At 65.3% G+C, this 56,122-nt stretch carries 55 protein-coding genes and 1 other RNA gene (1 of these 56 running past the window's edge); 32 read left to right on the top strand and 24 right to left on the bottom strand.

Translation table 11 applies throughout. The features are described 5' to 3' along the window. The 10 genes from lapB to gyrA form a co-directional block, all read right to left on the bottom strand. On the bottom strand, positions 1-422 hold the start of the coding sequence (gene lapB / locus EJI00_RS10995) for a lipopolysaccharide assembly protein LapB (RefSeq protein ID WP_126747500.1). It extends 757 nt beyond the left edge of the window; only the first 422 of its 1,179 coding nucleotides appear in the window; the start codon lies at positions 420-422; its stop codon lies beyond the left edge, outside the window. Then, a complete protein-coding gene (locus tag EJI00_RS10990; protein WP_126747528.1) occupies positions 412-753 on the bottom strand; it encodes a lipopolysaccharide assembly LapA domain-containing protein in 342 nt (113 codons plus the stop codon). Before EJI00_RS10990 ends, lapB begins: the two co-directional genes overlap by 11 nt. A gap of 49 nt (positions 754-802) precedes the next feature. Then, positions 803-1,129 carry an integration host factor subunit beta gene (locus EJI00_RS10985; protein WP_126747499.1) on the bottom strand — a complete coding sequence of 109 codons (327 nt, stop codon included), beginning with the start codon at positions 1,127-1,129 and terminating at the stop codon, positions 803-805. A 72-nt stretch (positions 1,130-1,201) separates the two neighbouring features. Further along, a complete protein-coding gene (gene rpsA / locus EJI00_RS10980) occupies positions 1,202-2,890 on the bottom strand; it encodes a 30S ribosomal protein S1 (protein ID WP_126747498.1) in 1,689 nt (562 codons plus the stop codon). A 204-nt stretch (positions 2,891-3,094) separates the two neighbouring features. Continuing rightward, positions 3,095-5,107: a bifunctional 3-phosphoshikimate 1-carboxyvinyltransferase/cytidylate kinase gene (locus EJI00_RS10975; RefSeq protein WP_126747497.1), complete on the bottom strand. Its 2,013-nt coding sequence runs from the start codon at positions 5,105-5,107 to the stop codon at positions 3,095-3,097. A 1-nt stretch (position 5,108) separates the two neighbouring features. Continuing rightward, positions 5,109-5,990, bottom strand: a complete 882-nt coding sequence (locus tag EJI00_RS10970; RefSeq protein ID WP_126747496.1) for a prephenate dehydrogenase — start codon at positions 5,988-5,990, stop codon at positions 5,109-5,111. A gap of 14 nt (positions 5,991-6,004) precedes the next feature. Further along, positions 6,005-7,126: a prephenate dehydratase gene (gene pheA, locus EJI00_RS10965; RefSeq protein ID WP_126747495.1), complete on the bottom strand. Its 1,122-nt coding sequence runs from the start codon at positions 7,124-7,126 to the stop codon at positions 6,005-6,007. Between the two features lie 24 nt (positions 7,127-7,150). Next, entirely contained in the window at positions 7,151-8,287 is a 1,137-nt protein-coding gene (gene serC / locus EJI00_RS10960) for a 3-phosphoserine/phosphohydroxythreonine transaminase (RefSeq protein WP_126747494.1), read from the bottom strand. Position 8,288: 1 nt separating this feature from the next. Further along, on the bottom strand, positions 8,289-8,876 hold the full coding sequence (locus tag EJI00_RS10955) for a DUF2059 domain-containing protein (RefSeq protein ID WP_126747493.1): 588 nt from the start codon (positions 8,874-8,876) through the stop codon (positions 8,289-8,291). Continuing rightward, on the bottom strand, positions 8,873-11,518 hold the full coding sequence (gyrA, locus tag EJI00_RS10950) for a DNA gyrase subunit A (protein WP_126747492.1): 2,646 nt from the start codon (positions 11,516-11,518) through the stop codon (positions 8,873-8,875). The genes EJI00_RS10955 and gyrA overlap by 4 nt, the downstream gene beginning before the upstream one ends. Positions 11,519-11,741: 223 nt before the next feature. Between gyrA and ompA the strand changes: the two genes are divergently transcribed. The 16 genes from ompA to ntrC all read left to right on the top strand — a co-directional run bounded on the left by ompA (position 11,742) and on the right by ntrC (position 28,117). Beyond that, positions 11,742-12,395 carry an outer membrane protein OmpA gene (gene ompA, locus EJI00_RS10945; RefSeq protein WP_126747491.1) on the top strand — a complete coding sequence of 218 codons (654 nt, stop codon included), beginning with the start codon at positions 11,742-11,744 and terminating at the stop codon, positions 12,393-12,395. A gap of 125 nt (positions 12,396-12,520) precedes the next feature. Continuing rightward, a complete protein-coding gene (gene ubiG, locus EJI00_RS10940) occupies positions 12,521-13,252 on the top strand; it encodes a bifunctional 2-polyprenyl-6-hydroxyphenol methylase/3-demethylubiquinol 3-O-methyltransferase UbiG (RefSeq protein ID WP_126747490.1) in 732 nt (243 codons plus the stop codon). Beyond that, the gene (locus EJI00_RS10935; protein ID WP_126747489.1) at positions 13,249-13,917 is read left to right on the top strand and encodes an HAD-IA family hydrolase; all 669 of its coding nucleotides are present in this window, start codon (positions 13,249-13,251) and stop codon (positions 13,915-13,917) included. The genes ubiG and EJI00_RS10935 overlap by 4 nt, the downstream gene beginning before the upstream one ends. Before the next feature lie 12 nt (positions 13,918-13,929). Continuing rightward, positions 13,930-14,314, top strand: a transfer-messenger RNA (tmRNA) gene (gene ssrA / locus EJI00_RS10930). 144 nt (positions 14,315-14,458) lie between these two features. Beyond that, a complete protein-coding gene (locus EJI00_RS10925; protein WP_126747488.1) occupies positions 14,459-16,054 on the top strand; it encodes a class I SAM-dependent methyltransferase in 1,596 nt (531 codons plus the stop codon). Positions 16,055-16,105: 51 nt separating this feature from the next. After that, positions 16,106-17,842, top strand: a complete 1,737-nt coding sequence (gene ggt / locus EJI00_RS10920; protein WP_126747487.1) for a gamma-glutamyltransferase — start codon at positions 16,106-16,108, stop codon at positions 17,840-17,842. Between the two features lie 54 nt (positions 17,843-17,896). Then, complete coding sequence (locus tag EJI00_RS10915) at positions 17,897-18,631, top strand: pseudouridine synthase (protein ID WP_126747486.1); 735 nt, start codon at positions 17,897-17,899, stop codon at positions 18,629-18,631. Positions 18,632-18,709: 78 nt separating this feature from the next. Beyond that, positions 18,710-19,717, top strand: coding sequence for a YncE family protein (locus EJI00_RS10910; RefSeq protein ID WP_126747485.1), 1,008 nt, complete (start codon positions 18,710-18,712; stop codon positions 19,715-19,717). Between the two features lie 76 nt (positions 19,718-19,793). After that, on the top strand, positions 19,794-20,540 hold the full coding sequence (locus tag EJI00_RS10905) for a polysaccharide deacetylase family protein (RefSeq protein ID WP_126747484.1): 747 nt from the start codon (positions 19,794-19,796) through the stop codon (positions 20,538-20,540). Positions 20,541-20,550: 10 nt separating this feature from the next. Then, entirely contained in the window at positions 20,551-21,525 is a 975-nt protein-coding gene (locus EJI00_RS10900; protein ID WP_126747483.1) for a sterol desaturase family protein, read from the top strand. 38 nt (positions 21,526-21,563) lie between these two features. Further along, a complete protein-coding gene (locus tag EJI00_RS10895; RefSeq protein WP_126747482.1) occupies positions 21,564-22,439 on the top strand; it encodes an EI24 domain-containing protein in 876 nt (291 codons plus the stop codon). Then, entirely contained in the window at positions 22,436-23,236 is an 801-nt protein-coding gene (locus EJI00_RS10890; RefSeq protein ID WP_185868114.1) for a molybdopterin-binding protein, read from the top strand. The genes EJI00_RS10895 and EJI00_RS10890 overlap by 4 nt, the downstream gene beginning before the upstream one ends. Before the next feature lie 146 nt (positions 23,237-23,382). Further along, positions 23,383-24,798, top strand: coding sequence for a type I glutamate--ammonia ligase (gene glnA / locus EJI00_RS10885; protein WP_126747480.1), 1,416 nt, complete (start codon positions 23,383-23,385; stop codon positions 24,796-24,798). Positions 24,799-24,941: 143 nt separating this feature from the next. After that, positions 24,942-25,460: a hypothetical protein gene (locus tag EJI00_RS10880; RefSeq protein WP_126747479.1), complete on the top strand. Its 519-nt coding sequence runs from the start codon at positions 24,942-24,944 to the stop codon at positions 25,458-25,460. A gap of 15 nt (positions 25,461-25,475) precedes the next feature. Then, the gene (glnL, locus tag EJI00_RS10875) at positions 25,476-26,555 is read left to right on the top strand and encodes a nitrogen regulation protein NR(II) (protein ID WP_126747478.1); all 1,080 of its coding nucleotides are present in this window, start codon (positions 25,476-25,478) and stop codon (positions 26,553-26,555) included. Positions 26,556-26,578: 23 nt separating this feature from the next. Next, positions 26,579-28,117, top strand: a complete 1,539-nt coding sequence (gene ntrC, locus EJI00_RS10870; protein ID WP_126747477.1) for a nitrogen regulation protein NR(I) — start codon at positions 26,579-26,581, stop codon at positions 28,115-28,117. Positions 28,118-28,138: 21 nt separating this feature from the next. Here ntrC and EJI00_RS10865 read toward each other — a convergent pair whose 3' ends face one another. After that, positions 28,139-28,645 (bottom strand): hypothetical protein, encoded by a 507-nt coding sequence (locus EJI00_RS10865; protein WP_409514014.1) that lies wholly within the window; start codon positions 28,643-28,645, stop codon positions 28,139-28,141. Between the two features lie 5 nt (positions 28,646-28,650). Further along, a complete protein-coding gene (gene xth / locus EJI00_RS10860; protein ID WP_126747475.1) occupies positions 28,651-29,436 on the bottom strand; it encodes an exodeoxyribonuclease III in 786 nt (261 codons plus the stop codon). Positions 29,437-29,629: 193 nt separating this feature from the next. On the opposite strand from xth, the gene EJI00_RS10855 reads away from it, so the two are divergent. The 7 genes from EJI00_RS10855 to ligD all read left to right on the top strand — a co-directional run bounded on the left by EJI00_RS10855 (position 29,630) and on the right by ligD (position 37,851). Next, complete coding sequence (locus EJI00_RS10855; RefSeq protein ID WP_126747474.1) at positions 29,630-29,809, top strand: DUF3606 domain-containing protein; 180 nt, start codon at positions 29,630-29,632, stop codon at positions 29,807-29,809. A gap of 46 nt (positions 29,810-29,855) precedes the next feature. Beyond that, positions 29,856-30,779: a cation diffusion facilitator family transporter gene (locus tag EJI00_RS10850; protein WP_126747473.1), complete on the top strand. Its 924-nt coding sequence runs from the start codon at positions 29,856-29,858 to the stop codon at positions 30,777-30,779. 108 nt (positions 30,780-30,887) lie between these two features. Beyond that, positions 30,888-31,076: a hypothetical protein gene (locus EJI00_RS10845; protein ID WP_126747472.1), complete on the top strand. Its 189-nt coding sequence runs from the start codon at positions 30,888-30,890 to the stop codon at positions 31,074-31,076. 182 nt (positions 31,077-31,258) lie between these two features. Continuing rightward, positions 31,259-32,755: an ATPase domain-containing protein gene (locus EJI00_RS10840; RefSeq protein ID WP_126747471.1), complete on the top strand. Its 1,497-nt coding sequence runs from the start codon at positions 31,259-31,261 to the stop codon at positions 32,753-32,755. After that, entirely contained in the window at positions 32,752-34,290 is a 1,539-nt protein-coding gene (locus EJI00_RS10835) for an ATP-binding protein (RefSeq protein WP_126747470.1), read from the top strand. Before EJI00_RS10840 ends, EJI00_RS10835 begins: the two co-directional genes overlap by 4 nt. Before the next feature lie 7 nt (positions 34,291-34,297). Then, positions 34,298-35,311, top strand: coding sequence for a lysylphosphatidylglycerol synthase domain-containing protein (locus EJI00_RS10830; protein WP_126747469.1), 1,014 nt, complete (start codon positions 34,298-34,300; stop codon positions 35,309-35,311). Further along, on the top strand, positions 35,290-37,851 hold the full coding sequence (ligD, locus tag EJI00_RS10825; RefSeq protein WP_126747468.1) for a DNA ligase D: 2,562 nt from the start codon (positions 35,290-35,292) through the stop codon (positions 37,849-37,851). Before EJI00_RS10830 ends, ligD begins: the two co-directional genes overlap by 22 nt. On the opposite strand, the gene EJI00_RS10820 is transcribed toward ligD, so the two are convergent. The 4 genes from EJI00_RS10820 to EJI00_RS10805 form a co-directional block, all read right to left on the bottom strand. After that, a complete protein-coding gene (locus tag EJI00_RS10820) occupies positions 37,838-38,077 on the bottom strand; it encodes a hypothetical protein (protein ID WP_126747467.1) in 240 nt (79 codons plus the stop codon). The two genes, ligD and EJI00_RS10820, sit on opposite strands and share 14 nt — an antisense overlap. A gap of 161 nt (positions 38,078-38,238) precedes the next feature. Continuing rightward, on the bottom strand, positions 38,239-39,363 hold the full coding sequence (locus EJI00_RS10815; RefSeq protein WP_126747466.1) for a phosphatidate phosphatase App1 family protein: 1,125 nt from the start codon (positions 39,361-39,363) through the stop codon (positions 38,239-38,241). Next, complete coding sequence (locus EJI00_RS10810; protein ID WP_126747465.1) at positions 39,360-39,881, bottom strand: dihydrofolate reductase; 522 nt, start codon at positions 39,879-39,881, stop codon at positions 39,360-39,362. Before EJI00_RS10810 ends, EJI00_RS10815 begins: the two co-directional genes overlap by 4 nt. Before the next feature lie 19 nt (positions 39,882-39,900). Beyond that, positions 39,901-40,740 (bottom strand): thymidylate synthase, encoded by an 840-nt coding sequence (locus EJI00_RS10805; RefSeq protein ID WP_126747464.1) that lies wholly within the window; start codon positions 40,738-40,740, stop codon positions 39,901-39,903. A gap of 36 nt (positions 40,741-40,776) precedes the next feature. Between EJI00_RS10805 and nthA the strand changes: the two genes are divergently transcribed. Genes nthA through EJI00_RS10790 form a run of 3 tightly spaced genes read left to right on the top strand, consistent with a single transcriptional unit; the run spans position 40,777 to position 42,451 of the window. Further along, on the top strand, positions 40,777-41,418 hold the full coding sequence (gene nthA / locus EJI00_RS10800; RefSeq protein ID WP_126747463.1) for a nitrile hydratase subunit alpha: 642 nt from the start codon (positions 40,777-40,779) through the stop codon (positions 41,416-41,418). After that, complete coding sequence (gene nthB / locus EJI00_RS10795; protein WP_126747462.1) at positions 41,415-42,080, top strand: nitrile hydratase subunit beta; 666 nt, start codon at positions 41,415-41,417, stop codon at positions 42,078-42,080. Before nthA ends, nthB begins: the two co-directional genes overlap by 4 nt. Beyond that, entirely contained in the window at positions 42,077-42,451 is a 375-nt protein-coding gene (locus tag EJI00_RS10790) for a nitrile hydratase accessory protein (RefSeq protein WP_126747461.1), read from the top strand. Before nthB ends, EJI00_RS10790 begins: the two co-directional genes overlap by 4 nt. On the opposite strand, the gene EJI00_RS10785 is transcribed toward EJI00_RS10790, so the two are convergent. Together EJI00_RS10785 and EJI00_RS10780 are read right to left on the bottom strand one after the other, a co-directional pair. Beyond that, the gene (locus EJI00_RS10785; RefSeq protein WP_185868113.1) at positions 42,448-43,875 is read right to left on the bottom strand and encodes an FAD-binding oxidoreductase; all 1,428 of its coding nucleotides are present in this window, start codon (positions 43,873-43,875) and stop codon (positions 42,448-42,450) included. The two genes, EJI00_RS10790 and EJI00_RS10785, sit on opposite strands and share 4 nt — an antisense overlap. A gap of 5 nt (positions 43,876-43,880) precedes the next feature. Further along, a complete protein-coding gene (locus EJI00_RS10780; protein WP_126747459.1) occupies positions 43,881-44,288 on the bottom strand; it encodes a DUF2069 domain-containing protein in 408 nt (135 codons plus the stop codon). 64 nt (positions 44,289-44,352) lie between these two features. On the opposite strand from EJI00_RS10780, the gene EJI00_RS10775 reads away from it, so the two are divergent. Further along, positions 44,353-45,564 (top strand): YihY family inner membrane protein, encoded by a 1,212-nt coding sequence (locus EJI00_RS10775; protein WP_126747458.1) that lies wholly within the window; start codon positions 44,353-44,355, stop codon positions 45,562-45,564. Positions 45,565-45,570: 6 nt separating this feature from the next. Here the strand turns inward: EJI00_RS10775 and EJI00_RS10770 are convergent, their stop codons facing one another. Continuing rightward, positions 45,571-45,909: an Mpo1-like protein gene (locus EJI00_RS10770; RefSeq protein WP_126747457.1), complete on the bottom strand. Its 339-nt coding sequence runs from the start codon at positions 45,907-45,909 to the stop codon at positions 45,571-45,573. Between the two features lie 101 nt (positions 45,910-46,010). Here EJI00_RS10770 and EJI00_RS10765 point away from each other — a divergent pair, with 101 nt between their 5' ends. Further along, positions 46,011-46,397 (top strand): thioredoxin family protein, encoded by a 387-nt coding sequence (locus EJI00_RS10765; RefSeq protein WP_126747456.1) that lies wholly within the window; start codon positions 46,011-46,013, stop codon positions 46,395-46,397. Between the two features lie 2 nt (positions 46,398-46,399). Here the strand turns inward: EJI00_RS10765 and EJI00_RS10760 are convergent, their stop codons facing one another. Further along, positions 46,400-47,344, bottom strand: coding sequence for a LysR family transcriptional regulator (locus EJI00_RS10760; RefSeq protein ID WP_126747455.1), 945 nt, complete (start codon positions 47,342-47,344; stop codon positions 46,400-46,402). Positions 47,345-47,456: 112 nt separating this feature from the next. Between EJI00_RS10760 and EJI00_RS10755 the strand changes: the two genes are divergently transcribed. Both EJI00_RS10755 and EJI00_RS10750 read left to right on the top strand, forming a co-directional pair. After that, positions 47,457-48,875 (top strand): M20 family metallopeptidase, encoded by a 1,419-nt coding sequence (locus tag EJI00_RS10755; protein WP_126747454.1) that lies wholly within the window; start codon positions 47,457-47,459, stop codon positions 48,873-48,875. 19 nt (positions 48,876-48,894) lie between these two features. Then, on the top strand, positions 48,895-49,884 hold the full coding sequence (locus EJI00_RS10750) for a Bug family tripartite tricarboxylate transporter substrate binding protein (RefSeq protein ID WP_126747453.1): 990 nt from the start codon (positions 48,895-48,897) through the stop codon (positions 49,882-49,884). A gap of 12 nt (positions 49,885-49,896) precedes the next feature. On the opposite strand, the gene EJI00_RS10745 is transcribed toward EJI00_RS10750, so the two are convergent. Beyond that, positions 49,897-50,709, bottom strand: a complete 813-nt coding sequence (locus EJI00_RS10745; RefSeq protein ID WP_126747452.1) for an alpha/beta fold hydrolase — start codon at positions 50,707-50,709, stop codon at positions 49,897-49,899. A 334-nt stretch (positions 50,710-51,043) separates the two neighbouring features. Then, positions 51,044-52,354 carry an O-acetylhomoserine aminocarboxypropyltransferase gene (locus tag EJI00_RS10740; RefSeq protein ID WP_126747451.1) on the bottom strand — a complete coding sequence of 437 codons (1,311 nt, stop codon included), beginning with the start codon at positions 52,352-52,354 and terminating at the stop codon, positions 51,044-51,046. A 143-nt stretch (positions 52,355-52,497) separates the two neighbouring features. Here EJI00_RS10740 and EJI00_RS10735 point away from each other — a divergent pair, with 143 nt between their 5' ends. After that, entirely contained in the window at positions 52,498-52,938 is a 441-nt protein-coding gene (locus EJI00_RS10735) for a CBS domain-containing protein (RefSeq protein WP_126747450.1), read from the top strand. 30 nt (positions 52,939-52,968) lie between these two features. On the opposite strand, the gene EJI00_RS10730 is transcribed toward EJI00_RS10735, so the two are convergent. Beyond that, positions 52,969-53,964, bottom strand: a complete 996-nt coding sequence (locus EJI00_RS10730; RefSeq protein WP_126747449.1) for a Bug family tripartite tricarboxylate transporter substrate binding protein — start codon at positions 53,962-53,964, stop codon at positions 52,969-52,971. 8 nt (positions 53,965-53,972) lie between these two features. Next, positions 53,973-55,064, bottom strand: a complete 1,092-nt coding sequence (locus tag EJI00_RS10725) for an adenosine deaminase (RefSeq protein ID WP_185868112.1) — start codon at positions 55,062-55,064, stop codon at positions 53,973-53,975. 87 nt (positions 55,065-55,151) lie between these two features. Here EJI00_RS10725 and EJI00_RS10720 point away from each other — a divergent pair, with 87 nt between their 5' ends. Then, entirely contained in the window at positions 55,152-56,108 is a 957-nt protein-coding gene (locus EJI00_RS10720) for a LysR family transcriptional regulator (RefSeq protein ID WP_126747447.1), read from the top strand. Positions 56,109-56,122: the final 14 nt, after the last annotated feature.

Genomic DNA, 56,122 nt, shown 5'->3' with positions numbered 1-56,122 from the left:
TCGTAGCGCGTGCCCTCGAGCTTTTGCAGCGCGGCTTCGGCGCGATCGAGCAGGCCGGCACGCAGGAAATCTTGCGCCAATGCGTGCTGCGCGCGCTCCCGGTCGCCGCGGCTCAGGTCGCCGCGGCCCAGCAGATGTTCGTGAACGCGCACTGCGCGCTGATATTCGCCACGTCGGCGGAACAGGTTGCCGAGCGCGAAGTGCAGTTCCTGCGTGTCGGGGTCGTTCTGCACGGCTTCGATGAAGGCATCGATGGCCTGGTCCTGCTGCTCGTTGAGCAGGAAGTTGAGGCCGCGGAAATAGGCCTTCGGGGCTTGCCTGTTTTCGAGCTTGAGCTGCCGGATGTCGAAGCGCGATGCGAGCCAGCCCAGCACAAAAGCGACGGGCAGGCTGATCAGCAGCCAGCTGGGATCAAAGTCCATGTTGACGTACGGCGGGAAGGTCGGTGGCGGAGATGGACGGGGCCGGCGCAGCAGCAGGCGCTGCCGCCGATCCGGTCGTGGCCGGGGTTTGCTGGGGCGCGGAAGGCTGTTGCGCCGCCGCGGCGGCACGGTGCTTCCACCATCCGGGCAGCATGCCGAGCGCACCCACCACGAGTCCGCCGGCGAAGGCTGCAAGCACGACAAGCACCAGCGGCGCGCGCCAGTGGGTGCCGAAGAAGAAATAGACGGTCGCGTCGTGCTGGTTGTTCAGCGCGAAGGCGAAAAGCGTAAAAAAAATGGCTGCCTTGAGCAGCCACAGGAGGTATTTCATAGCCATTCCCGTTGCCGGGAGCATTCTACGTTTGCATCATCCATGCGGATCAGGGCTTGCTGCTCCTGGCTTCCTTGCTGCCGCCGAGTTCGGCGGTCTTGGCGTCGACCGCTTCGCGCAGCGCCTTGCCCGGCTTGAAGTGCGGCACCCGCTTTTCGGGAATCTGAACGCTTTCGCCCGAACGCGGGTTGCGGCCGATGCGCGGCGGACGCCGGCTGACCGAAAAGCTGCCGAAACCGCGGATCTCGATGCGATGCCCGCGCACCAGCGCGTCGCTCATTGCGTCGAGGATGGTCTTGACGGCGTATTCGGCATCGCGGTGCGTCAGCTGCGCAAAGCGCGCTGCGAGTTCTTCGACGAGGTCAGAGCGGGTCATAGGCCAAACAAAAACGTGGACGAAAAAAAAAGACAGAGCGGCCCCAGGGCCTGCTCTGTCTTCTGGCTCAGCTTACTTGCTGTCGTTGTTGTCGAGCTTGGCGCGCAGCAGTGCGCCCAGGCTGGTCGTGCCCGCGTTTTCGCGTGCCGACTGCTGGCTCAGGTTGGCCATGGCGCCTTGTTCGTCGACCATGTCCTTCTGCTTGATCGACAGCTGGATGTTGCGGGTCTTGCGATCCACGTTCAGCACGATGGCAGTGACTTCGTCGCCTTCCTTCAGCACGTTGCGGGCATCTTCGACGCGGTCGCGCGAGATTTCCGAAGCACGCAGGTAGCCGAGGATGTCTTCGCCGAGGTCGATTTCAGCGCCGCGGGCGTCAACCGTCTTGACCTTGCCGGTCACGATCTGGCCCTTGTCGTTCACGGTGGTGAACGTGGTGAACGGATCGCTGTCGAGCTGCTTGATGCCCAGGCTGATGCGCTCGCGGTCGACGTCGACTGCCAGCACGATGGCTTCGACTTCCTGGCCCTTCTTGTAGTTGCGAACGGCGGTTTCGCCGGCTTCGTTCCACGAGAGGTCCGAGAGGTGAACCAGGCCGTCGATGCCGGCAGCCAGACCCACGAACACGCCGAAGTCGGTGATCGACTTGATCGGGCCCTTGACGCGGTCGCCGCGCTTGGTGTTTTGCGCGAACTCTTGCCACGGGTTGGCCTTGCACTGCTTCATGCCCAGGCTGATACGGCGCTTGTCTTCGTCGATTTCGAGGACCATGACTTCGACTTCGTCGCCCAGCGAGACGATCTTGTTCGGAGCGATGTTCTTGTTGGTCCAGTCCATTTCGGAAACGTGCACCAGGCCTTCGATGCCGGGTTCGAGTTCGACGAACGCGCCGTAGTCGGCAATGTTCGTGACCTTGCCGAACAGGCGGGTCGATTGCGGGTAGCGGCGCGAAACGCCCATCCACGGGTCGTCGCCCATTTGCTTGAGACCCAGCGAGACACGGTTCTTCTCGGTGTCGAACTTGAGGATCTTGGCGGTGATTTCCTGGCCGGCCTGAACGACTTCGCTCGGGTGGCGGACACGGCGCCAAGCCATGTCGGTGATGTGCAGCAAGCCGTCGATGCCGCCGAGGTCGACGAACGCACCGTATTCGGTGATGTTCTTGACGACACCGCGCACGACTGCGCCTTCCTTCAGGGTTTCCATCAGCTTGGCGCGTTCTTCGCCCATGCTGGCTTCGACCACGGCACGGCGCGACAGCACGACGTTGTTGCGCTTGCGGTCGAGCTTGATGACCTTGAATTCCATGGTCTTGTTTTCGTACGGCGTCAGATCCTTGATCGGACGCGTATCGATCAGCGAGCCCGGCAGGAATGCGCGGATGCCGTTGACGAGCACCGTGAGGCCGCCCTTGACCTTGCCGCTGGTGGTGCCGGTGACGAAGTCGCCGGATTCCAGGGCCTTCTCGAGCGCGAGCCACGAGGCCAGACGCTTGGCGGTGTCGCGCGAGAGGATGGTGTCGCCGTAGCCGTTTTCAACGCTGCCGATGGCAACGGAAACGAAATCGCCGGCCTGGACTTCGAGTTCGCCCTTGTCGTTCTTGAACTCCTCGATCGGCACGTACGCTTCGGACTTGAGGCCAGCGTTGACGACGACGTGGTTGTGTTCGACACGCACGACTTCGGCCGTGATGACCTCGCCGGTGCGCATTTCGGAACGCTTCAGGGATTCTTCGAATAGGTCGGCAAAAGATTCAGACATTTATGGTTCCTTCCGTCAGGCAGGGTTGGCAGGCGCTCATGCGAAATTGCGTGCGGCTGCTGTGGGTCTGGAGACGGCGGTTTTGTGGGCTTTTTGGATATAAACCCGGGTTGGTTGAACAACCAGCCGGCCGGTGCGCTGTCGCGCGAGAAGAGCCTGCTGGAGCGGTATGCGCCACCCGGAACACCCAGCTGGCGCGAGCCTTCAAGCGGACTTGAAAGGCTGTACTTGCTGCCACCAGGTCAACACCGTATCGATCGATTGCTCGATGGACAGCTGGGAGTTGTCGAGGTGGCGCGCATCCTGCGCCGGCTTGAGAGGTGCAACGCTGCGGGACGAGTCCCGGGCGTCGCGCGCTTCCAAGTCGGAGCGAAGACTGTCAAGTGTAGTCGAAATACCCTTTGAAATCAACTGCTTATGCCGGCGCTCGGCCCGCTGGGCGGCGCTGGCCGTCAGGAACACCTTGAGCTCTGCGTCGGGGAAGATCACGGTGCCCATGTCGCGCCCGTCGGCCACCAGGCCCGGAAGCTGCCGAAACCGTTGCTGCAGGGCCAAAAGGGCCTCTCGCACCCCGGGAAGCGTGGAAACGCGGGAGGCGTCCATGCCCGCGGCTTCGGTGCGGATTTCATCGCTCACGTCTTCGCCGGCCAGCAAGACCTTGCCTTCGGCAAAGTGCAGGGGCAGGGTGCGCGCCATCGCGGCAATCTGCGTCTCGTGCTGCGAATCGGCGCTGAGACCGGCGCGCCGCATGGCCAGGCCGGTCACGCGGTAGAGAGAGCCGGAATCCAGGTAGTGATAGCCCAGCAGGCGCGCCACCTCGGCGGCGAGCGTGCCCTTGCCGGAGGCGGTGGGGCCGTCGATGCAGATCACGGGTATTTCCGTGGCCTCGGCGACCGAGAACAGGGTTTCGAAGTAGTCCGGGAAGGTCTTCGCGACGCAATGCGGCTCGAGAATGCGCACCGGCACCCGGGCCGGGTTGAACGCCGCGAGCGAGAAGCACATTGCCACGCGATGGTCGTCGTAGGTGCGGATGGCGGCAGCCTGCCAATCGGCCGGCGCGAGCGGATGCACCCGGATGAAATCGGGGCCGGATTCAACGGTGGCGCCGAGCTTTCTCAGCTCGTTGGCCATGGCGTCGATGCGATCGGTTTCCTTGACCCGCCAGCTCGCAATGTTGCGCAAGGTGCTGGGCCCGTCGGCATAGAGCGCCATCACGGCCAGCGTCATCGCGGCATCGGGAATGTGGTTGGCGTCCAGGTCGATGGCCTTGAGCGGCCAGGCGCCGCGGCGCACTTCGAGCCAGTTGGGCCCGCTGTCGACCCGCGCGCCCATTTGCCGGGCTGCGTCGATGAAGCGGATGTCGCCCTGGATCGAATCGGCGCCGACGCCTTCGATCCGTATGCCGTCGCGGTCCGAACTGCCGGCGGCAATGGCCCCGAGCGCTATGAAATAGCTGGCGGAGGACGCGTCGGCCTCGACGTGGATATCGCCCGGCGAGCTGTAGCTGCTGCCGGCCGGAATGGTGAAGCGCTCCCAGCCGTCGCGCCGCACCGTGATGCCGAAGCGCGCGAGCAGGTTCAGCGTGATCTCGATGTACGGCTTGGAGATGAGTTCGCCCACCACCTCGATGACGATGTCCTTGCGGGCGGCGAGCGGCAGCGCCAGCAGCAGGGCGGTGAGAAACTGGCTCGACACATCGCCCCGCACGCGGATAGGCGCATCGAGCACCAGCGCGCCGTGATCGACCGGGCTGATGCGCAGCGGCGGGTAGCCAGGGTTGCCGAGGTAATCGATGCGGCAGCCGAGCTGGGTCAGCGCATCGACTAGATCGCCGATCGGCCGCTCATGCATGCGCGGCACGCCGCTCAGTTCGAAATCACCGCCGAGCAGCGACAGTGCCGCGGTCAGCGGGCGCATCGCGGTGCCGGCATTGCCGAGGAAAAGCGGAAGCAGCTGGCCTTTGGACTTCAGTTGCCCATCGATGCCGGTCACGCGCAGCGTGCTGCCCGCGGCGTCGATGCCGCAGCCCAGCGCGCGAAGCGCATCGAGCATCACGCGGGTGTCGTCGGAATCGAGCAGGTCGTGGATGGTGGTGGTGCCGCTCGCGAGCGCCGCCAACAGCAGCACGCGGTTCGAAATGCTCTTGGAGCCCGGCAGCTGAACGGTGCCCGCGGCCGACGCCAGCGGGGGGATGTCGAGGAATGCCGTCGAGAACATGTCAGGAGTCCTGGGACGCGTCGGTGTTGGGCTGCCAGGCGGCGCGCGCCTTGCTGGCGGCGGCAATCGACTGTTCCAGCGCCTGGGCGTCGGCGGCGCCCATCAGCGCCTCGAGGTCCAGCAGTGCCTTGCGGAAGGCCTGCGACTGCAGCAGCACCTGCTCGCGGTTGGCGAGCAGCACGTCGCGCCACATCACCGGGTCGCTGGCCGCAATGCGCGAGAAATCGCGAAAACCGGGTCCGGCCAGGCTCAGGAAGCGGTCGCCCTGCGGCTGCGCGATGAGAGCGTTGACGTAGGCAAAGGCCAGCAGGTGCGGCAAATGGCTCACGGCGGCAAAGGCACTGTCGTGCTCTTCGTGCGTCATGGTGACCACGTTGGCACCGATACCGCTCCAGACCTGGGAAGCCCGTTGCACGTTCGAGCGCAGCGTCGCCTTCACAGGCGTCAGCACGACCTTGCGGCCGGTGTAAAGCGAAGCCTCGGCATGTTCGATGCCCGACACCTCCTTGCCGGCGATCGGGTGGGCCGGAACGAAGTTGGCGAATTGGCTTTGCAGGCCGTTGCGTGCGGCTTCGATTACGTCGCCCTTGGTCGAACCCACGTCCATCACCAGCGTGTCGTTCGAAATGCCGTGACGGATGGCCCGGAAGGTCGCTTCCGAGGCTGCCACCGGCACTGCAAGCAGCACGATGTCGGAGCCCGAGACCGCGAGCAGCGCGGAGGGTGCCACCACGTCGATCACGCCGAGCTGGCGGGCCCGTTCGGTGGTGGAGGGCGACTTGCTGTAGCCGACCACCCGTTTCACAAGCTTTGCGCGCTTGAGCGCAAGCGCAAAGGAGCCGCCCATGAGGCCGCAGCCGATCAATCCCAGTTGCTCGAACATGGTGCGCGTCCGGCTCAGGCTTTGACGGGATAGGCGCCAAGCACCTTGTAGAAGGCGCAGAGGCCGCGCAGTTCGGCCAGTGCCGCGGCCACGTTGGGCTGCGAAGGATGGCCGTCCAGGTCGATGTAGAAGTAGTACTCCCACTGGCCGGTGCGCGCGGGGCGCGACTCGAAACGGGTCATGGACACGTTGTTGAGCTTCAGCGGCACGAGGAGGTCGTGCACGGCGCCGGGGCGGTTCGGCACGGAAACGATCAGGCTCGTGCAATCGCGCCCCGAGGCCGGCGGCATGGCGAGCGTCTGCGGCAGGCAGATCACGGAGAAGCGGGTGCGGTTGTAAGAGTCGTCCTGGATGGCATGCGCAACGATGTGCAGGCCGAAGCGGGTGGCGGCGCGTTCGCCCGCCAATGCGGCCCAGGCCGGGTTGGTGGCCGCGAGCCGCGCGCCTTCGGCATTGCTCGAAACGGCGCGCCGCTCTGCGTTGGGCAGGTGCTTCGAAAGCCAGGTCTGGCACTGCGCGAGCGCTTGCGGATGGGCGAGCACCGCTTCCACCCCGTCGAGCGTGTTGCTGCTGCGCAGGAGGTGGTGTCGCACCAGCAGGCTGACCTCACCGACCACGTGGGTGGGCGAATGCAGGAACAGGTCGAGCGATCGCGTGACGACGCCTTCGGTGGAGTTTTCGACACCCACCACGCCATATTGGGCGCTGCCGGCCGCCGTGGCGTGAAACACCTCGTCGAAGCTGGCGCAGTAGATGAGGTCGGCGGCGCCGCCGAAATATTCGATGGCGGCCTGCTCGCAGAAAGTGCCCTCGGGGCCAAGAACGGCAACGCGCTGCGGCGATTCGAGCGCCAGGCAGGCTGACATGATCTCGCGCCAGATGGCCGCCACGTGCAGGTCCTTGAGCGGACCTCCATTGCTCTTTTGCATCTTCTCGATGACCTGCGCCACGCGATCGGGCCGGAAAAACGGCGTGCCTTCGCGCTTCTTGACCTCGCCCACCAGTTCTGCCACGTGGGCCCGCTCATTGAGCAGGCTGAGCAGTTGCTGGTCGAGCGAATCGATCTGCACGCGCAGACCGGCAAGGCTTTCGGAGTTGTCGGGAGAAGAGGGCGGTGTAGGAGCGGAGGCGGTCATCGGTGCGAGCAGCTGGGCATGCGCCTAGGCATGCGATCGCTCGAATTCTCGCATGTAGCTCACAAGTGCCTGTACGCCTTCCAGCGGCATGGCGTTGTAGATGCTCGCACGCATGCCGCCGACCGACTTGTGGCCCTTGAGCTGCAGCAGGCCGGCTTCCCGGGCGCCGGCCAGAAAGGCGTCGTTGCGGCTTTCGTCGGCCAGGAAGAAAGGCACGTTCATGCGCGAGCGGCAGCTCGGGTCGATCTTGTTGAGGTAGAACGAAGAAGCGTCGATGAAGTCGTACAGCAGCCGGGCCTTGGCGATGTTGCGCTGCTCCATGGCAGCCACGCCCGTGAGCCCGCCCTCGGTCTGCTGCAGCAGCCACTGGAAAGTGAGCCCGGCCATGTAGATGCCCCAGGTCGGCGGGGTGTTGTACATGGACTTGTTGTCGGCCACGATCTTGTAGTTGAACGCGCTCGGGCAGATTTCGAGCGCATGGCCGAGCAGGTCGTCGCGCACGATCACGAGCGTGAGGCCGGCCGGCCCGAGGTTCTTTTGCGCGCCGCCGAATGCAAGGCCGACACGGCTCCAATCGACGCTGCGCGAGGCCACGTGCGACGAAAAGTCGATGACCAGCGGCGCGTTGCTGCCAAGGGCCGCGAGGTCGGGCAATTGCTGGAACTCGATGCCGTTGATCGTCTCGTTGGTGCAAAGGTGCACATACGAGGCGTCCTGGCTCAGCTGCCAGGTCGAGGGATCCGGCAGCCTGGTGTGATGGTCGCCGGCGTTGCTTGCGGCGACGTGCGCAGTGCAATAGCGCAGCGCTTCTTTCTGGGACTTGATGCTCCAGCTGCCGGTGATCACGAAGTCGGCGGTTTTGCCGCGCGACAGGTTCATCGGCACGATGGCGTTTTCGCCCAGCCCGCCACCCTGCATGAACAGGATGTGGAAGTGTTCAGGCACAGCCAGCAGCGTGCGGATGTCGGCTTCGGCCTGGGTGCAGATCGCGCCGAACTCCTTGCCGCGATGGCTCATTTCCATCACGCTCATTCCGCTGCCCTGCCAGTCGAGCATTTCGGAGGCGGCGCGTTGCAGCACCGCCTCCGGCATGGCGGCCGGACCTGCGGAAAAATTGTACGGACGCGTGCCAGCGGGCTTGGGCTGCTGCTGCTCTGTCACGTCACTTCTTGGCGGGAGCCTTGGCCGGGGCCTTGGCGGGAGCGGCGCCTTGCTGGCCGCCGGTGGGCGCACCCAGTGCCTTGGCCACGTTTTCGTCGAGCGCGCGCATCTTCGGTTCGATGGTGGCGCGCGTTTCGGTCACGAGCTTTTCGGTCAGAGCGGTCTGCATCTTGGGGTTGAGGTCCTGATACTTCTTGCTGAGCGGCGAGTTGATCCAGGCCAGCAGCTGCTTGAGTTCGTCTTCGGTGAAGTTCTGCTCCAGCAGCGGAGTCAGGGCCACGGGCGCCAACTGCACGGCCTTGTCGCGCACGATCGGGTAGGCGTCGTCGAAGTACTTCTTGAGTTCGGCGTCGGCGGCCTTGGCGGCCGATTCGCGCTTGGCTTCGGGCACCTGCGTTTGCAGGTACTGCGAGCCGGCCTGTGCAATCGGGGAGCTCGATTGTTCGACCAGGCCGCGTGCCAGCGACTCGATGCCGGGGCGCTGCACGTCGATGAACTGCTTGATGAGCGCAGCTTTGTCCTGGGCCATGGCGGCCATCGAGCTGCCAGCCAGGGCGACGGTCAGAAGTGCGAGCTTGAATTTTTTCACTGAGGGTTCTCCGTTGAAGATGTGGAAGTATCGTCTGCGCCAGGCTCGATCTCGCCGTTGGCGTCGTTCTCGACGATACGCTGTAGCCCGCTTAGTTTGGCGCCTTCGTCGAGCCCGATCAGCGTGACGCCTTGCGTTGCGCGACCTAGTTCACGAATCTCGGCAACACGTGTGCGCACAAGCACGCCCTTGTCGGTGATGAGCATGATCTCATCGTCCGCATGCACGAGGGTGGCGGCAACGACCTTGCCGTTGCGCTCACTCTGTTGAATCGCAATCATGCCTTTGGTTCCGCGGCCATGGCGGGTGTACTCGGTAATGCTTGTACGCTTTCCGTAACCATTTTCCGTCGCGGTGAGCACGCTTTGCTGCTCGTCCTCGGCCACCAGCATGGCGATGACGCCTTGCCCCGGGTCGAGCGACATGCCGCGCACGCCGCGCGCGTTGCGGCCCAGCGGACGCACGTCTTCTTCGTCGAAGCGCACGGCCTTGCCGCCGTCGCTGAACAGCATCACGTCGTGCTTGCCGTCGGTCAGCGCGGCGCCGATGAGGTAGTCGCCTTCGTCGAGGTTCACGGCGATGATGCCGCCCTTGCGGGGGTTGTTGAATTCGTCGAGCGTGGTCTTCTTGACCGTGCCCATCGAGGTGGCCATGAACACGTACTGGTCGGCCGGGAAGTTGCGCTTCTCGCCGGTGAGTGCGAGCGCCACGTTGATCTTCTCGCCTTCCTGCAGCGGGAACATGTTGACGATGGGGCGGCCCCGAGAGCCGCGGGAGCCCGCCGGCACCTCCCATACCTTGAGCCAGTAGAGCCGGCCGCGGTTGGAGAAGCACAGGATGTAGTCGTGCGTGTTGGCAATGAAGAGCTGGTCGATCCAGTCGTCTTCCTTGGTCACGGTGGCCTGCTTGCCGCGCCCGCCCCGCTTTTGCGCGCGGTACTCGTTCAGCGGCTGGCTCTTGATATAGCCGCTGTGCGAAAGCGTGACCACCATGTCGGTCGGCGTGATCAGGTCTTCGGTGGAGAGATCGTAGGCGCTGTGTTCGACCAGGCTGCGGCGCGCGCCGAGCTTGGACTGGCCGAACTCCTGCTTGATGGTGCCAAGCTCTTCGCCAATGATGACCGAGACGCGTTCGGGCTTGGCCAGGATGTCGAGCAGATCGTCGATCTCGGCCATGACCTCCTTGTATTCGGCAACGATCTTGTCCTGCTCGAGGCCAGTGAGGCGCTGCAGGCGCATCTGCAGAATTTCTTGCGCCTGGGTTTCCGATAGGCGGTAAAGGCCGTCAGAGCCCATGCCGAATTCGCGCTCCAGGCCCTCGGGGCGGTAGTCATCCGCATTCACCACGCCGCCGTCTGCGCGCGAACGCGTGAGCATCTCGCGCACCAGCTTGCTGTCCCAGCTGCGGGTCATCAGCTCCGCCTTGGCCACCGGAGGCGTCGGCGCGTTGCGGATGATCGAGATGAATTCGTCGATGTTGGCCAGCGCCACCGCCAGGCCTTCGAGCACGTGGCCGCGCTCGCGGGCCTTGCGCAGCGTGAACACGGTGCGACGTGTGACCACTTCGCGGCGGTGCTGCAGGAAGACCTCGATCAGGTCCTTCAGGTTGCACAGCTTGGGCTGGCCGTCGACCAGCGCCACCATGTTGATGCCGAAGGTGTCCTGCAGCTGCGTCTGCTTGTAGAGGTTGTTGAGCACCACCTCGGGCACTTCGCCGCGCTTGAGTTCGATCACGAGGCGCATGCCCGACTTGTCGGACTCGTCCTGAATATGGCTGATGCCTTCGATCTTCTTCTCATGCACCAGCTCGGCCATGCGCTCCTGCAGCGTCTTCTTGTTGACCTGGTAGGGGAGCTCGTCGACGATGATCGCCTGGCGCTGGCCGCGGTCGATGTCCTCGAAGTGGCACTTGGCGCGCATGACCACCTTGCCGCGGCCGGTGCGGTAGCCGTCTCTCACGCCGTTGATGCCGTAGATGATGCCGGCCGTCGGGAAGTCGGGCGCCGGCACGATTTCCATCAGCTCGTCGATGGTGGCCTGCGGATTGCGCAGCATGTGCAGGCAGGCGTCCACCACCTCATTGAGATTGTGCGGCGGAATATTGGTGGCCATGCCCACCGCAATACCGCCAGAGCCATTCACCAGCAAATTAGGCAGTTTGCTCGGCAGGACCTTCGGTTCTTTTTCGGAGCCGTCGTAATTGTCTTGAAAATCGACCGTTTCCTTGTCGATATCGGCCAGCATTTCGTGCGCAATTTTTGCGAGCCGGATTTCCGTATACCGCATTGCGGCCGCGTTGTCTCCGTCGACCGAGCCGAAGTTACCTTGTCCGTCCACCAGCATGTGGCGCATGGAAAAATCCTGCGCCAGCCGCACGATGGTGTCGTAGACCGACTGGTCGCCGTGCGGGTGGTACTTACCGATCACGTCGCCCACGATGCGGGCAGACTTCTTATATGCACGGTTCCAATCGTTGTTGAGCTCGTGCATGGCGTACAGCACGCGCCGGTGCACGGGCTTGAGGCCGTCGCGGGCATCGGGAAGCGCTCGGCCCACGATCACGCTCATGGCGTAATCGAGATAGCTGCTGCGCATTTCCTCTTCAAGACTGATGGGCAGGGTTTCTTTGGCGAAGGAGGTCATGAGCGAGAGGCTGGCAGCGGAAGGCGGAATTTTACGCTGTGAGGGGTGTCGTACCGCCGCAACACAAGGCCGCTATTCCGCCTCCGTCCTACGCTTCCGGAGGGCGCTGCAGCCTGTTTGCCAAAGACCCTATGGCACAATCGCCTCAACGTTTTGGGTGGTGGTCACTTAAAGCGTCCTTGATTCGCAGCGCGGCTGCGGCTTTTTCCCCAAGAGGAGAACCATGAAGAAACTGAATAAAGTGGCGATGATGTTTGCAGTCGCTGCGCTCGCCACTGCCGCCGGCGCGCAGACCCGTGTCACCGCTGCGAATGGCGGTCCTACGATCGACAACTGGCAAAACGGCACCGGCGAACTGGTTTGGAAGAACGGCACGAACGAACTGTGCTGGCGTGATGCCAACTGGACGCCGGCTACCGCCGCCGCCGGTTGCGACGGTGCTCTGGTTCCGGCAGCTCCCGCTGCAGTGGCTCCCACCCCGGGCGCACCGGCTCCTACGCCTGCTCCTCAAGTCGCTGCTTCGAAGGTTACCTTCGCTGCTGACGCATTCTTCGACTTCGACAAGTCGGTTCTCAAGCCTGAAGGTCGCGCCAAGCTGACCGACCTGGTCTCGAAGATCCGTGACGTCAACCTGGAAGTGATCATTGCCGTGGGTCACACCGACTCGATCGGTTCTGACTCCTACAACCAGCGTCTGTCGGTGCGTCGCGCCGAAGCCGTGAAGGCCTTCCTGGTCTCGCGCGGCATCGAACGCAACCGCGTCTACACCGAAGGCAAGGGCGAGAAGCAGCCTGTTGCGGACAACCGCACCAAGGAAGGCCGCGCCAAGAACCGCCGCGTGGAAATCGAAGTGGTCGGCACCCGCGCCACCCGCTGATTCGATTGAATCGCTAAAAAAAACCCCGCCTCGGCGGGGTTTTTTTATGCCTGTCGAATTCTTCTTGGCCGTTCCCCGGTGTCATTCGGCGGCCTATCGTGCATTCTCCGTTTCATAATCACGGCATGACAGATCATGTGAATGCCGATCCGGCGGAACTCGCCAAGTTTTCCGAGCTGGCCCATCGCTGGTGGGATTTGGACAGCGAATTCCGCCCGCTCCACGAAATCAATCCGCTTCGCCTGGAATGGATTGACGGTATTGCGCCGATTTCGCAGCGCAAGGTGCTCGATATTGGCTGCGGTGGAGGAATCCTCGCCGATTCGATGGCCCGAAAAGGCGCTGACGTGCTGGGCATCGACCTGGCGAGCAAAGCGCTCAAGGTTGCCAAGCTGCATGCGCTCGAGGCCGAAACGAAGGGCGTCAAATACCGCGAAGTCAGTGCCGAGGCATTGGCCGCGGAGCAACCGGGCAGTTTCGACGTCGTGACCTGCATGGAAATGCTCGAGCATGTGCCGGAGCCCGCTTCGATCGTTCAGGCTTGTGCCACCTTGGTCAAGCCTGGCGGCTGGGTGTTCTTTTCCACCATCAACCGCAATCTGAAGTCCTTCATGCTGGCGATCGTCGGCGCCGAATACGTCCTGGGCATGTTGCCGCGCGGCACGCACGAGTATGCAAAGCTGATCCGGCCCAGCGAGCTTGCAGCCCATTGCCGCGCCGCCGGGCTCGATTTGCGCCATACGCGAGGGATGGAGCACAACCCGTTGACGCGGCGCTACTGGCTCAGTGGGGACACCAGCGTCAACTATATGTTCGCAACGCAAAAACCGGCCTCGGCGACGGGATCCCAGGCGTGACGGGCGCAGCAGTGCAAGCCGTGCTGTTCGACCTGGACGGCACGCTGATCGACAGCGCCCCCGATCTGGGCGCTGCAGCCGACAAAATGCGTACTGACCGCGGCCTCGAGTCATATCCGCTGGAGCGTTACCGCTACATGGCGGGCGCCGGCGCGCGGGGCATGCTCGGCGTGGCCTTCGGCATCACACCCGACGCGCCGGAATTTCCGCAGATGAGGGAAGAGTTCTTCGTCGCCTATGAAAACCGCATGCTGCTCAACACGCATGTGTTCGACGGCGTCCAGGCGCTCATCGACGCGATCCGCGCGCGCGGGTTGGCGTGGGGCGTGGTCACCAACAAGTCGGCAAGGTTTACCGATCCGCTGACCCGTGCCATTCCTCTTTTCGAGAGCGCGGGCGCTATCGTGAGCGGCGATACGACGCCGTTTTCCAAGCCGCACCCCGAGCCCTTGCATGAAGCGGCACGCCGGCTTGGAATCCCGTCGAGTGCCTGCATCTATGTGGGAGACGATGAGCGCGACATCATCGCGGGCCGCGCCGCAGGCATGAAAACCGTGGCGGCAACCTATGGCTACATGGGGCCGCAGTCCGACGCCACCCTCTGGGAAGCGGATGCCGCAATATCTTCGCCCATGGAGCTCTTGCAGTTTCTCAACCCGGCCTAAAATACGAGTCTTGGGGCTGCACTGGTTTCGACGTGGGTTCGGAATCGCAGCGGGGCATGTCGAGCTGAATGCGCTCGTAAAACAGATTCAAACAAACTAACTGCAAACGACGAACGTTTCGCACTCGCTGCTTAATTGCCAGTGAGCCTTGCAACAGTTGGCCGATGGGCTGGGCAAGGGGGTCTGGAGCAATTCTGACCTCCCGGCTGCAAGGATAATTACATGGGCTGGCTCCGATCCGGGTACCTTGGGTCGGGGCGAGAAAATAGGGTGCTGGCGTCCGGTTTAGCGTGTGACTGCGCGACTCCGGAAGCGAGACTTAAATCAGATCACTAAACATGTAGAACTGCGCGATGAAGGCTTGCGGACGGGGGTTCAAATCCCCCCAGCTCCACCATTCATCACAAAAAAGCCAACCTTCGACAGGTTGGCTTTTTTTTGCCTGGGCGCAGGGCTATAGTCAGCGGGCGCTGTCACGCCGCCATCGCTGTCTGCTCCTCGCAAAGGGCATCGCTGCCCGTCTCGACCCAAAAAGGACGCCATGCCCGATTCACTGACTTCGACTCTCACCAGCTACTACGACGAGGTGCCCTACGAGTCGCATCCGTTCCCGCAGACCGCTGTCGAGCACCTGGAGGCCCTCGCCTTCCTGTTTGGTCTCGAGACGCCGCCACCGGCAAAGGCGCGAGTGCTCGAACTCGGCTGCGCGGCGGGCGGCAACCTGATCCCGTTCGCGGCGCGCCATCCCGAAGCAAGCGCCCTGGGCCTCGACCTTTCGAAGGTGCAGGTGGAACAGGGCCTCACGGCCATTTCTCGCGCCGGATTGCCGAATGTGGAGTTGCGGGCGTTCAATCTCGCGGAGGTCGATGCCTCGTTCGGCCAGTTCGACTACATCATCTGCCACGGTGTCTACAGCTGGGTGCCCGGGCCGGTGCAGGAGGCGATCCTGCGCGTGTGCTCCGAGAACCTCGCGCCCAACGGCGTGGCTTATGTCAGCTACAACGTCTACCCAGGCTGGAAGGCGAGGGAGATCGTGCGTGACGCGATGATCCTGCGCGGCGCTCCGCGTGACACGCCCGAAGAAAAGCTGTCCTATGCGCGCGGCATGCTCGAATTTCTCGAACAGTCGGCCCGGCCGGACAGCGTTCTGAAGAAAACGCTCGAGGAGACGATGCCCATCGTGCGTGGCTCCAGCGGCTATTACCTGCTGCATGAGTTTCTCGAGCCCTGCAACGCGCCGTGCTACTTCAAGGAGTTTGTGGCGCGTGCCGAGGCGAACGGCCTCAGCTACCTGGCAGACGCGGAACCTTCGACGATGTTCGTGCAGAACTACGGAGAGAAGGTCCGCGAGCCGCTGCTGCGCGAATGCGGCGGCAGCCAGATTCTCATGGAGCAGTATCTCGACTTCCTGGTCAACCGCACTTTTCGCCAGTCCTTGCTGGTGAAGCAGGGCCGCGCTGCCGATATCCGTTACCGGCTCGACCCGGCCAGGATTCGAAGCCTCGAGTTCGCGGGCGTGTTCGCCGCCGAGGACGGCACTGCATTGACGCTCGATGCACGCGAGCAGTCTTGCAATGCGCTGCGCAACCTGAAGGTCACGCTGCGCCTGCCGGTGCACAAAGCCGCGGCCCAAGCGCTCGACGCGAACTATCCGGCCAGTCTGTCGCTGGAGGCGCTGATTGCCTCGGTTCTTGCCGCAACGGGCGAGAACCGCACCTCGGTCGAACCCATCATGATGTCGATGCTCGAGGAATTGCTGATACTCGGCGCCGTTCGGATCCGGCGCACGCCGGTGCGGGCCGCAACGCAGGTGTCCGCGCTGCCGCTGGCGTTGCCGTCCGTGCGCACCGCGCCGGGCCTGGCGCTGTCCGCCGGAAGCTCAGCCACGGTCTGCAACCAGTGGCATGAATCCATGGGCCTCTCCGCGCTGGAGCGCTGCCTTCTGCCGCTGCTCGATGGCAAGCATTCGCACGACATGCTGGCGGACTATCTCGCGGCCGAGGTGCGCGCCGATCGCCTGCGCTTCGTCCACAACGACAAGCCGCTGACCGATCCCTCCGCGCTGAAGGAATTCGCGCTCAAACAAGTGGAGCTCGGGCTGAGCGACCTGCGGCGCAAGGCGCTGCTCGTTGCCTGACGGGCTTGCGCTGGCCGTTTCTCACCACCGAATTCAAGAAGGGTTTTCTTCATGCAGCAATTCCCCTGGACTCCGACATTGCGCGCCGCCGTCGCGGCCGCGCTCGTGCTCACGGGCGCAGGCGCTTCGCACGCCGCATCGCAGGCGCCCGTTGCGGCCGAGCACGGCATGGTCGTGAGCGCGCAGCATCTGGCCACCAAGGTCGGCGTCGACGTTCTCAAGCGCGGCGGCAACGCCGTCGATGCGGCGGTGGCCGTGGGCTATGCGCTGGCCGTGGTGTATCCGGCGGCCGGCAACCTGGGTGGCGGCGGCTTCATGACGGTGCAGCTCGCCGACGGACGCAAGACCTTTCTCGACTTCCGCGAGAAAGCGCCTCTTGCCGCGACGGCCAACATGTACCTCGACAAGGACGGCAACGTCATCAAGGGCCTGAGCACCAACGGCCACCTGGCCGTGGGCGTGCCGGGCACGGTCTCGGGCATGGAATACGCGCGCGAGAAATACGGCACCATGAAGCGCGCCGACCTGATCGCGCCTTCGATCCAGCTGGCCGAAAAAGGCTTTGCGCTGGAGCAGGGCGACATCGACATGCTGCGCACCTCCACCAACGACTTCAAGAAAGACCCGGTCTCCGGCGCCATCTTCCTGAACAAGGGCGAGCCCTTCGCAGTCGGTCAGAAGCTGGTGCAGAAAGACCTCGCCAAGACGCTGCGCGCAGTCAGCGCCAAGGGTGTCGATGGTTTCTACAAGGGCTGGGTGGGGCAGGCGATCGTGGCCTCCAGCCAGGCCGGCAAGGGCATCATCACCCAGGCCGATCTCGACCAGTACAAGACGCGCGAGCTCGCACCGGTCGAATGCGACTATCGCGGCTATCGCGTGGTGTCGGCGCCGCCGCCGAGTTCGGGCGGCGTGATCATCTGCGAAATGCTCAACATCCTCGAGGGCTATCCGCTCAAGGACCTGGGCTTCCGATCGGCCGAGGCCGTGCACTACCAGATCGAGGCCATGCGCCACGCGTATGTCGATCGCAACAGCTACCTGGGCGACCCGGACTTCGTGAAGAACCCGCTCGATCGTCTGCTCGACAAGGGCTACGCCGAGAAGATCCGCGCGGCCATCGATCCCAAGAAGGCCGGCGTCTCCAAGGACATCAAGCCCGGCGTTGCGCCGCACGAAGGCAGCAACACCACGCACTATTCCATTACCGACCAGCAGGGCAATGCGGTGTCGGTCACCTACACGCTGAACGACTGGTTCGGCGCCAAGGTCACCGCAGACAAGACCGGCGTGCTGCTGAACAACGAGATGGACGACTTCACCGCCAAGATCGGCGTGCCCAACATGTACGGACTGGTGCAGGGTGAGGCCAATGCCATCGCCCCGGGCAAGCGTCCGCTGAGTTCGATGAGCCCGACCATCGTCTCGAAGGACGGCAAGCCGGTGTTCGTGGTCGGCACGCCGGGCGGCAGCCGCATCATCACGGCGGTGCTGCACACCATCCTGAATGTGGTCGACTACGGCATGAACGTGCAGGAAGCGGTCGATGCGCCGCGCTTCCACCAGCAATGGCTGCCTGACGTGACCAACGTCGAGACCTTTGCCATCAGCCCCGACACCCGCAAGATACTGACCGACATGGGCCACAACCTGGGCGTGCCGCAGCCGGCCAACCACATGGCGGCGATCATCGTGGGCGCGCCGTCGCTGGGCGGCAAGCCGGTGGGCACCAACCGCTTCTATGGCGCCAACGACCCCCGCCGCAACACCGGCCTCGCCGCCGGCTACTGATCCTGCAAACTCGGGCGGTCGTGCCACTCTGGCGCGGCCGCCTTTTTCATTTCCATGCACCTGCAAGACATTCTTTATTCCCAAGGCTTCGGCACGCGGCGCGTGTGCGCGGGGCTGATCCAGCAAGGCCACGTGACCATCGGCGGTAAAACCGCCGACGACCCCTTCGACGACCTCGATCCCGAAGGCCTGCTCTTTACCGTCCAGGGCACCGAATGGGCGTATCACGAGAAGGCCTACCTGATGCTGCACAAGCCGGCCGGAACCGAGTGCTCGCAAAAGCCTTCCACCTACCCGAGCATCTACACGCTGCTGCCGTCGCCGCTGCGTCTTCGCCCGAACAAGGGCGCGGTGCAGGGCGTGCAGGCCATCGGCCGGCTCGACCAGGATACGACGGGGTTGCTGTTGCTGACGGACGACGGCCAATTCATCCATAAGATGGGCTCGCCCAAGCACCATGTTCCCAAGGTCTACGAGGTCACGGCCAAGCACCCGGTGGACGCTGTGCAGATCGAAAAACTGCTGGCCGGCGTGGTGCTCGACGACGACCCGAAGCCGGTGCGAGCGGCCGCCTGCGCGTCGGACAGCCCGCTGCATCTGCGGCTGACGCTCACCGAAGGCAAATACCACCAGGTCAAGCGCATGCTGGCGGCCGTGGGCAACCGGGTCGAAGGGTTGCACCGCTCGCGCATCGGGCAACTGGCGCTGCCCGAAGACCTGGCACCCGGCCAGTGGCGATGGCTCAGCGCCGAACAGGTTGCGGCGTTGCGTGCAAAAACACCGGGATAGCGCATCGGAGGCTCTGCCGGTCAGCCGGCGGTCGGGTCGGGCCGTTGATAATCGAAAGCACTCTTTCGGAACTTCCCCTTGCGATTTCTTGCCCGACCGAACGGCCGCCTCGCGGCTTGCCTGTTTTCTTGCCTGACGGTCTGGGTGGCACAAGCCGCCGCCGCTGCGCCCGCGGAGCCCCCGCCCATCTTCGTGCTCAATTCGCTCGACGCCAGCGTCAGCGTGATCAATCCGGTCGACTGGACTGAAAAGCAGCGCATCGCCACCGGCAAGGAGCCGCACCACATCTACATGACGCCCGACGAAAAGTCGGTCATCGTGGCCAATTCGGCGGGCGACTCGCTGACTTTTCTCAACCCGAGAACGGCCGAAGTGCAGCGCGTGGTCTACGGCATCATCGATCCGTACCAGCTGCAGTTCTCGCGCGACATGAAGTGGTTCGTCACGGCGGCCAACCGGCTCAATCACGTCGACGTCTACCGCTGGGACGGCAAGGACCTGAAGCTCGTCAAGCGCATTGCCACCGGCAAGACGCCCAGCCACATCTGGATCGACAACACCAGCACCGTCGCCTACGTGACGATGCAGGACAGCGACGAGCTCATCGCCGTCGACCTGCCGACGCAGACCATCCGCTGGCGCACCACCACCGGCGCCATGCCGGCCGACATCTTCGGCGTGCACAACGACAAGACCCTGCTCGTGGGCCTCACCGGCAGCGACGGCGTGCAGGTGTTCGACGTGGCGGGGCCCGCGCCCAAGCTGGTCGGCAAGATCCTGACAGGCAAGGGTGCCCACGCCTTCCGTTCGGCCGGCGACGGCAAGAGCGTCTTCGTGAGCAACCGCGTGGCCAACACCATCAGCCGGATCGACCTGGCGACGCTCAAGGTCAGCGCCACCTACGCCGTTCCGGGCGGCCCCGACTGCATGGATGTGTCCGCCGACGGCAAGACCCTGTATGTGACCTCGCGCTGGGCCAAGAAGCTCAGCGTGATCGACCTGGACAGCCAGAAGGTCGTTCGCCAGGTCAATGTCGGCCGTTCGCCGCACGGCGTCTGGACCCTGGCCCATGCGAAAAGAATCTGAACGGGTTCCATCGGCAAGCCGGCAAGGCCGGTTCCGCGGTGTTCCAGGCGTTGTCTTCGCTGTCGCGTGTGCCGCCATGCCGGCTGCCTGGGCGCAGGGCGCTTCGTGCGAAAAGCCGGTCTACCTGACCTTCGACACCGGCCACATGGGCGTTGCGCCGCTGGTGGCCGACGTGCTCAAGCGCCAGAACGTGCGCGTTACCTTCTTTGCCGCCGCCGAGCGCACCCAGACCGATGGCGACAGCCTCGACAGCCACTGGGCGCCATGGTGGAAGGCGAGGGCGGCGGAAGGCCACGAATTCGCCTCGCACACCTATGACCACGCGTACTGGCGCGGCGACCTCAAGGGCGTGGCGCCGAGCTTCCGCATCAAGCCCTCCGCGGGTGCCCTTGCGGGCCGCGAGTTCACCTGGAGTGCGGCCGAGTACTGCGCCAACATCGGCAAGGCGTCCGATCGGCTGGCCGTCATCACCGGCAAGAAGCCGCTGCCCCTGTACCGGGCGCCGGGCGGCAAGACCTCGCCCCGGCTGCTCGCCGCAGCCAAGGCCTGCGGCTACGAACATGTGGGATGGTCGCCGGCCGGCTTCCTGGGCGACGAGTTGCCGAGCGAGAAGTTCAGCAACGAAAAGCTCCTGGCGCAGGCGCTGGAAACCATCCGCCCCGGAGACATCCTGCTGGCCCATCTGGGCATCTGGTCGCGCAAGGACCCGTGGGCGCCGGCCAATCTCGAGCCGCTGATCGTCGGCCTCAAGGCCAAGGGCTTCTGCTTCGAAACGCTGCGCCAGCATCCGCAATACCGCGCCTGGATCGCATCCCACCCTTGAGGCTGTCGTCGTGATCGATTGGTTGACGGACTCTTTTTCCACGCTGCAGGGCTGGTTCTTCGAAACGCTGATCCAGCCGCTGGTGTTCGCGGTCGGCCTCGGCGGCTGGACTGAAGACGCCTTCGACGCCACCGGCTGGCTGCTGGTCGGGTTCATCCAGGTTGCGGTGCTGCTCGTGGTCATCGGGCCGCTGCAGCGCTGGCGCGCCGTCGAGCCGGTGACCGACCGCCGCGCCATCCGCATCGACGTGCTCTACACGCTGATCCATCGCCTCGGCCTGTTCCGGCTGGCCATGTTCTTCACGCTCGAGCCGTTCTTCGACGAAGCCATCGGGAGCCTGCGCATCGCGGGCTGGGGCACGTTTCACCTCGACGAAGCCTGGCCGGGCGTCACCGACGTGCCGTGGGTCGCCTTTGCAATCTATCTGGTGGTGCTCGACTTCGTGGGCTACTGGATTCATCGCGGCCAGCACCAGCTCAACTGGTGGTGGGGCTTGCATTCGCTGCACCATTCGCAGCGCCAGATGACCATGTGGAGCGACGACCGCAACCACCTGCTCGACGACATCGTGCATGACACGCTCATCGTCATCGTGGCGCAGCTCATCGGCGTGGCGCCCGGCCAGTTCATTGCGTTCGTCGCGTTCACGCAGCTCAGCGAAAGCCTGCAGCACGCCAACCTGAAGCTCGGGTTCGGCGCCATCGGCGAGCGGCTGTGGATCAGCCCGCGCTTTCACCGGCTGCATCACAGCATCGGCCTGGGCCACGAGTCGCGTGGCGCTCATACGCTCGGCGGCCACAACTTCGGCGTGCTGCTGCCCTGGTGGGACATGCTTTTTCGCACCGCCAACTTCGAAAAGCGCTACGACCCGACCGGCATCCGCGACCAGGTCGAGCCCGGCGCCGACGGCAGGGTGCGCGACTACGGCAGCGGCTTCTGGGTCCAGCAGTGGCTCGGGCTGAAGCGGATGGTCGGCCGCGGCTGACCGCCCGGGCGGCGCCCAGGCGTTATCCTTCGCACCCAATGCGTCTGCTTCTCGACTCTTTCTGGCGTGCCGTTGCCTATTGCATGCTGCCGCGCGTGATCGTGCTCTCTTTGCTGCCACTCGCCCTGATGGTGCTGCTGGCCGCAGGCTTCGGCTATTTCTACTGGGACGCCACCGTGGCATGGACGCGCGAGGCACTTGAGGCCTGGCCGCTGCTGGCGAGCTTCTGGGGCTGGATCGGACGGCTCTTTTCGGGCGATGTCACGGCCATGCTGGCACCGCTCGTGGTGGTGTTTGCCGCCACGCCGCTGATCGTGGTGGTCTCGCTGGTCATCGTGGCCGGGTTCATGGCGCCTCCGTTGACCGCGCTGGTAGCGCACCGCCGCTTTCCCACGCTCGCGCGCAAGAAAGGCGCATCGTTTTTCGGCAGCGTGGCGCGGTCGCTGGGCCTCACCGTGCTGGCGCTGGTGGCACTCGTCGTCTCGATGCCGCTCTGGCTCATTCCGCCGCTGGTGCTCATCCTGCCGCCGCTGATCTGGGGCTGGCTCACCTATCGCGTGATGAGCTTCGACGCGTTGGCCGAGCATGCCAGCGCCGAGGAGCGGGCCACGCTGCTGCGCGCGCACCGCCTGCCGCTGCTGTGCATCGGCGTGCTGTGCGGCTACCTGGGCGCAGCGCCCAGCATCGTATGGGCATCGGGCCTGCTGTTCGCCGCCGCCTTCTTCGTGCTCGTGCCGCTCGCGATCTGGATCTACACGCTGGTATTCGCCTTCTCTTCGCTCTGGTTCGGCCACTACTGCCTCGATGCCCTCGCGCAGTTGCGGGCGCAGCGCGGGGCAGCCGCGGCTTCGTCTGGCGGCGCACCGGCCATCGAAGCCGACCAGGCCGTTCTTTCTCAATGGAAATCCCCATGACCCGCGCATTCGGCCTGATCGTCGTCGGAGACGAAATTCTTTCGGGCAAGCGTGCCGACAAGCACATGCCCAAGGTCATCGAACTGCTCGCCGCCCGCGGCCTGCAGCTTGGCTGGGCCGAATACGTCGGCGACGAGCCCACGCGCATCACGGCCGCGCTCGGCCGGGCCTTTGCCTCGGGCGACATCGTTTTCTCGACCGGCGGCATCGGCGCCACGCCGGACGACCACACCCGCCAATGCGCCGCGCAGGCGCTGCGAGTGCCGCTCGAACTGCACCCTGAAGCCGAGCTGCTGATTCGGGAACGCATGCAGGACACGGCGCGCGAGCAGGGCATTGCCTATGAGCCCCACCGGCCGGACAACATTCACCGTCTCAACATGGGCGTGTTTCCCAAGGGCGCGACGATCATCCGCAACCCGTACAACAAGATTCCGGGCTTCAGCGTCGACCACGTCCACTTCGTGCCCGGCTTTCCCGTCATGGCCTGGCCGATGATCGAATCGGTGCTCGACAGCCGCTATGCCGACATGTTCACCAGCGGCCAGTCGGCGGAAAAATCGGTCATCGTTTTTGGTGCGATGGAGGCAACGCTTACCCCGCTGATGCAAGCCATCGAAGCCACCCATGCCGGCGTCAAGGTGTTCAGCCTGCCGAGCGTCGACCATCCTCAATATGGCCGGCACATCGAACTCGGCGTCAAAGGCGACCCGGTGCTGCTCGATGCCGCCTATTTCCAGCTGATCGAAGGGCTGCACGCCTTTGATGCCAAGCTTGGCCCAGAATTGGTGCGCTGAAATAGAACGCACCAAATTGGTGATTATTCGCCTTCTTTTGGGGTTTGTACCCGTCGCCGGAGCCTCTCCGCAAGGGGCGACAATGGCACAGAAACTGCATCCCCCGTCCCTGTATTCCTAACCACCATCCAACTCAGGAGAAACTGATGGCAAAGACCGTCGCCGATGTACTCAAGCTCGTCAAGGAAAACGAGGTCAAGTTCATCGACTTCCGCTTCACCGACACCCGTGGCAAAGAGCAGCACGTGACCGTGCCGGTCTCGGCATTCGATGAAGACAAATTCACCTCGGGCCACGCGTTCGACGGCTCGTCCATTGCTGGCTGGAAGGGAATCGAAGCTTCGGACATGCAGCTCATGCCCGACCCGAACACCGCCAACATCGACCCCTTCTTCGAAGAAACGACGCTGATCCTGACCTGCGACGTGATCGACCCCGCCGACGGCAAGGCCTACGAGCGCGATCCGCGTTCGCTCGCCAAGCGCGCAGAGGCGTACATGAAGGCTTCGGGCCTGGGCGACACCGCCTACTTCGGACCGGAACCCGAATTCTTCGTGTTCGACGGCGTTCGCTGGAAGAACGACATGTCGGGCTGCTTCGTCAAGATCGAGTCCGAAGAAGCCTCGTGGAACACCGACAAGGAATACGAACACGGCAACACCGGCCATCGCCCGGCAGTCAAGGGCGGCTACTTCCCGGTTCCCCCGGTCGACAGCTTCCAGGACATGCGCTCGGAAATGTGCCTGGTGCTCGAATCGCTCGGCATTCCGGTCGAAGTGCATCACCATGAAGTGGCCAACGCCGGCCAGATGGAACTCGGCACCAAGTTCAGCACGCTGGTTCAGCGCGCCGACTGGGTCCAGCTGCAGAAGTACGTGATCCACAACGTGGCCCACGCCTACGGCAAGACCGCCACCTTCATGCCCAAGCCCATCGTCGGCGACAACGGCTCCGGCATGCACGTGCACCAGTCGGTCTGGAAGGACGGCAAGAACCTCTTCGCCGGCGACGGCTATGCGGGCCTGTCGGACTTCGCGCTGCACTACATCGGCGGCATCATCAAGCACGCACGTGCCCTGAACGCCATCACGAACCCCGGCACCAACAGCTACAAGCGCCTGGTGCCCGGCTTCGAAGCCCCGGTGAAGCTGGCCTACTCGGCCAAGAACCGCTCGGCCTCGATCCGCATCCCGTTCGTGGCCAACCCGAAGGGCCGCCGCGTCGAAGCGCGCTTCCCCGATCCGCTGATGAACCCGTACCTCGGCTTTGCTGCACTGCTGATGGCCGGCCTCGACGGCGTGGAAAACAAGATCCATCCGGGCGAAGCCGCCAGCAAGGACCTGTACCACCTGCCGCCGGAAGAAGACGCGCTGATCCCGACCGTGTGCCACAGCCTCGACCAGGCCCTGGAATACCTCGACAAGGACCGTGCGTTCCTGACCAAGGGTGGCGTGTTCACCGATGCCTACATCGACGCATACATCGAACTGAAGATGCAGGAAGTCACGCGCTTCCGCATGGCGACTCATCCGGTCGAGTTCGACATGTACTACTCGCTCTAAATCGGCGGGCGCAAGCCCTTGACGGGTAAGTAAGACAGAAAGGACGGCTTCGGCCGTCCTTTTTCATTGGCGCGGAACATCTTGTCACCGATGGAGTCGAATTGCAGGAAAATGCGCCTTTGTCGCGGCATCCAACGATTCACATGAAGACTGCTTCCCTCATTTTCCTGGCTGGTTCATTGTTGGCCCTCGCCCTGCCGGCTTCGGCCCAGGAGCGCGTGTGGCGCTGCGGCAATGAATACACCAACAACTCGACCATTGCGCAGCAAAAAGGCTGCAAGGTCATGGAAGGCGGCAACGTCACCGTCGTGCAGGGCTCCGGCATGCCGGCTCCTGCCGCCCGGTCGTCGGGCGGCGGCGGGGGTTCTTCCGCGGCGCGTGCGCCGGCCGGCAGCCCGCGCGTGGAAGGCGTCGACCAGCGCGCCCGCGACGGCGAAGCCCGTTCGGTGCTCGAGGCCGAGCTCAAGAAGGCCGAAGCCCGCCAGGCCGAGCTTCAAAAGGAATACAACAACGGCGAGCCCGAGAAGCAGGGCAGTGAAGGCCGCAACTACCAGAAGTACCTCGATCGCGTGGCTGAAATGAAGGCCGAACTCGCGCGCAACGAGAGCGACATCGCAGGCATTCGCCGCGAACTCGGCCGCCTGCCGGCCAAGCAGCAGTAAGCAGCAGGACATTCAATGGCATTTGGGAAGAAGGCGGCCGGCGCCAATCCGCGCTTTCAGTCCTTCGACCTGCTGTCCACGCTCATCGCAGTGGTCAGCACCAACGGTTCGGTGCTGTTTGCCAACGCGGCCCTCGAAGACGCGCTGGGCACTTCGCGCCGCACGCTCGAAGGCTCTCAGTTCGGAGCCTGCTTTCATGAGCCGCACGTGCTGCGCACCGCCATCGACGGCGCCCGCAGCAACGACTTTGCCACACTGCGCTACGAAGCCTTCCTGCGCCGCGTCAATCACGAATTGATGCCGGTGCAGGTCACCCTCGCGCAGGGCGACAAGTCGGGCGAGCTCATCATCGAGATGTCGCCGCTGGAGCAGCAGGTGCGCCAGGACCGCGAAGAGCGCCTGCTCGACCAGGCGCAGGCCAACAAGGAACTCATCCGCAATCTCGCGCATGAAATCAAGAACCCGCTGGGCGGCATTCGCGGCGCGGCGCAGCTGCTGCAGATGGAGGTCGAGTCGCGCGACCTCATCGAGTACACGCAAGTCATCATCCATGAAGCCGACCGGCTGCAAACGCTGGTCGACCGCCTGCTGGCGCCGCACCGGCGGCCGCATGTGGTGGGCGACGTCAACATCCACGAGGTGTGCGAGCGCGTGCGATCGGTCATTCTTGCGGAGTTTCCGCGCGACCTGCACATCGAGCGCGACTTCGACGTGTCGATTCCCGAGTTCCGCGGCGATCGCGAACAGCTCATCCAGGCCACGCTCAACATCGTGCACAACGCGGCGCAGGCCCTTGCCGAGCGCCGTGCGGCGGGAGACGCGCAGATCACTTTCAAGACGCGCATCGCCCGCCAGGTCATATTCAACAAGCAGTGGTATCGATTGGCACTGGAATTGCATGTCATCGACAACGGACCGGGTGTGCCGGACACGATCAAGGACCGCATCTTCTATCCGCTCGTATCGGGGAGAGAAGGCGGGACAGGGCTTGGATTGACGCTCGCACAAACTTTTGTGCAACAGCATCACGGCGTGATCGAGTGCGATAGCGTCCCGGGCCGAACCGATTTCAAGATACTGATTCCGCTGCCCTAGCAGCCACGGCAACAAGGAGATGCATGAAGCCGATCTGGATAGTTGATGACGACCAATCGATCCGCTTCGTGCTGGAGAAGGCCTTGTTGCGCGAAGACCTGCCCACGCGCAGCTTCACCAACACGCGCGAGGTGCTGGCCGCCCTCGAACTTGCCGCCGACGACGAACAGCAGGGCCCGCAGGTCCTGGTGAGCGACATCCGCATGCCCGGCGGCTCCGGGCTCGACCTGCTCGACAAGATCAAGGCCAAGCACCCCGGCCTGCCCGTCATCATCATGACGGCGTTCTCCGACCTCGACAGCGCCGTTTCGGCCTTCCAGGGTGGCGCCTTCGAATACCTGCCCAAGCCTTTCGACCTGCCGCGCGCCGTCGAGCTGATCCGCCGTGCCGTCGACGAAAGCCAGCGCGAGGAAGTGGCCGAAGAACGCATGGTCGCCGCGCCCGAAATGCTGGGCCAGGCGCCCGCCATGCAGGACGTGTTCCGCGCCATCGGCCGGCTTTCGCAAAGCAACGTCACGGTGCTCATCACCGGCGAATCGGGTTCGGGCAAGGAACTGGTGGCGCGTGCGCTGCACAAGCATTCGCCGCGCGCCAACGGCCCCTTCGTGGCCATCAACACCGCGGCCATTCCCAAGGACCTGCTCGAGAGCGAACTCTTCGGCCATGAGCGCGGCGCTTTCACCGGTGCGCAAACGATGCGGCGCGGCCGCTTCGAGCAAGCCGAAGGTGGCACGCTCTTTCTCGACGAAATCGGCGACATGCCGTTCGACCTGCAGACACGCCTGCTGCGCGTGCTGAGCGACGGACACTTCTACCGCGTGGGCGGCCACAACTCCGTGAAGGCCAACGTGCGCGTGATCGCGGCCACCCACCAGGACCTGGAGCAGCGCGTCAAGCTCGGCGGCTTCCGCGAAGACTTGTTCCACCGCCTCAACGTGATTCGCCTGCGCCTGCCCGCGTTGCGCGAGCGCGGCGAGGACGTACCCGCACTCACGCGCCACTTCCTGCAGGTGAGTGCGCGCCAGCTCGGCGTCGAGCCCAAGCGCATTTCCGATGCCGCATTGGCCAAGCTCGCGGCCTTCAGCTTCCCGGGCAACGTACGCCAGCTCGAGAACATCTGCCACTGGCTGACCGTGATGGCGCCGGCCCAACTCATCGAAGCCAAGGACCTGCCGCCCGAAGTCATGGCCGCTGGAGCCGGCGTGGAAGCGCATGCGCACGCCGGTGAAGCTGCCGTCGCCGCAACGCAGACCGCCGCGCAGCCCGCACCGCTGCTGGCACCCAGCCCAGAGCGAGAATTTGCTCTGGCGAGCGCCGCGCCTGACGCGACCGGAGGCCTGGTGGGCGCCAGCAGCTGGGAGAGCGGCCTCGAGATCGAGGCGCAGGCGCTGCTGGCCGCCGGCCGCACCGATGTCTGGGACGTGCTGTCGCGCCGCTTCGAATCGCGGCTCATCCTCACCGCGCTGGCCAACACCCGCGGCCGCCGCATCGAAGCCGCTCAGAAACTGGGCATCGGCCGCAACACCATCACCCGGAAAATCCAGGAACTGGGCATCGAGTAGTTTGGCCCTGCCGGGCCTTGGCTAGCGGCTTCGCTGGCCTAGCGTGAGTGAATCCAGCTGGAAGTTTCCGCTCTTGTCCCAGAGCCAGGTGTCCACATAGGTGTGGCCGCCCAGGCGCCCGGGGCTCGGCAGGGGCGATGCCGCCTTGATCAGTTCCGCGATCTTGCCCGGCACTTCGGGCGCATGGCTCGGAACGCGGCTGAACGTCACATTCGTCACGTTGCCGCTGGCATCGAGCTCCGTTTCGACCACCACCACCGCATACACCAGCGGGGGAATCTTTCCCTTGTAGATGCGCTGCGCGTAGGTCTTGTAGATCTGCCGCGCACCCGTCTTGCGATAGGCCCGCACGGCCGGCGTTTGCGCCGTGATCAGGCGCACGGTCGGCACGTCGGTTCTTGCGCCAGCCACTTCATCGGGGGCGGCGGTGGCCGACTTGTCCTCGCCGGCCTTGTCCGCCGGCTTCAAGGCCGAGCAGGCGACAAGGGTCAGTGCGGCTGCAACGGTTGCCAGTGTGCGAAGAGTCATTTTCATCAGATACCTTGGTCGAGATCGAGCACCACCGGTGCATGGTCGCTTGGCTTTTCCCACTTGCGCGGCACGCGGTCGATGATGCAACCCTTGACGCGCGGCAGCAGCGGTTCGCTCACAAGAATGTGGTCGATGCGCAGCCCGCGGTTCTTCTGATAGCCGAGCATCCGGTAGTCCCACCACGAATAGCTTTTCTCCGGTTGCTCGAACAAGCGGAAGCTGTCGACCAGACCAAGCTGCAGCAGCGCCTTGAACTGCTCGCGCTCCTCGGTCGTGTGGTGGATCGTTTCCGCCAGCCCCACCGGGTCGTAGCTGTCCCGGTCTTCGGGTGTGATGTTGAAGTCGCCCAGCAGAACCAGGTTCGGGTGCGCCGCCATCTCGGCCCGCAGCCATTCGCGCAGGGCGCGCAGCCAGCCCATCTTGTACTCGAACTTGTCGGTGCCCGGCGCCTGGCCATTGACGAAGTAGCCATTCACCACGCGCAGAGGGCCGGCCGCCGTTTCGATGGTGGCGGCGATCACCCGCGACTGGTCGTCGGTAAAGCCGCCGATGTTCTTTGCCACGTCCCGCATCGGCGCCAGGCTCAGGATGGCCACGCCGTTGTAGGTTTTCTGGCCGAACACCGCGCATTCGTAGCCAGCCGACTTGAGCACCTCGAGAGGGAACTTGTCGTCGCTCATCTTGAGCTCCTGCAGGCACAGCACGTCGACGGGGTTGGCGATCAGCCAGTCGAGCACATGCTGCAGGCGAGCGGTGAGGGAGTTGACGTTCCAGGTGGCTATTTTCATCAAGCGCTACGTTGTTGATTAGAGGGCACTCCTGCAGGAATGCGCGAGTTTGCCTTTGTACCTCACTCGCGCCCTCCAGGCGCAGGATCCGCCGACGCGTATAGAATTTGTCCTGCAAGAACCATGGAAGGCGACCGGCAAGGCGCGTTTTTCCTACGGTGAAACTGCCGACTCCAACAACCTGGAGAACCCGATGCCGGACGATATGGAGATTCGCGTTCCGCAGAACGACGAGCACATCGACATCACCGACCTGAAAGAGGTCGACTATTGGACCAAGTGGTTCGGCGTCAGCGAAACGCGGCTCCGGTTGGCGGTGGCATCCGCGGGCACCTACAAGGACGACCTGCGGGTCTACCTTGGCCTGCCCTGAAAAGCACGGGGGCCGCGGGCCGGTTTTGGGCCGCACCCCCTGATGGATGGCTGAATCCAAGGTTGCCATCTACGGCGCGATCGGCGCCAACTTGGCCATTGCCGCGACCAAGTTCGCGGTGGCCGGCATCACCGGCAGTTCGGCCATGCTGTCGGAAGGCATCCACTCCGCGGTCGACACCTTCAACGGCGTATTGCTGCTGGTGGGCATCAGGCTGAGCCAGCGGCCCGCAACGCCCGAGCATCCGTTCGGCCACGGCAAGGAGCTCTACTTCTGGAGCCTGATCGTCGCGGTGCTCATCTTCGGGCTGGGTGGTGGCGTGTCGTTCTACGAAGGCATCCAGCACATTCGCAAGCCGGAGCCGATGCGCGACCCCACTTGGAACTACGTCGTGCTGGCCCTGGCCTTCGTGTTCGAAGGCACCAGCTTTCTCATTGCGTTGCGGCAATTCCGGGCCCAGGCGCGGGGCGTGCCTTTCTGGCGTGCGCTCGGGCAAAGCAAGGACCCGACCACCTATACCGTGCTGGCCGAAGATTCCGCGGCGCTCATTGGCCTGGCCGTGGCCGCGCTGGGCATCTACCTGAGCCACCGCTTCGGCATGCCAGAACTCGACGGCGCGGCTTCGGTGGTGATCGGGCTGTTGCTGGCGGGCGTGGCGGTGCTGCTGATCGGCCAGGCGCGCGGGCTTCTCATCGGTGAAGGCATCCGCCCCGAGACGGCGCGCGCCATTCGCAGCCTGGCCATGGAGCAGCCCAGCGTCAGCGACGTCGGCCATGTGCTGTCGATGTACATCGGGCCCGACGAGGTGCTGGCCATCGTCGATGTGAACTTCAAGGAGGGCACGGCCACCGGCGAAGCGGCCGACGCCATCACGGCCATCGAAGGGCAGGTGCGCGCACGCTTTCCCATGATCCGGCGGCTTTTCATAGAGGCGAGCGAAGCGCCGGTGGAAACCGTTGCGCGCGCCTGAGGCGCCGGGCCGCATCGTCGGCCTTGGCTGACCCGCGCTCACGTCTTTGCCTGAGCGCTCCAACCCTGCGCTTGCGCCACTGTCGGGCCTTACTCAGGAGATAGCCGCATGAACACGCCTACACAGCCACCGGCGTCGCGCCCGAAGCGCTCGCCCGACGAACCCGAGATCACGCAGGAAGAATCCGTGCCCACCGACGGCAGCGACACCGAGGGCGAGGAAATGATGAAGAAGGTCGAGAACAAGAAGCTCGAAGACCCGGGTTCGGCCGAGCACAAGACACCCGAAAAGTCTTGAGTGGCGGGAGCTTTGTCTTCTCGCGAAAAAGGCGCCGCCCTACAGGTAAGGCCCAGCTCTTAGCTAAAAATCATTCCTGCGGGCATCGACTTGCCCGGCCTGCGGAGTCATTTTCCCGCAGGTAGATCGCAAACAGACAACAGCGTAAAGAAGGACTGTCTGTCCATACGATGGAGGAAAAAATGAAGATCGACGGCACGACGGGGGCCGCGCAGGAACGCCTGATAAAGATCGGCGTGCCCGGCCTCGACGATGTTCTTGGAGGCGGCCTCACGGCCAATCGCCTTTACCTGGTCGAGGGTACGCCGGGCGCGGGCAAGACCACGATCGCACTGCAGTTCCTGATCGAAGGAGCGGCGCGCGGCGAATCGGTGTTGTACGTCACCTTGTCCGAAACGGCGCATGAACTCAGGGGTGTCGCCGATTCGCATGGATGGGATCTGAGCGGCATCGAGGTGCGCGAAATGCTCCCGACGGAAGCCGCACTGGAGCCCGACGAGCAGTACACGATGTTCCATCCCTCGGAGGTCGAACTCAGCGAAACCACGTTGAGGATCCTGTCGGACGTCGATGTGATCAAGCCGTCGCGCGTCGTGTTCGACTCGCTGTCCGAGCTGCGCCTGCTGGCCGGCAGCTCCCTTCGCTACAGACGGCAGATTCTCGCGCTCAAGCAGTTCTTCGCAGGCCGCCGTTGCACGGTGCTGCTGCTGGACGACATGACCGCCACCAAGCACGACCTGCAGGTCCAAAGCATCGCCCATGCGGTGCTGCGGCTCGAGCAGATCAGCTCCGACTACGGCGCCGCGCGCCGCAGGCTGGTCGTCAGCAAGTACCGCGGCCAGCAGTTTCGTGGCGGCTATCACGACTACCGCATCGAGCGCGGGGGCCTGCGCGTGTTTCCACGCCTGGTGGCGGCCGAACATTCGGCCGCACTCACACAGGTACGGATTCCGAGCGGCATCGAGTCGCTCGACGCCTTGCTGGGCGGCGGCATAGAGAGGGGAACGAGCACGCTGATCGTCGGTGCGCCGGGTACCGGCAAGTCGACGGTGGCAGTGCAATTTGCGCTCGCGGCGGCACAACGCGGCGAATGCGCGGCGCTCTTCATCTTCGACGAGAGCATCAACACCTTGCGCACGCGCTGCGAAAGCATGGGGATGGACCTTGGGTCGCACATCGATGGCGGCCGCATCAAGGTACGTCAGGTGGACCCAGCCGAGTTGTCGCCCGGCGAGTTCGTGCACCTGATCCGGCTGGCGGTGGTGGAGTCCGGTGCGGCCGTCGTGGTGATCGACAGCCTGAACGGCTACCTCAACGCCATGCCGGACGAGCGGTTTCTGATTGCGCAGCTGCACGAACTGCTTTCCTACCTGGGTCAGGCGGGCGTTGCAACGCTGCTGGTCGGCGCGCAGCACGGGCTCATCGGCATGCAGATGCAGACACCCGTGGATGCGAGCTACTTGGCCGATGCCGTGGTTTTGCTCCGCTATTTCGAGCTCGACGGTGAAGTGCGCCAGGCGATCTCGGTGCTGAAGAAGCGCGGCGGGGCGCATGAGCGGAGCATCCGCGATTTCTCGATGACTGCCATGGGCCTGAAGATCGGCGAGCCGCTGCGTAACTTCAGGGGCATCCTGTCGGGCATTCCCATTCCCATCGACGGCGTGCAGCACGCATCGTGAGCGCAGCACCGGCAACCGTCGAGCAGCGCATCCTGTTGCGAACCGCGACCTCCAGGGACGCCCTCATGGCCAATGCCGTATTGGCTCGCGCCCAGATCGACACGCACTCCTGCGCGAACCTGTGCGAGCTGGTGCAGGAACTGCAGGTGGGCGCGGGCGCAATCATGCTGGCGGAAGAAGTGCTGGCCGATCCGGCCGCGGCCGCGCTGAACGAGGTGCTGGGTTCGCAGGAGCCATGGTCCGACGTGCCGGTGCTCATTCTGGCCCGACAGGGCGCGGATTCGCGCGTCATCGCCGAGGCCATGGACAAGCTCGCGAACGTCACCGTCATCGAACGTCCGATGCGGGTGGCTTCGCTCATCAGCACGGTGCGCACGGCGCTGCGCGCGCGCAACCGCCAGTACCAGCTGCGCGACCTGCTCGACGGGCTGCGCGAAGCCGACCAGCGCAAGACCGAGTTCCTTGCCACGCTGGCGCACGAGCTGCGCAATCCGCTCGCACCCATGAGCACCGCGCTCACCCTGCTGATGCGAAAGCCGCATGAGGCCGCGGAAGCACTGCGCTACTACGAGCTGATGGGCCGGCAGATCGACCACATGGTGCGGCTGGTGAACGACCTGATGGAGGTCTCGCGCATCACGCGCGGCAAGATCGAACTGCGCATGGAAGCGGTCGCGCTCGAATCGGTCATCAAGGACGCCATCGAACTGAGCCGCCCCTTGCTCGAAGGCGCGAAGCACGAGCTGGCCACGGAGCTGTTCGCCGAACCGCTGGTTGTGCGGGGCGACGGCGTTCGCCTGACGCAGGTCTTTTCGAACCTGCTCAACAACGCCGCCAAGTACACGGCCCCGGGCGGCAAGATCAGGATTGCGCTGCGCAAGGAGGGCCGCCAGGCCGTGGTCGAGGTGTGGGACAACGGCACCGGCATCGCGTCCGAAATGCTGGAGTCGATCTTCGAGATGTTCGTTCAGGTCAGCGGCACTTCCAAGGCGGCGCAAGGCGGGCTGGGCATCGGGCTCACCCTGGTGAAGAGCCTGGTCGAACTGCACGGCGGCAGCGTCGAGGCCACCAGCGCGGGTCTCGGGCGGGGCGCGATGTTCTGCGTGCGCCTGCCGCTCACGCGCATCGGAGCGGACTTGCCGAGGCCGCGGGGGACGGCCATTCAAGGCTGGCCGGCTTCCTTGCCCGGCACGGTGCTGATCGTGGACGACAACCGCGATGCGGCCGACGCACTGAGCGACCTGCTGCAGTCGCTCGGAGCCTCGACCCATGTGGCGTACAGCGGCGACGCCGCGCTGCGTGCGGTCGCCGAAGGCGTGCTGCCGGGCCTTGCGATCCTGGACATCGGCATGCCGGGCATGGACGGTTGCGAGCTGGCCATCAAGCTGCGCGCCAATCCCGCGCTCAAGGGGCTGATCCTCGTCGCACTGACCGGCTGGGGCCAGCAGGGCGACAAGGACCGCATTGCCATGGCCGGGTTCGACCATCACCTGCTCAAGCCGCTCGACCTCGCGGCGCTGGTCTCCGTTCTGTAGCAACGCCATGAACCACGACGCCACCACGCTCTCGGCGCCCGGCCCGTCCACCGCGAGGCCGTCGCTGTGGCGGCGCTGCCGCCGCTGGCTGCTGCCGCTGCTCGGGCTCGCGGTGCTGGGCCTGCTGCTTTCGCATGCGCACAAGGTCGATTGGGCGGGCGCATGGCATGCATTGCAGCGCTACCCCGCCACGCTGCTGCTCGGCGTGCTGGGCATCGCAACCGCGAGCCACGCGCTGTATGGATGCTTCGATCTCATCGGCCGGCGGCACACGCGCCACCGCGTGCCGCGCTGGCGCACCTGGGCCATCGCGGTCACAAGCTATGCCTTCAATCTCAACCTCGGGTCTCTGGTGGGCGGCATTGCGCTGCGTGCACGGCTCTATGCGCGAGCGGGGGTGGACGAGACCACCGTGGCGCAGATCGTCGGCATCAGCCTGGCGACCAACTGGCTGGGCTACGGGCTGCTGGCGGGCGGCTTGTTTGCGGCGGGCGCCATCACGCCGCCGCGCCAGGCCAACATCGGCACGGACGCACTGCGCGTGCTTGGCGTGGCGATGATCCTGCTGGTCGCCGCCTACGTGGTGGCGTGTGCGTTTTCGCGCGGGCGCCAATGGCAGGTGAGGGGGCGGCGGCTGAAGCTGCCTTCGGCGCAGATCGCGCTGGTGCAGCTCACGCTTTCCACCGCCAACTGGGCATTGATGGGCTGCGCCATGTACCTGCTGCTGGGCCGGCAGGTGCCGTATGCGACCACGCTGAGCGTGTTGCTCGCTGCCTCCATCGTCGGGGTGATCACGCCCATACCGGCGGGGCTGGGCGTGCTCGAGGCCGTGTACCTGGCGCTGCTCTCGGGCACCGTGCGGCAGGGCGCGTTGATGGGCGCCGTGCTGGCGTACCGCGCGCTCTACTACCTTCTGCCGCTGGCCGGCGGCGTGGTGCTTTACCTTCTGCTCGAACGCTACGCGGCGAGCCATCCGCAGGACGCGGGGAGCGACACACCATGGCGCGCGCAAACCCGCTGAAGCGCTACAAGGAGAAGCGCAACTTCGGCGTCACGCCGGAGCCGGAGGAAGGCGGTTCATCGGCGCCCGGCACGCTGCAGTTCGTGGTGCAGAAACACTGGGCGAGCCGACTGCACTACGACTTTCGCATCGAGCTCAGCGGCGCGATGAAAAGCTGGGCAGTGCCCAAGGGCCCGAGCTACGACACGCACGACAAGCGCATGGCCGTGCATGTCGAGGACCACCCCATCTCGTACAACCAGTTCGAAGGCGTGATACCGCCCAAGCAGTACGGCGCGGGCAAGGTGATCATCTGGGACAAGGGCACCTGGACGCCCATCGGCGATGCGCGCAAGGGCTACAAGGCGGGGAACCTCAAGTTCGAACTGCATGGCTACAAGCTGCGCGGCAAGTGGGCGCTGGTGCGCATGCACAGCAGCAAGGACGACAAGCAGGATGCGTGGCTGCTGATCAAGGAGCACGACGGCTACGCCCGCCCGGCCGCCGAGTTCAGCGTGGTCGACCAGTTTCCGGGCAGCGTGGCGGAGATGCCGATGCCTACGCCCGGCGCCGCGGCTGCGGCGCCCGCGGCAGAGGCGGCACCCGCGCGCAAAAAACGCGGCAAGGCATCGGGCGGCGGCATGCCGGCCGATGCGGTGAAGGCCGCCGTGCCCGCCAAGCTTTCACCGCTGCTTGCCACGCTGGTCGACGGCCCGCCGGCCGACCCCGACAACTGGTTCTACGAAATCAAGTTCGACGGGTACCGCCTGCTCGCGCGAATCGATGAAAAGAAAGAAGTGCAGCTCATCACGCGCAACGGGCACGACTGGAGCAGCCGCATGCCGCAGCTGGTGCGCGCCATCAAGGCCATGAAGCTCAAGCCCGGTTGGCTCGACGGCGAGATCGTGGTGCTCAACGAATCCGGAAGCACCGACTTCCAGGCGCTGCAGAATGCCTTCGACAAGGAGAAGACCAGCAACATCGTCTACTTTCTTTTCGATCTGCCGTACTACGACGGATTCGATCTCACGGGCGTGCCGCTCGTGGAGCGCCGGGCCTTGCTGCAGTCGCTGCTTGCCAAGGCACCGCCTGAAATCCGCTTCAGCGAAATCTTCGATGCGCCTCCTGAGGACATCGTGGCGTCGGCCTGCAAGATCGGGCTGGAGGGCGTGATCGGCAAGCGCAAGAACAGCACCTATGCATCGCGCCGTTCGCCCGACTGGATCAAGCTCAAGTGCTCGCGGCGGCAGGAGTTCGTGATCGGCGGCTATACCGATCCGAAGGGTTCGCGCGTGGGCATCGGCGCATTGCTGATCGGCGTGCACGATGAGAAGGGCGACCTCATTTATTCGGGTGCGGTTGGCGCGGGCTTCAACGGCCGCACCCTCAACGAAATGCTCGAAAGGCTGCAGCCGCTCGGCACCGACAAGCGCCCGTTCAAGGATCCGACCGAGAATGACCGCCGCGCCCATTGGGTCAAGCCGGTGCTGCTGGCCGAAGTCACTTTTTCGGAATGGACGAAGGACGGCCATGTGCGCCACCCGGTGTTCCACAGCGTGCGCACCGACAAGCCGGCCAAGGCGATCATCCGCGAGAAGCCGGTTCACCAGCCGAAGGCCAAGCCTGCAGAAGATGCCGGGCCCGAGCCTTCGGCCACGATGCCCGCCAACTTCAAGGTCTCGAATGCCGACCGCGTGGTCGACCCGACCACCGGCATCACCAAGGTCGAGGTGGTGCGCTTCTACGGCCTTGTCGCGCCGCTGATGATGGAGCACCTGAAGGCGCGGCCAGTGTCTTTCGTGCGTGCGCCGCAGGGCATCAAGGGGCAGCTGTTCTTTCAGAAGCACCTCGACGAGGGCCAGATGGCCGGTGTGCGGCAGCTCGATCCGGCGCTGTGGCCCGCCCACCCCGAGCTCATCGAAGTAGCCAATCCGCTGGGGCTGTTGAGCGCGGCGCAGATGAACGTCATCGAGCTCCACACCTGGAACGCAGTGAAGACGCTCATCGGCAAGCCCGACCGCATGACCTTCGACCTCGACCCGGGCGAGGGCGTCGGCTGGCCCATGGTGCTTCAGGCGGCGGAGCTGATGCGCGTGGTGCTCGAAGAACTCGGCCTGCCGTCTTTCTGCAAGACCAGCGGCGGCAAAGGGTTGCACGTGGTCGTGCCGCTCAAGCGGCAGTACGACTGGGACACGGTCAAGGATTTTTCGCAGGCCATCGTGCGGCACATGGCCCGCACGGTGCCGCAGATGTTCGTGGCCAAGAGCGGGCCGAGCAATCGCGTCGGCCGCATCTTCATCGACTACCTGCGCAACGGTTTCGGCGCCACCACGGTGTGCGCATGGTCGGTGCGTGCCCGTCCGGGCATGGGGGTGTCGGTGCCGGTGGAGTGGGCCGAGGTGCCGACGCTTTCAAGCGGCGCGCAGTGGACGCTCCGAAACATCCATGCCCGGCTCGACCGCGGCAACGACCCGTGGGCAGGCTATGCGAAGGCTGCGATCAGCCCGGGTGCCGCGATGAAGCGGCTGGGGTTCGAGTCCGCAAAGCTCAGAGCTCGATGAAGGCCGAGGTGGCCTTGTTCAGCGCCAGCTTGCCCTTCACGGTGATCGATTCCACCTGGGCGAGCTGGCGTATGGCGCGGTCGTCCGGCGCGTGGCTGGACGGCGGGATGAAAGCAGTCACCAGCTCGGCCGCACGCAGCACGCGCACCCTGTCGATATCTGCTGGCGTGTGGACGACGTATGGCAATTTCTGTTCGGCGATGACTCGAAGAAACTCCATGGACATGAGCCGTCTCCTTGTCTAGATGGCGGTACAAACATTTTGCGGAAAAAATCACGTTTGTGCCTAATCCCTGCGCCGCACACGACTTTTTGATGTGCACTGAAGTGTTCGTTTTTGCCCGGATGTGAAACGAAGGTGCTGATTCTGGTGGCGACTGAAACCGCTTACCGCGCGGCCTGCATCGGCGCCGGGCCCCGGTCGGCGGAAAGAATCTGCCAACGTGCGGGGTCGATGCCGTCGAATGCCGTTGCGTAGCGCCCGGCAGTGCTGTCTTCACCGGTTACATCGCGTATCGCGATGCTGTCGATGCGGCTGGGATGGGTGCGCGCCACCTGCCCGTAGATTTCGGGGTCGCTTTCGCCCGAATCGCCCACCAGCATGAACCGGCGGTGCGGAAAGTCGGCCAGCAGCCGTTCGATGATGCCGAGCTTGTGCGTGCGCGAATCCTGGTCGCCCGGGATCAGCGTGCGCCAACTGGTGCTCTCGCGCAGGTGCATGCTGCCGGTCGGAAAGCCCGCGTCGCGAACGAAGTCGGCCAGCGCGGGGTAGAGCTGCATCGGGCTGGCCGAAAGATAGTGGAACCGCGTGCCCGGCGTTTGCGACAGCGCGCGGTAGTAAGCCGCCATGCCGGGCGCCGCCTCGAAGCGCCGCGCAAAGGTGTTCAGCAGCATCTCGCGCCGGTCGCGCACCTGCGTGCGCTTGATGGTGTCGTCGATGTCCGAAATGATCGACAGGCCCTCGGCGGGAACGATCAGCGCCTGGCCCCTGAAGCGGTGCAGCAGTTCGCCCGGGCCGGTCACGGCATGGAACTTCAGCCATTCGTCCACAGGCGATGCCTTGGGTGCGTCGATGACGATCCGCATGTCCATGCGGCCGTTGGCGCCCGAAGGCGGCGAGCTCACGCGCGCCGTGCTGCCATCGAAATCGATGTCGAACACCTTGCCTTCTTCCGATTCGGCGTGGAACAGCGCAGTGCGCTGGTTGAAGCGCAGGCGCGCCGCGGGCGAGAGTTTGTTCAGGCTCAGCCCCAGGTAACGCGCGAACGCGGCGTTCAGGCCCCAGCGCCGCTCGGGTTCGTACACCCAGGCGTGAATGTCGACCTCGAACCGGCCATCGCTGGTGGGGCGCGCCGTGCCTGGCATGAAGAGCGCCTCTTCATCGGGTTCGAGCCGCTCGGCCGCCTGCAGCGCACGCATCGGCGCCAGGCCGCAAAGCAGTGCGGCGCCGGCCAGAAGGGAGCGGCGCCGCAGCGGCGGGACAGCGGGGCGTTGTTGGATGCCGCCGCTCATGCCTTGGGCGATCCCACGCGCTCGTAGGTCACGAAGCTGAAGTTCAGGCCCTCCTTGGCGGAAACGTGCGGCTCGCGCTTTGTCTCGCGCCACTCCGCAGGGGAGAGTTCGGGTGCGTGCGCATCGCCTTCGTAGTCGTGGGCGAGCTCGGTCACCACGGCGTACTGCGCGAGCGGTTCGGCTTCGGCGTAGATCTGCGCGCCGCCGATCACCCATACGTCGGGCACCTGCGATTCGTCGCACAGCGCGAGCGCTTCCTGCAGGCTGCCGACGCGGTGCGCGCCTTCGGCTTTCCAGTCGTCCTGCCGCGTGATGACGATGTTGTGCCGCCCCGGCAGGGGCTTGAAGCGCGGCGGCAGCGAATCCCAGGTCTTGCGGCCCATGACGACCGGCGCGCCGGCTGTCTGCTGCTTGAAGTGCACCATGTCTTCGGGCAGGTGCCACGGCATGGTGCCCTTGGCACCGATCACGCCGTTGGCGGCGCGGGCGAAGATGAGGTGCAGGCGCGGTGTGGGCATATCGGGCGGAACAGTGCGGTCACACAGCCACGGGCGCCTTGATCGCCTCGTGGTGCTTGTAGTCGAGCACCTCGAAGTCTTCGTACTGGTAGTCGAAGATCGAAGCCGGCTTGCGCTTGATGTGGAGCGTGGGGTACGCGTAGGGCGTCCGGCTCAGCTGCAGCGCCACCTGCTCGGCGTGGTTGCTGTAGATGTGGCAGTCGCCGCCGGTCCAGATGAAGTCGCCCACGTCGAGGTCGCACTGCTGCGCCACCATGTGCGTGAGCAGTGCGTAGCTGGCAATGTTGAAGGGCACGCCAAGAAAGATGTCGGCGCTGCGCTGGTAGAGCTGGCAACTCAGCTTGCCGCGCTCGCCCAGCGCTTGCGGCGGCGCCACGTAGAACTGGAAGAAGGCGTGGCAGGGCATGAGCGCCATCTTCGAGAGCTCGGCCACGTTCCATGCGCTCACGATGATGCGGCGCGAATCGGGGTTGGTCTTCAGCGTCTTGATGACTTCGGAGATCTGGTCGATATGGCCGCCATCCGGCGTGGGCCAGCTGCGCCATTGCACACCGTACACAGGGCCCAGGTCGCCGTCTTCGCGCGCCCATTCGTCCCAGATGGTGACGCCGCGCTCCTTGAGCCAGTTGTTGTTGCTGGAGCCGGTCAAAAACCACAGCAGCTCCTGGATGATGGACTTCAGGTGCACCTTCTTCGTGGTCACCAGCGGAAAGCCTTCGTTCAGATCGAAGCGCATCTGGTGGCCGAACACGCTCTTGGTGCCCGTGCCGGTGCGGTCGCTCTTGAACACGCCGTGGGTGTCCACGTGGCGCATGAAATCTTCGTACTGAGAGCGGACGGGGCGGGCGGTCGAGGTCATGTTGGGAATTTTACGGGGCGGCGCTAGCATTGGCCGATGACCGGCCCCGACCACTCCCACGAGCACTCCCACGACCACAGCGAACTCGGCGAAATGGACCTGCGCGTGCGGGCGCTGGAAAGCGTGCTCACGCAGAAGGGCTATATCGACCCCGCCGCGCTCGACGCACTGATCGACACCTACCAGACCCGCATCGGCCCGCGCAACGGGGCACGGGTGGTGGCGCGGGCCTGGGTCGACCCAAACTTCCACGACTGGCTGATGGCTGATGCCACGGCCGCCATTGCCTCGCTAGGCTACACCGGCCGCCAGGGCGAGCACATGGTGGCGGTAGAGAATACCGGCGAACAGCACCACATGGTCGTCTGCACCCTGTGCAGCTGCTACCCCTGGCCCGTGCTCGGCCTGCCGCCCACCTGGTACAAGAGCGCGCCATACCGCTCACGCGCCGTGAAAGACCCGCGCGGCGTGCTGGCCGATTTCGGCACGGTGCTGCCCGAGACGACGCGCATCCGCGTCTGGGATTCGACCGCCGAGGTGCGCTACCTCGTGATTCCCCAGAGGCCTGCCGGAACCGAAGGCTGGAGCGAAGACGAACTCGCCATCCTCGTTTCGCGCGATTCGATGATCGGCACGCGCCTTGCCGATGCGCCAGCCGCCGCAAGGAGCGCCGCATGAGCTACGTCACGCATGCAGACCTGGGCGGCCAGCCCGGCTTCGGGCCGGTCACGCCCGAGCCCGAGGGCGAACTCTTCCACGCCGGCTGGGAGCCGCGTGCGCTGGCGCTCACGCTTGCCATGGGCGCAACCGGCTCCTGGAACATCGATGCAAGCCGCGCCATGCGCGAGACGCTGCCGGACTACCGCGACCTGAGCTACTACCAGATATGGCTTGGGGCGCTCGAGCAGTTGATGCTGCAGCGCGGGCAGGTTTTTGCCGACGAGATCGCCTCCGGCGAGATGCGCCATCCGGCCGCGCCGGTCGCCCGCGTGCTGCAGGCCGGGAACGTGCCCGCGGTGCTCGCCAAGGGCTCGCCGACTGAGCGCGCCGCGCCAGGCCCCGCACGCTTTGCCGTCGGGCAGGCTGTGCGCATGCACATCGGCAAGGCCGACCATCACACGCGGCTGCCAAGCTATGTGCAGGGCAAGCGCGGCACCATCGAACATGTCCACGGCGCGCATGTGTTCCCCGATGCGAATGCGCAGGGCCTCGGTGAACAGCCACAGTGGCTCTACACCGTCGTGTTCGAGGAAGCTGAACTGTGGGGAGATGCGGCGCCGCGCCAAAACCTCTCGGTGTCGGTCGACGCGTGGGAAAGCTACCTGGAGCCCGCCGCATGAAGATCGACATGCCACCGCTCGCGCTCGCACCCGGCATGCCGCGCGATGCCGATGGCCCGGTGTTCCGCGAGCCGTGGGAAGCGCAGGCCTTTGCGATGACGCTCGCGCTGCACGAGCGGGGCCTGTTCAGCTGGGTGGAGTGGGCCGAAGCGCTGGCGGCGCAGATCGCCGCCGCGCAAGCCGCGGGAGACCCCGATGCTGGTGACACCTACTACCGGCATTGGCTTGCCGCGCTCGAAGGCCTGGTGGCCCGCAAGGGTGCGAGCTCGGGCGACGAACTCGCGCGCTACCGCCACGCCTGGGACCACGCGGCCGATCGCACGCCGCATGGCCAGCCCATCGAGCTGCGCGGCGAGGACTTTCCCGCCTAGACGCGGATCACGCGGCCCGGGTTCAGGATGTTCTTCGGGTCGAGCCCGCGCTTGATGGCGCGCATCATCTCCAGCGCCACCGGCGACTTGTGCTTTTCGAGCTTGTCGACCTTGAGCGAGCCCACGCCATGCTCGGCCGAGAACGAGCCGCCGAACTTCTCGACCGCGTCGTACACCAGCGTGTTGATGCGCTCTTCCTCGTTCTTCAGGAAAGCCTTGGTGTCGATGTTCTCGGGCGCCTGCACGTTGTAGTGCAGGTTGCCGTCGCCCAGGTGGCCGAAGTTCACCAGCCGCACCCCGGCGATCTCGCGCGCCAGCAGCGCATCGGTCTCGGCCACGAAGGCTGGAATGCTGGAGACGGGAATCGAGATGTCGTGCTTGATGTTCAAGCCCTCTTCGGCCTGCGCGAGCGGAATGCTCTCGCGGATGTGCCAGAGCTGGTGCGCCTGCGTGAGGTTCTCGGCCACCACCGCGTCGGTCACGCAGCCGTCTTCGAAAGCGGTTTCGAGCAGCGCCTCGAAGCGCGAACGTGCATGGTCCTCCGATTCGTTGTCGGAGTTCTCCAGCAACACGCAGTACGGCACGCCTTCGTCGCCGATGAAGGGCGCGCGCAGTTGCGGCATGTGCTTGTCGACCAGGCTCAGCGCAAACTTGCCCATCACCTCGAAGCCGGTGAGGCCCGAACCCAGGTGCTTGTGCGCAAGGCCCAGCAGCGTGACCGCATGGTCGAGCGAAGGCACCGCGGCCCAGGCCGTGAGCTGCGCGGCGGGCAGCGGGTAGAGCTTCATGGTCGCCGCGGTGATGATGCCTAGCGTGCCTTCGCTGCCGATCATCAGGTCGCGCAGGTCGTAGCCGGTGTTGTCCTTGCGCAGGCCGCTGGTGCCTTCCCAGATGTCGCCCTGCGGCGTAACGACTTCGAGGCCCAGGCACAGCTCGCGCGTGTTGCCGTAGCGAACCACCTGCGTGCCGCCGGCGTTGGTGGCAAGGTTGCCGCCGATGGTGCAGCTGCCTTCGGCCGCAAGGCTCAGCGGGAACAGAAAGCCCTGCTTCTCCGCCGTTTCCTGCAGCGTCTGCAGGATGCACCCGGCCTCCACCGTCATCGTGAGGTTGGCCGCGTCAACGGTGCGAATTGCGTTCAGCCGCTGCAGGCTCAGCACCACTTGCGTGCCGCTGTCGTCGGGAATGGAACCCACTGCCAGCCCGGTGTTGCCGCCCTGCGGCACGATGGCCGTGCCGGTCGCGGCGCAGGCCTTGACCACGTCGGCCACCTGCTGCGTGTTGGCGGGCCGCACCACGGCCAGCGACTTGCCGCGCGCGCGCTTGCGCCAGTCCTGCTCGTAGGCGGCGAGGTCGCCCTCGTTCAGCACGTGCTGGGCGCCGACGATGGCGCGGAGTTGGTCGATGAGGGGGGCGGAAGAAGTCATTGGCGTCATTGGGCGGAAGCCTCAAGTTGGCGGGCAGCCTTGGCATTGCGAAGGCGCAGCCGCACATGCCAGGCGCAGGCGGCAAAGAGCATGAGGCACAGCAGCACCTCGACCAGCGCGAGCACTTGCCCCACGCCGTTCGTGTCGCTCCAGGCACGCACCACGCCTTCGGTGAAATAAAGCCAGATCATCAGGCTGACCCAGCGGTAGGTGTACATGCGGTTCTTGTAGAGCCCCGCAAGCGGAATGACAAGCGGCAGCACCTTGAGCGCCAGCAGCGAACCGCCGGGCCGCAGCGGCGCCAGCCAGAGCTCCCAGGCCAAGCCGAGCACGATCAGCCCGACAAGGCTGCCCACGGCAAGCCAGCGGGTGGCGCGGACGGAAGAAGAGGCGTGCGGTGTGATGATTTGCATGGATGGAACACCGCGGAACTGGCGACACGAAGTGTGCAAAGACGAGGAGAGGGTTCGGGTTCTTATGATACCGGCCATGAATCGTCGTCAGCTCTGGAGGGATCTTTCGCGCTTTCCGTGGGGCAACACCGCGGCGGTGCTGGGCGAGCGTTTTCGCGAAGACCGCCTGGGGCTGACGGCCAGCAGCCTCACCTTCACCACCACCATTGCAATGGTGCCGTTCTTCACGGTGGCACTGGCGCTCTTCACGGTGTTTCCGATGTTCGCCAAGCTGCAGGGGCGGCTGCAGCGCTGGTTCATCGAAAGCCTGATTCCGGACAACATCGCGCGGCAGGTGCTGGGCTACCTGAACCAGTTTTCCAGCAAGGCCGGTGGGCTGGGCATAGCGGGCCTGGTGGTGCTGCTGATCACCGCCATTGCGCTGATCCTCACCATCGACAAGACACTCAACAACATCTGGCGGGTGCGCTCGCCGCGGCCGCTTGCCCAGCGTGTGCTCATCTACTGGGCCGCGATCACACTCGGCCCGCTCATTCTTGCGGTGAGCCTTTCGACCACTTCGTATGTATTTGCCGCTTCGCGCGACGTGGTGGGCGGAAGCATCCTGAAGCTGTTCTTCGACACCTTCGAATTCGTGCTGCTCGCGGCCGGAATGGCCTCGCTCTATCACTATGTGCCCAACACCAACGTACGCTGGTCGCATGCATGGGCCGGCGGCTTCTTCGTGGCGGCGGCCATCGAGATTGCCAAGCGCGTGCTGGGCTACTACATGAGCCTGGTGCCGACCTATTCGGTGCTTTATGGCGCCTTTGCCACGGTGCCGATCCTGCTGGTGTGGATCTACGTGGCCTGGGTGATCGTGCTGCTGGGGGCGGTCATCGCGGCCTATCTGCCCAGCCTGCTGACCGGTGTGGCACGCCGCGGGGGCCGGGCGGGGTGGCCGCTGCAACTGGCCATGGAAGTGCTGCAGCACCTCGCACGTGCGCGGGCCACGCCGGCCAAGGGCATGGGCGCGACCGAGCTCGTCACGCGCATGCGGGTGGACACGCTGCAACTGGTGCCGGTGCTCGAAACCCTGGTGGCGCTCGACTGGATTGCGCCGCTCGCCGAAGAAACGCCGAACGAAGACCCGCGCTACGTGCTGCTGGCCGACCCGTCCACACCGATCGAGCCGCTGCTCAGGGAACTGCTGATGCCCTGCGCCGAGCCGCTCGAAGACCTGTGGCAAAAAGGGCCGCTTCGGTCGCTGCGCCTGGGTGACGTGCTCCTTATTTAGTAGCGGTCAGATCTTGACCCTGCCCAGCCAGATATCGCGGTACATCGCCCAATCTCCCATGAAGGAATAGAGCGGGCGCTTGAACGAGGCGGGCCGGTTCTTCTCGAAGCCGAAATGCCCGATCCAGGCAAAGCCGTAGCCTGCGACCAGCCCGGCCAGCAGCCAGAGCGGATCGAGCGTGACCACCAGGGCCACCAGGCAAACCAGCGAAATGGTCGAACCCACGAAGTGCAGGCGACGGCAGGTGCGGTTGGCGTGCTCGGTCAGGTAGAACGGGTAGAACTCCGCAAAGCTCTTGAAACGTCGCGGATCGACAGCAGATTCCGGGGCAGTCGTGGTGTTCATCGTGCGAGTCTCCTGGGCGCCAAAGGCGCTTTGTTCATAATAGCCACGACCTTCCGGCCGCACCACTGCGGCTTTGTATTCACACCTTTGTGGCATCAGCTTTGAGCGCTCTTCCCGCCGCCGCCCCCGAATCCGCCGAGCCGGCCGGCGACGCGCCATGGGTCGTGTGCCTGTGCGCCGAATGGTGCGGCACCTGCCGCGACTACCGGCCGCTGCTGGAGCAGGTGGCGCGGGCGCATCCGCAATTCCGCTTTGCCTGGGTCGACATCGAAGACCACGCCGAAATCGCAGATGCGTTCGACGTGGAGACCTTTCCCACGCTGCTGATCGCCGGCGCCGAGGGCACCCGCTTTCTGGGCCCGCTGCTGCCGCATGCCGAAACGCTCTCGCGCATGCTCGGCGCGCTGCAGGCGCCCCAGCCCTCCAGCCTCGACGTCGACCTGCTGCTGGCCGTGCTCGAGAAGCGGCCCGCCGAATTCGCGGTCTGACCTTACCCCGGCGCGCCGGAACGCGCGCGCCCCAGCTTGCGCCGCCCCGCGCTGGCAATGGCATGCACCAGGTGCTGCACGAACTCCTGCGCCAGTGGCGTGAGCGTGCGGCCTTCGAGCGCCAGCACCTGCAATTGCCGCTGCTGCAGCGGCGCCTCCGCGAACGGGCGCGCCACCACCGTGCCCGCGTCGATAAGGTGCGTGACCGTGAGGTGTCCGGAAAGCATCACGTCCGGCGTGCGCAAGAGCGGCAGCAGCACGGATGAAAAGTTGCTGACGAAGATCGCACGGTATTGCAGGCCCTGCAGGCTGCACGCCTGGTCGAACAGTTGCCGCGCGGTCACGCCCTTGTCGCCCACGGCCAGCGGGTAACGCACGGCGTCTGCCACCGAAACCACGCGCTGCCGCGCCAGCGGATGGTCGGGGCGCAGCACCGCGAACACGGGCGCATTCGCCGAATGTTCGATCCTCAGGCCGGGCTCCGGCGCCACCACGTATTTGAGTGCGATGTCGGCCTCGCCGCGCGCGAGCAGCGCGCTCACGCCATCGGGCGAGCCCACGTGGAGTTCGAGCTGCGTGCCCGGATGGGCCGACTCGAATCCGCGCATGACCTGCGGCATGAAATGCGCTGCGAAGCCTTCAGTGCAAGCCATGCGAATGCGGTGTGCGCTGCGGCCGCCAAGGTCGCGCACTTGCTCGATGACCTGTTCGATATCGAGCTGCGCATTGCGCAGATGCGCAGCGAGCCGCTCGCCGGCTGCGTTGAGCGCCATGCCACGTGCGTGGCGCTCGAACAGGGGCGTGCCCAAGCTGTCCTCAAGCTTGGTGATCTGCCGACTGATCGCGGAGGAGGCCACGAACAGCCGCGCCGCCGCCTGGCTCACCGAGCCGCTGCGCGCCACCTCGAGGAAGTGGCGCATCGGAATGCTGAGAAGCGGTGGTGTCATGGGATTCGAGCCTTGCCTTGAAGGCAATGGTAGCTTGCGAAAACGATGCTGGAAGCATCGCGCTTCAGGCCTTGTACTTGCTGCACCCCCTCCGACACAGGAAAACCTCTTCATGCAACGTACCGACAGCCTTGCCGCTGCCGCCGCCTATTTCGACGACGGCGGCTTCTTCGCCGACCTGCAGCGGCGTGTCGCCTTTCGTACCGAGAGCGATACCGGCGCTGCCACACCCGCGCTTGGCGCCTACCTGCGCGACGAGCTCATGCCGCCGCTGGCTGCGCTGGGCTTCGAGTGCGAGATCGTCGAGAACCCCGTGCCCGGCGGCGGGCCCTTCCTGATCGCGCGGCGCATCGAAGACCCCGCATTGCCCACCGTGCTGAGCTACGGCCACGGCGACGTGGTGAGCGGGCAGGACGCGCATTGGGACGAAGGCCTCGGGCCCTGGGCGCTCACCGTGCGCGGCGACCGCTGGTACGGGCGCGGCACGGCCGACAACAAGGGCCAGCACACCATTGCGCTCGGCGGGCTGGCAGCTGCGCTGCGCGCGCGGGGCGGGCGCCTGGGCTACAACATCACCTGGCTCATCGAAACAGGCGAAGAGGCCGCGTCACCGGGCCTGCATGCGGTGTGCGAGCAGCAGCGCGACAAGCTGCGCGCCGACCTGTTCATTGCCAGCGACGGGCCGCGCGTGAGCGCCGAGCGGCCCACGCTTTTTCTTGGCTCGCGCGGTGCCGTCAACTTCAGCCTGCGGCTGCGTGCACGGGCGCGGGGTTACCACTCCGGCAACTGGGGCGGCGTGCTCGCCAACCCGGCCACGGTGCTGAGCCACGCGGTGGCCTCGCTGGTGGACGCGCGCGGTCGCATTCTGGTCGATGCCCTTCGCCCGCCGGAAATTCCGCAGGGCGTGCGCAAGGCGCTGGCCAATATTGGAATCGGAGGCGGTGCCGACGACCCCACGCTGGACGAAGGCTGGGGCGAGCCCGGTCTAAGCCCCGCGGAGCGGCTCGTGGCGTGGAACACCATCGAGGTGCTCGCACTCGGTGCCGGATCGCCGCAGCGGCCCGTCAATGCGATTCCGCCGGAGGCGGTGGCCCATTGTCAGTTGCGCTTCGTCGTAGGAACGCCGTGGCGGGAGCTCGCGAACATCGTGCGCGCGCATCTGGATGCGCGCGGCTTCGGCAACGTCGAGGTGCAGGTCACGCTCGAGGGCGCCGCCACGCGGCTCGACGTGGAGAACCCCTGGGTCGGCTGGGCCCGGCGCTCCATCGAAGACAGCAGCGGCCAGCGCATCGACCTGCTGCCCAACCTCGCGGGCTCGTTGCCCAACGACGTCTTTGCCGACCTCCTGGGCTTGCCCACGCTGTGGGTGCCGCATTCCTATCCGGCTTGCGCGCAGCATGCGCCCAACGAACATCTGCTGGCGTCGCTCGCGCGGGAGGGCCTGCAGATCATGGCGGGCCTGTATTGGGACCTGGGCGAACCGGGGCTCGCGCCGTGGGCAGCCGAGAAAAAACAGCACGCCGCCTCCTGATCTTCTTTCTGGACGAACCATGAAAACTGCTCTCTCCCTTAGCCTTCGAAGCCTGCTGGCCTGTGCTTCGGCATTCATCGCCCTGCATGCGCCCGCCCTCGCGCAGGACGCCTGGCCCGACAGGCCCGTGAAGCTGGTCGTGCCCTTTCCACCCGGCGGCGGCACCGACATCGTCGCGCGGGCGATGGGGCAGGGCCTGTCGGAGCGGCTCGGCCAGCCCGTGGTCATCGACAACAAGCCCGGCGCCTCCACCATCATCGGCACCGATGCGGTCGCCAAGGCCGCGCCGGACGGCTACACGCTGCTGCTCTCGGGCTCGACCAGCTACAGCGTGAACCCCGCGCTTCGCGCCAAGCTGCCCTACGACCCGGCGCGCGACCTCGCGCCCATTGCCATCGTCGCGCGCACGCCGCTGGTGCTGGTGGTGGGCGCCGGCACGCCGTGGCGCTCGTTGCCGGAACTCATCGCCGCCGCGAAGGCCAAGCCGAAGAGCATTCGCTACGCGACCTTCGGCGCCGGCTCAGGGCCGCACCTGGCGGGCGAATTGCTCGCGTTGGCCGCGGGCATCCAGCTGCAGGACATCCCATACAAGGGCAGCAGCCAGGGCTCGATGGCGGTGATCGGCGGAGAGATAGAGATCGGCCTGGACACCGTCGCCGCCGTGGCGCCGCACGTGCGTTCGGGCAAGCTGCGCGCGCTGGGCATTGTGGGCGCGGTGCGCTCCAGCATGCTGCCCGAGGTGCGCACCCTGGCCGAGCAAGGGCTGCCCGATGCCACCTTCGACGCCTGGTACGGCTTTGCCGCGCCGGCCCGCACGCCGGCACCCCTGCTCGACAAACTCACACGGGCGGTCACGGCCACGATGGGCAGCCCGGCCCTGCAGGCGCAACTGCGCGCGCAGGGCATGGAGCCCGTCGTCATCGGCGCAGCGGCGTTCCGCAGCCAGATGGAGGGCGAGATCTCGCGCTATCGCGCGCTGGCCCATCGCGCGGGCATCGCGGCGGAATAACGAGCGATTGGCTCAGGCGGGCGCGCCGACGAAGTCGCGCAGCGCAAACAGCACTTCGTCGGGTGCCTCGCTCATCAGCGAGTGCCCCGCATGCACCGTGACGACCTTGCCCTGCTTCGCCTTGCCGGCGAGTGCCTTGGTGGCGCGCGGCGGCGTCATCTGGTCGGCGTCGCCAAGCAGGAAGAGCACAGGGCATTGCACGGCTTCGATGGCCTTCTCGCCGTTGGCGTAGTCGTTGCAGGCCTTGAAGCCGATATGGAACACGTTGGCGCTGCGGTTGCTGGCGAGCACGCGGCGCATCAGCGCGCGCGAGCTGCCGTAAAGCCAGGTGCCGGGGCCGAGCGAGGAGGGCGGTGGCGCAAGCAGCGAGTGCGAGAAGGTGTTGACCATGGCGATGGCGCGCTGCGGATCGTTGAGCGCGCCGTCCAGAAGTGCAGGCGACACGGTCATCGGATAGGCGGTGCCCACCAGCGCAAGATGGGTGACGCGCTCGGGTGCACGCGAAGCCGCTTCGAGCGCAATGAGCGAGCCGAAGCTGTGGCCGACCAGCGCAGCCTTTTGCACACCGGCTGCGTCGAGCAGTGCAATGACGAACTGCGCAGCCTCTTCCACGCTCGCGGGCGGCGGGCCTTCGCTCTTGCAATGGCCGGGCAGGTCGAGCGCGAGCACGTTCCAGCCGTGGTTGGCTAACCAGCGGCTTTGCAGGATCCACACGCTGTGGTCGTTTAGCACGCCGTGGATGAATACCACTGTCGGCTTGTTTGCGTCGAAGGTCTTGCCGCCTGTGTAGCAATAAGTGGTGTGGCTGTTGACTGTGTAGTTCATGTCAGTTGCTTTGCCGTTGTGTTGCGGATTGCGGGTCGTCTTGTTCGGGGCGAGTGCAAAGGCCACCGGGTACTCCCCTCCGCGAATGTCCCCCGCCTTCGGCTCCTCCTTTATTTCGCTGCGGGGAGTACCCGATGCCCTGTGCACCGGGGCACGCTGCTGGTGGGCGGCCGATCAACGACCACCGTTCATCACGCACACGTCGATGGGGTGCCTTGCGCAGCGAAATAAAGGAGGAGGCCGCAGGCCGGGGGACATTCGCGGAGCAAGGTACCCCGTCGGCGGGTGCGCGCCCCGAACGAACCCACGAGCGCCGAACACGAAAACAAAACATTCAGCCACCCGCCTTTTCCGCAGCCTTCAGCGCACGCTTCAGATCGTCGATCAGGTCGGCTGGGTCCTCAAGACCGATGGAAAGCCGGATCGTTCCCTGCGAAATGCCCGCACCCGCCAGCGCCTCGTCGGTCATGCGGAAGTGCGTGGTGCTGGCCGGGTGGATCACCAGGCTGCGGCAATCACCCACATTGGCCAGGTGGCTGAAGAGCTTGAGCGCCTCGATGAAGGCCTTGCCCTGCGCGCGGCTGCCCTTCATGTCGAAGCTGAACACGGCGCCGGCACCGCGTGCGCCATGGCGCAGCAGCTTCTGCGCCAGTGCGTGGCTGGGGTGCGACTCGATCAGCGGATGCCCCACGCGCGACACGAAGGGGTGGCTCGCGAGAAACTCGACCACCTTTTGCGTGTTGTCGATGTGGCGTTCCATGCGCAGCGGCAGGGTTTCGATGCCCTGCAATATCAGCCAGGCCGTGTGCGGGCTCATCGAGGCGCCGAAGTCGCGCAGGCCCTCGCGCCGCGCGCGCAGCAAGAATGCGCCGACCGTGCTCTCCTCGCTGAAGACCATGTTGTGAAAGCCGTCGTAGGCCTGGGTCAGCTCCGCGAATTTGCCGGATTTTTCCCAGTCGAAACTGCCGCCGTCGACCACCACGCCGCCAATCACGGTGCCGTGGCCCGAGAGGAACTTGGTGGCCGAGTGATAGACGAGGTCGGCGCCCCAGTCGAAGGGCTTGATCAGGTAGGGCGAGGTGAGCGTGGAGTCGACCAGCAGCGGCACGCCGGCTTCGTGGGCAATGTCGCTCACGGCCGGAATGTCGAGCACGTCGAGCCCGGGGTTGCCCACGGTTTCGCCGAAGAAGAGCTTGGTTTCGGGGCGCACCGCGGCGCGCCAGCCGTCCAGGTCGCCCGGCTTCACGAAGGTGGTTTCGATGCCAAAGCGCCGCATCGTGTAGTGCAGCAGGTTCTGCGAGCCACCGTAGAGCGCGGTGCTGGCCACGATGTGCGAGCCCGCGCCCATGAGCGTGGCAATCGAAAGGTGCAGCGCCGCTTGCCCGCTGGCCGTGGCAATGGCACCAATGCCGCCTTCGAGCGCCGAAACTCGCTGCTCCAGCACCGCATTGGTCGGGTTGCTGATGCGCGAGTAGACATGGCCCGCGCGCTCCAGGTTGAAGAGCGCCGCCGCATGGTCGCTCGACTCGAAGACGAAAGAAGTGGTGAGATGGATCGGCACCGCCCGCGCGCCGGTGGCGGGGTCGGGTGCGGCGCCGGCGTGCAGCGCCAAAGTATCGAATCCGGGGTCGGAATAGCCGGGCATGAGCACCTTTCTGGGTTCGTTCGCAATGCCCCGTTACGTCTGCTAATCATGCGCGCGCATCATGGGCGTGGGAGTCGGCGCCGATTGTGGGCTATATTCAAATCGGCACCGCCGCCGAGAACGATTTCCGAGAGGAGCACACGATGAAAGTCAGCGACATCCTTCGCGTCAAGGGCAACACGCTCTTCACCATCACGCCTGACGACCTGCTGGCCGAAGCGGTCAAGACCATGGCGGAAAAGGACATCGGCTCCCTGGTGGTCATGGAACACGGCGACCTGGTCGGCATGCTCACTTTCAGGGAAGTGATCGTCGCCCTGGTCGACAACGGCGGCCAGGTGGGCGGCACGCTCGTGCGCAAGGCCATGGACGACGCGCCCGTAACCTGCACGCTCGAAACCGAACTCGACGAAATCCGCCGCATCATGCTGGAGCGCCACGCGCGCTACATGCCCGTGATGGACAAGCGCATGCTGATGGGCGTGATCAGCTTCTACGACGTGGCCAAGGCGGTGGTGGACAGCCAGAACTTCGAGAACAAGATGCTCAAGGCCTACATCCGCGACTGGCCCGAAGAGCAGTAACCAGCCGCGCTCCGGCTCTGGCCGGCGAGCTTATTCCTTGATATTAGCCGTCTGCACGATCTTCTGATTGCGGGCGTACTCGGCCTGCACGAACTGGCCGAATTGCTCCGGCGTGCCGCTGCCGGGCAGGGCGCCTTGCTCGTTGAGCTTGGCACGCACCTGCTCCTCGGCCAGCACCGCGTTCAGCTCCTGATTGAGGCGCGCCACCACGGCGGGCGGGGTCTTGGCGGGCGAGAAGATGCCGGTCCAGCTCACCATGTCGTAGCCCTTGAGCCCGGGCATCTCGTTGAAAGTGGGCACGTTGGGCAGCGCGGCAAGGCGCTGGCTGCCGGTGATGCCCAGCGCCTTCAGGCGATTGCCGTCCACATGCGGAATGGCGCTGGTGCTGACCAGCATCGCCAGGTCGACCTGGTTGCCGATCACGTCCGTGGCGATTTGCGCACCGCCGCGGTAGGGCACGTGGGTCACGAAGATGCCGCTGCGCTGCTTCAAGAGTTCCATGGCCAGCTGCAGCACCGTGCCCACACCCGAGGTGGCGTAGTTGTAGGCGCCGGGCTTGGCCTTGGCGAGCTTCACGAAGTCGGCGTAGGTCTGCGCCTCCAGGCCGGGGCGTGCCAGCAGCACCATCGGCGCGGTGTTGAGCATGCCCACAGGCGCCAGGTCCTTGAGCGGATCGAACTTGAAGGCCGAGGGATTGACCAGTCGCCCGATGGCGATGGCACTGTCGGGCCCGACCACCAGCGTGTAGCCGTCGGGCGCCGCATTCACAGCCTTGGCCACGCCGATGGCACCGCCCGCGCCGCTCACGTTTTCGATCACGACCGACTGCTTCAGCCGCTCGGCCAGCCGCGTGGCAACGAGGCGGGCGTTGACGTCCACGCTCCCGCCCGCCGTGTACGGAACGATCAGCGTGATCGGCTTGGCAGCGGGCCACGCGGCCTGGGCGAGTGCCGTGGCAGGCAGCATCGCGCAGAAGAGGGTGGCGGCCAGAAGAGTGCGGCGGGGAAGGCGGGCGGATTGGGTCATGGCTTGGCTCATTGCGGGTGGGCGGGTTGCGGTTCTTGTGCAAGGCGGGCGCGTAGCGCGTCGAACTCCTGGCTCCATTGGGTGCGCCATTCGCGGCGCTGGGTGTCGTCGATCCACGCGCCGTCGAGCCCGTTGTGCATGAAGCCGCGCAGGTCGTCCAGGCCAAAGCCGAAGTCGCGCACCATCATCAGCCAGGCCTGCGTGGGCGTGACCTTGTGCAGCGTCGGATCGTCGGTGTTGGGATGGATGCGCAGGCCCAGGCCGGGCATGCGCCGAATGGGGTGGTCGAGCGCCCAGCGCTCCGGCGGCAGGGTGCGCAGGTAGTAGGAGTTGGTGGGCACAACGGTAAAGATCACGCCGCGCTCGGCGCACTGGCGTGCGAAGTCGGGCTGGTCGACCACCGTGTAGCCGTGGTCGATGCGGTCGACCTGCAGCACGTCGAGCGCGGTGCGCACGTTGGTCCAAGGCATGCCGAACTCGCCCGCGTGCGCGGTGGCCTTGAGCCCTGCGCGCCGCGCTTCGGCATACGCCTCGGCAAAAAGCTCGGGCGGCCGGTCGACCTCGCGGTAGTCGATGCCGATGCCGATCACCTCGTCGCAACGGTGCGCTTTGACCCATTCCACCATCTCCACGGCAGCCTCGGGGCTGGCTTCGCGGTCGATGGCAGCAATGAGGCGGCCGATGATGCCGAACTCCTGCTGCGCGTCCTGGATGGCGCGCACGATCGCGCACTGCGCCGTCGGATACGGAATGCCGGAGCCGTGCACCGTGCCCGTCGGGTTCCAGAAGAACTCGGCGTAGCGCACGTTGTGGGCCGCGGCGTCTTCCAGGTATTCATGCGTCAGCTGGTACAGGTCGCCGGGGCTGCGAACCAACTGCGCGTCGAGTGCGCGCAGCACGCGCAGCACGCCGACGGGCTTTTCTCCGCGCGTGTAGAAGCCTTCGATTTCATCGGCCGCCAGCGGCGAACCGGCGCGATGGTTGAGTTGCTTGAAGGTTTCGTGGCGCACCGTGCCGAACAGGTGGCAATGCAGCTCCACCTTGGGCATCGCATGCAGCATGGATTCCAGCGTGAGGGGCGGCAGATCGAGGGGGGCCATGGCGGGCAGTCTAGGGAGCGGCGCCTCATAAGCAAAATTTTGAATTTCTATAATTTGATTCACCGAATCAATCGCCGACCCAAATCCATGGCCTCTTCGCCGCTTCGGGCGCTCACGCTGCGCCAGCTTCAGTTCTTCTCGGTGCTGGTGGAAGAAGGTCACTTTGGCCGCGCGGCGCGGCGGTTGGCCATTACGCAGCCTGCGCTGAGCAATGCCATCAAGCAGATGGAAAAGCTGCTCGGCGCCGAGCTGCTGACCCGTTCCACCCACCGGCTGGAGCTCACCTCCGTGGGCGCCGAGGTGCTGGCGCGCACCGACTTTTTGGTCAATGCGTTCGACGTGGCGCTGCGCGACATCGAAAGCACGGTGCAGCGCGGGCGGGCTTTCGTGCGCGTGGGGGTGATTCCTTCGGCGAGCGGGCGCGTCATGGCCGCTGCGGGCGAATTTCTCGAAACCGGACGGCGCGAGGTCGAAATTGCCTGGCGTGACGCGCCCTCGACCGTGTTGCTGGCCGAACTGCGCAGCGGCCAGCTCGACATGGCGATTGCAGCCATCACGGAGCCACCGGGCGGGCTGGCCTGCGTCGACCTGTTCCGCGATCCGCTGGTGCTGGTGGTGCGGCGCGACCATGCGCTGGCCGCGGCCGCCGACGCGAGTTGGGAGGCCATCGGCAAGGAACGCCTTGTGCTGTTCGAGAGCGGCAGCATGCCGGCGCTCGGCAACCCTGCCCGCGCGCAGTTCGAGCAGGGGCCCGAGCCCTACCGCGTGAGCTATTCCGAAACGCTGTATGCACTGGTGCGAAGCGGCCAGGCCTTGGGATTGATGCCGCGGCTGTATACCTCGTCGCTGCGCGACCCTGAACTGGTGGTGGTTCCGCTGTCGAAGCCGCGCATCGAGCGACGCGTGGTGCTGGCCTACCTGCCGGGGCCGATGCGCAACGTGGCGGCGCAAGAGCTGATTGCGTTTCTGCGCGATCGGCTTCCACAGGCCGGCGAAGCCGTGGTGCGGCGCGTGGCGGCGAAGGGCGCGCGCAGCCGGCGCTGAGATCGGCGCTGAAC

It is taken from the genome of Variovorax sp. DXTD-1, assembly GCF_003984625.1.
GTDB lineage: Bacteria > Pseudomonadota > Gammaproteobacteria > Burkholderiales > Burkholderiaceae_C > Variovorax.
Note: the sequence above shows the minus strand (reverse complement) of the source record. Positions and strands in the feature narration are given on the sequence as shown.

Coding starts and splice junctions, on each gene's coding strand:
- EJI00_RS10990 (WP_126747528.1), bottom strand. CDS start 753: ATGAAATACCTCCTGTGGCTGCTCAAGGCAGCCATTTTTTTTACGCTT.
- EJI00_RS10985 (WP_126747499.1), bottom strand. CDS start 1,129: ATGACCCGCTCTGACCTCGTCGAAGAACTCGCAGCGCGCTTTGCGCAG.
- rpsA (WP_126747498.1), bottom strand. CDS start 2,890: ATGTCTGAATCTTTTGCCGACCTATTCGAAGAATCCCTGAAGCGTTCC.
- EJI00_RS10975 (WP_126747497.1), bottom strand. CDS start 5,107: ATGTTCTCGACGGCATTCCTCGACATCCCCCCGCTGGCGTCGGCCGCG.
- EJI00_RS10970 (WP_126747496.1), bottom strand. CDS start 5,990: ATGTTCGAGCAACTGGGATTGATCGGCTGCGGCCTCATGGGCGGCTCC.
- pheA (WP_126747495.1), bottom strand. CDS start 7,126: ATGACCGCCTCCGCTCCTACACCGCCCTCTTCTCCCGACAACTCCGAA.
- gyrA (WP_126747492.1), bottom strand. CDS start 11,518: ATGACCTCCTTCGCCAAAGAAACCCTGCCCATCAGTCTTGAAGAGGAA.
- ompA (WP_126747491.1), top strand. CDS start 11,742: ATGAAGAAACTGAATAAAGTGGCGATGATGTTTGCAGTCGCTGCGCTC.
- ubiG (WP_126747490.1), top strand. CDS start 12,521: ATGACAGATCATGTGAATGCCGATCCGGCGGAACTCGCCAAGTTTTCC.
- EJI00_RS10925 (WP_126747488.1), top strand. CDS start 14,459: ATGCCCGATTCACTGACTTCGACTCTCACCAGCTACTACGACGAGGTG.
- ggt (WP_126747487.1), top strand. CDS start 16,106: ATGCAGCAATTCCCCTGGACTCCGACATTGCGCGCCGCCGTCGCGGCC.
- EJI00_RS10915 (WP_126747486.1), top strand. CDS start 17,897: ATGCACCTGCAAGACATTCTTTATTCCCAAGGCTTCGGCACGCGGCGC.
- EJI00_RS10905 (WP_126747484.1), top strand. CDS start 19,794: ATGCCGGCTGCCTGGGCGCAGGGCGCTTCGTGCGAAAAGCCGGTCTAC.
- EJI00_RS10895 (WP_126747482.1), top strand. CDS start 21,564: ATGCGTCTGCTTCTCGACTCTTTCTGGCGTGCCGTTGCCTATTGCATG.
- EJI00_RS10890 (WP_185868114.1), top strand. CDS start 22,436: ATGACCCGCGCATTCGGCCTGATCGTCGTCGGAGACGAAATTCTTTCG.
- glnA (WP_126747480.1), top strand. CDS start 23,383: ATGGCAAAGACCGTCGCCGATGTACTCAAGCTCGTCAAGGAAAACGAG.
- EJI00_RS10880 (WP_126747479.1), top strand. CDS start 24,942: ATGAAGACTGCTTCCCTCATTTTCCTGGCTGGTTCATTGTTGGCCCTC.
- glnL (WP_126747478.1), top strand. CDS start 25,476: ATGGCATTTGGGAAGAAGGCGGCCGGCGCCAATCCGCGCTTTCAGTCC.
- ntrC (WP_126747477.1), top strand. CDS start 26,579: ATGAAGCCGATCTGGATAGTTGATGACGACCAATCGATCCGCTTCGTG.
- EJI00_RS10865 (WP_409514014.1), bottom strand. CDS start 28,645: ATGACTCTTCGCACACTGGCAACCGTTGCAGCCGCACTGACCCTTGTC.
- xth (WP_126747475.1), bottom strand. CDS start 29,436: ATGAAAATAGCCACCTGGAACGTCAACTCCCTCACCGCTCGCCTGCAG.
- EJI00_RS10855 (WP_126747474.1), top strand. CDS start 29,630: ATGCCGGACGATATGGAGATTCGCGTTCCGCAGAACGACGAGCACATC.
- EJI00_RS10850 (WP_126747473.1), top strand. CDS start 29,856: ATGGCTGAATCCAAGGTTGCCATCTACGGCGCGATCGGCGCCAACTTG.
- EJI00_RS10845 (WP_126747472.1), top strand. CDS start 30,888: ATGAACACGCCTACACAGCCACCGGCGTCGCGCCCGAAGCGCTCGCCC.
- EJI00_RS10840 (WP_126747471.1), top strand. CDS start 31,259: ATGAAGATCGACGGCACGACGGGGGCCGCGCAGGAACGCCTGATAAAG.
- EJI00_RS10830 (WP_126747469.1), top strand. CDS start 34,298: ATGAACCACGACGCCACCACGCTCTCGGCGCCCGGCCCGTCCACCGCG.
- ligD (WP_126747468.1), top strand. CDS start 35,290: ATGGCGCGCGCAAACCCGCTGAAGCGCTACAAGGAGAAGCGCAACTTC.
- EJI00_RS10820 (WP_126747467.1), bottom strand. CDS start 38,077: ATGTCCATGGAGTTTCTTCGAGTCATCGCCGAACAGAAATTGCCATAC.
- EJI00_RS10815 (WP_126747466.1), bottom strand. CDS start 39,363: ATGAGCGGCGGCATCCAACAACGCCCCGCTGTCCCGCCGCTGCGGCGC.
- EJI00_RS10810 (WP_126747465.1), bottom strand. CDS start 39,881: ATGCCCACACCGCGCCTGCACCTCATCTTCGCCCGCGCCGCCAACGGC.
- EJI00_RS10805 (WP_126747464.1), bottom strand. CDS start 40,740: ATGACCTCGACCGCCCGCCCCGTCCGCTCTCAGTACGAAGATTTCATG.
- nthA (WP_126747463.1), top strand. CDS start 40,777: ATGACCGGCCCCGACCACTCCCACGAGCACTCCCACGACCACAGCGAA.
- nthB (WP_126747462.1), top strand. CDS start 41,415: ATGAGCTACGTCACGCATGCAGACCTGGGCGGCCAGCCCGGCTTCGGG.
- EJI00_RS10790 (WP_126747461.1), top strand. CDS start 42,077: ATGAAGATCGACATGCCACCGCTCGCGCTCGCACCCGGCATGCCGCGC.
- EJI00_RS10785 (WP_185868113.1), bottom strand. CDS start 43,875: ATGACTTCTTCCGCCCCCCTCATCGACCAACTCCGCGCCATCGTCGGC.
- EJI00_RS10780 (WP_126747459.1), bottom strand. CDS start 44,288: ATGCAAATCATCACACCGCACGCCTCTTCTTCCGTCCGCGCCACCCGC.
- EJI00_RS10775 (WP_126747458.1), top strand. CDS start 44,353: ATGATACCGGCCATGAATCGTCGTCAGCTCTGGAGGGATCTTTCGCGC.
- EJI00_RS10770 (WP_126747457.1), bottom strand. CDS start 45,909: ATGAACACCACGACTGCCCCGGAATCTGCTGTCGATCCGCGACGTTTC.
- EJI00_RS10760 (WP_126747455.1), bottom strand. CDS start 47,344: ATGACACCACCGCTTCTCAGCATTCCGATGCGCCACTTCCTCGAGGTG.
- EJI00_RS10755 (WP_126747454.1), top strand. CDS start 47,457: ATGCAACGTACCGACAGCCTTGCCGCTGCCGCCGCCTATTTCGACGAC.
- EJI00_RS10750 (WP_126747453.1), top strand. CDS start 48,895: ATGAAAACTGCTCTCTCCCTTAGCCTTCGAAGCCTGCTGGCCTGTGCT.
- EJI00_RS10745 (WP_126747452.1), bottom strand. CDS start 50,709: ATGAACTACACAGTCAACAGCCACACCACTTATTGCTACACAGGCGGC.
- EJI00_RS10740 (WP_126747451.1), bottom strand. CDS start 52,354: ATGCCCGGCTATTCCGACCCCGGATTCGATACTTTGGCGCTGCACGCC.
- EJI00_RS10735 (WP_126747450.1), top strand. CDS start 52,498: ATGAAAGTCAGCGACATCCTTCGCGTCAAGGGCAACACGCTCTTCACC.
- EJI00_RS10730 (WP_126747449.1), bottom strand. CDS start 53,964: ATGACCCAATCCGCCCGCCTTCCCCGCCGCACTCTTCTGGCCGCCACC.
- EJI00_RS10725 (WP_185868112.1), bottom strand. CDS start 55,064: ATGGCCCCCCTCGATCTGCCGCCCCTCACGCTGGAATCCATGCTGCAT.
- EJI00_RS10720 (WP_126747447.1), top strand. CDS start 55,152: ATGGCCTCTTCGCCGCTTCGGGCGCTCACGCTGCGCCAGCTTCAGTTC.